Origin of the sequence: Clostridium mobile, from assembly GCF_018918285.1 — a bacterium.
GTDB lineage: Bacteria > Bacillota > Clostridia > Clostridiales > Clostridiaceae > Clostridium_AW > Clostridium_AW mobile.
The window spans coordinates 172234-229904 of record NZ_JAHLQF010000003.1; the positions used below are offsets into that span (position 1 = coordinate 172234).

General features: G+C 34.1%; 47 protein-coding genes (2 of these 47 only partly in view). 43 read left to right on the forward strand and 4 right to left on the reverse strand.

The genetic code is table 11. The features are described from left to right. The 22 genes from KQI86_RS12590 to KQI86_RS12690 all read left to right on the forward strand — a co-directional run. A protein-coding gene (locus KQI86_RS12590) for a DNA polymerase III subunit alpha (RefSeq protein WP_216439739.1) crosses the window boundary here: on the forward strand, positions 1-1565 show its end. It extends 1939 nt beyond the left edge of the window; 1565 of the gene's 3504 nt are visible here — the last part of the coding sequence; the start codon falls outside the window, past its left edge; its stop codon occupies positions 1563-1565. A gap of 206 nt (positions 1566-1771) precedes the next feature. Beyond that, complete coding sequence (gene pfkA, locus KQI86_RS12595) at positions 1772-2731, forward strand: 6-phosphofructokinase (RefSeq protein ID WP_216439740.1); 960 nt, start codon at positions 1772-1774, stop codon at positions 2729-2731. A gap of 27 nt (positions 2732-2758) precedes the next feature. Then, positions 2759-4516: a pyruvate kinase gene (gene pyk, locus KQI86_RS12600; RefSeq protein ID WP_216439741.1), complete on the forward strand. Its 1758-nt coding sequence runs from the start codon at positions 2759-2761 to the stop codon at positions 4514-4516. A gap of 97 nt (positions 4517-4613) precedes the next feature. Continuing rightward, on the forward strand, positions 4614-5303 hold the full coding sequence (locus KQI86_RS12605) for a Crp/Fnr family transcriptional regulator (protein ID WP_216439742.1): 690 nt from the start codon (positions 4614-4616) through the stop codon (positions 5301-5303). 176 nt (positions 5304-5479) lie between these two features. Then, positions 5480-6481: an anaerobic sulfite reductase subunit AsrA gene (gene asrA, locus KQI86_RS12610; RefSeq protein WP_216439743.1), complete on the forward strand. Its 1002-nt coding sequence runs from the start codon at positions 5480-5482 to the stop codon at positions 6479-6481. Further along, positions 6482-7276, forward strand: coding sequence for an anaerobic sulfite reductase subunit AsrB (gene asrB, locus KQI86_RS12615; protein WP_216439744.1), 795 nt, complete (start codon positions 6482-6484; stop codon positions 7274-7276). Between the two features lie 11 nt (positions 7277-7287). After that, on the forward strand, positions 7288-8238 hold the full coding sequence (gene asrC / locus KQI86_RS12620) for a sulfite reductase subunit C (RefSeq protein ID WP_216439745.1): 951 nt from the start codon (positions 7288-7290) through the stop codon (positions 8236-8238). Between the two features lie 164 nt (positions 8239-8402). Then, the gene (locus KQI86_RS12625; RefSeq protein ID WP_216439746.1) at positions 8403-9413 is read left to right on the forward strand and encodes an aldo/keto reductase; all 1011 of its coding nucleotides are present in this window, start codon (positions 8403-8405) and stop codon (positions 9411-9413) included. A gap of 159 nt (positions 9414-9572) precedes the next feature. Next, a complete protein-coding gene (locus KQI86_RS12630) occupies positions 9573-10265 on the forward strand; it encodes a DUF554 domain-containing protein (protein WP_343216172.1) in 693 nt (230 codons plus the stop codon). Positions 10266-10424: 159 nt separating this feature from the next. Then, on the forward strand, positions 10425-11798 hold the full coding sequence (gene rlmD, locus KQI86_RS12635) for a 23S rRNA (uracil(1939)-C(5))-methyltransferase RlmD (protein ID WP_216439748.1): 1374 nt from the start codon (positions 10425-10427) through the stop codon (positions 11796-11798). A 352-nt stretch (positions 11799-12150) separates the two neighbouring features. Next, entirely contained in the window at positions 12151-12360 is a 210-nt protein-coding gene (locus tag KQI86_RS12640; RefSeq protein WP_246582796.1) for a helix-turn-helix domain-containing protein, read from the forward strand. Then, positions 12357-13043 carry a response regulator transcription factor gene (locus KQI86_RS12645; protein ID WP_216439749.1) on the forward strand — a complete coding sequence of 229 codons (687 nt, stop codon included), beginning with the start codon at positions 12357-12359 and terminating at the stop codon, positions 13041-13043. The genes KQI86_RS12640 and KQI86_RS12645 overlap by 4 nt, the downstream gene beginning before the upstream one ends. Continuing rightward, entirely contained in the window at positions 13030-14019 is a 990-nt protein-coding gene (locus tag KQI86_RS12650) for a sensor histidine kinase (RefSeq protein ID WP_216439750.1), read from the forward strand. Before KQI86_RS12645 ends, KQI86_RS12650 begins: the two co-directional genes overlap by 14 nt. A gap of 82 nt (positions 14020-14101) precedes the next feature. After that, positions 14102-14791, forward strand: coding sequence for an ABC transporter ATP-binding protein (locus KQI86_RS12655; RefSeq protein ID WP_216439751.1), 690 nt, complete (start codon positions 14102-14104; stop codon positions 14789-14791). Next, positions 14788-17382 (forward strand): ABC transporter permease, encoded by a 2595-nt coding sequence (locus KQI86_RS12660; RefSeq protein ID WP_216439752.1) that lies wholly within the window; start codon positions 14788-14790, stop codon positions 17380-17382. Before KQI86_RS12655 ends, KQI86_RS12660 begins: the two co-directional genes overlap by 4 nt. A 93-nt stretch (positions 17383-17475) precedes the next feature. Then, complete coding sequence (locus tag KQI86_RS20405) at positions 17476-17601, forward strand: hypothetical protein (RefSeq protein ID WP_281417274.1); 126 nt, start codon at positions 17476-17478, stop codon at positions 17599-17601. Positions 17602-17782: 181 nt separating this feature from the next. After that, positions 17783-18352: a TetR/AcrR family transcriptional regulator gene (locus tag KQI86_RS12665; protein WP_216439753.1), complete on the forward strand. Its 570-nt coding sequence runs from the start codon at positions 17783-17785 to the stop codon at positions 18350-18352. Between the two features lie 304 nt (positions 18353-18656). Next, positions 18657-20450 (forward strand): oleate hydratase, encoded by a 1794-nt coding sequence (locus tag KQI86_RS12670; RefSeq protein ID WP_216439754.1) that lies wholly within the window; start codon positions 18657-18659, stop codon positions 20448-20450. A gap of 139 nt (positions 20451-20589) precedes the next feature. Then, a complete protein-coding gene (locus tag KQI86_RS12675; RefSeq protein WP_216439755.1) occupies positions 20590-22701 on the forward strand; it encodes a hypothetical protein in 2112 nt (703 codons plus the stop codon). Next, positions 22698-23936: a hypothetical protein gene (locus KQI86_RS12680; RefSeq protein ID WP_216439756.1), complete on the forward strand. Its 1239-nt coding sequence runs from the start codon at positions 22698-22700 to the stop codon at positions 23934-23936. The genes KQI86_RS12675 and KQI86_RS12680 overlap by 4 nt, the downstream gene beginning before the upstream one ends. 12 nt (positions 23937-23948) lie before the next feature. Continuing rightward, positions 23949-25892 carry a vWA domain-containing protein gene (locus KQI86_RS12685; RefSeq protein ID WP_216439757.1) on the forward strand — a complete coding sequence of 648 codons (1944 nt, stop codon included), beginning with the start codon at positions 23949-23951 and terminating at the stop codon, positions 25890-25892. Between the two features lie 463 nt (positions 25893-26355). Continuing rightward, positions 26356-26604 carry a hypothetical protein gene (locus KQI86_RS12690; RefSeq protein WP_216439758.1) on the forward strand — a complete coding sequence of 83 codons (249 nt, stop codon included), beginning with the start codon at positions 26356-26358 and terminating at the stop codon, positions 26602-26604. A gap of 49 nt (positions 26605-26653) precedes the next feature. Here KQI86_RS12690 and KQI86_RS12695 read toward each other — a convergent pair whose 3' ends face one another. Further along, on the reverse strand, positions 26654-28060 hold the full coding sequence (locus KQI86_RS12695; RefSeq protein WP_216440224.1) for a PQQ-dependent sugar dehydrogenase: 1407 nt from the start codon (positions 28058-28060) through the stop codon (positions 26654-26656). A 364-nt stretch (positions 28061-28424) separates the two neighbouring features. On the opposite strand from KQI86_RS12695, the gene KQI86_RS20600 reads away from it, so the two are divergent. From KQI86_RS20600 to KQI86_RS12730, 7 genes are all read left to right on the forward strand, one after another. Further along, the gene (locus KQI86_RS20600; RefSeq protein ID WP_216439759.1) at positions 28425-29183 is read left to right on the forward strand and encodes a class I SAM-dependent methyltransferase; all 759 of its coding nucleotides are present in this window, start codon (positions 28425-28427) and stop codon (positions 29181-29183) included. Between the two features lie 308 nt (positions 29184-29491). Further along, the gene (locus KQI86_RS12705) at positions 29492-29851 is read left to right on the forward strand and encodes a metal-dependent transcriptional regulator (RefSeq protein ID WP_216439760.1); all 360 of its coding nucleotides are present in this window, start codon (positions 29492-29494) and stop codon (positions 29849-29851) included. Positions 29852-29943: 92 nt separating this feature from the next. After that, positions 29944-30903, forward strand: a complete 960-nt coding sequence (locus KQI86_RS12710; protein WP_216440225.1) for a helix-turn-helix transcriptional regulator — start codon at positions 29944-29946, stop codon at positions 30901-30903. A 252-nt stretch (positions 30904-31155) separates the two neighbouring features. Further along, the gene (locus KQI86_RS12715) at positions 31156-32946 is read left to right on the forward strand and encodes an ABC transporter ATP-binding protein (protein WP_216439761.1); all 1791 of its coding nucleotides are present in this window, start codon (positions 31156-31158) and stop codon (positions 32944-32946) included. 1 nt (position 32947) lies between these two features. Further along, entirely contained in the window at positions 32948-34693 is a 1746-nt protein-coding gene (locus KQI86_RS12720; protein WP_216439762.1) for an ABC transporter ATP-binding protein, read from the forward strand. A gap of 416 nt (positions 34694-35109) precedes the next feature. Beyond that, entirely contained in the window at positions 35110-35586 is a 477-nt protein-coding gene (locus tag KQI86_RS12725) for an RNA polymerase sigma factor (protein WP_216439763.1), read from the forward strand. Continuing rightward, positions 35583-35885, forward strand: a complete 303-nt coding sequence (locus KQI86_RS12730) for a zf-HC2 domain-containing protein (RefSeq protein WP_216439764.1) — start codon at positions 35583-35585, stop codon at positions 35883-35885. The genes KQI86_RS12725 and KQI86_RS12730 overlap by 4 nt, the downstream gene beginning before the upstream one ends. Positions 35886-36128: 243 nt before the next feature. Here KQI86_RS12730 and KQI86_RS12735 read toward each other — a convergent pair whose 3' ends face one another. Continuing rightward, positions 36129-36614: a pyridoxamine 5'-phosphate oxidase family protein gene (locus tag KQI86_RS12735; protein ID WP_216439765.1), complete on the reverse strand. Its 486-nt coding sequence runs from the start codon at positions 36612-36614 to the stop codon at positions 36129-36131. A 163-nt stretch (positions 36615-36777) separates the two neighbouring features. Between KQI86_RS12735 and pdxR the strand changes: the two genes are divergently transcribed. After that, positions 36778-38199 (forward strand): MocR-like pyridoxine biosynthesis transcription factor PdxR, encoded by a 1422-nt coding sequence (pdxR, locus tag KQI86_RS12740; protein ID WP_216439766.1) that lies wholly within the window; start codon positions 36778-36780, stop codon positions 38197-38199. A 241-nt stretch (positions 38200-38440) separates the two neighbouring features. Here the strand turns inward: pdxR and KQI86_RS12745 are convergent, their stop codons facing one another. After that, the gene (locus KQI86_RS12745; protein WP_216439767.1) at positions 38441-40780 is read right to left on the reverse strand and encodes an ABC transporter ATP-binding protein/permease; all 2340 of its coding nucleotides are present in this window, start codon (positions 40778-40780) and stop codon (positions 38441-38443) included. Beyond that, positions 40780-41397, reverse strand: coding sequence for a TetR/AcrR family transcriptional regulator (locus KQI86_RS12750; RefSeq protein ID WP_216439768.1), 618 nt, complete (start codon positions 41395-41397; stop codon positions 40780-40782). The genes KQI86_RS12745 and KQI86_RS12750 overlap by 1 nt, the downstream gene beginning before the upstream one ends. A 179-nt stretch (positions 41398-41576) precedes the next feature. Between KQI86_RS12750 and KQI86_RS12755 the strand changes: the two genes are divergently transcribed. The 13 genes from KQI86_RS12755 to abc-f form a co-directional block, all read left to right on the forward strand. Next, positions 41577-41789: a helix-turn-helix domain-containing protein gene (locus KQI86_RS12755; RefSeq protein WP_216439769.1), complete on the forward strand. Its 213-nt coding sequence runs from the start codon at positions 41577-41579 to the stop codon at positions 41787-41789. A 374-nt stretch (positions 41790-42163) separates the two neighbouring features. Further along, entirely contained in the window at positions 42164-42430 is a 267-nt protein-coding gene (locus KQI86_RS12760) for a metal-sensing transcriptional repressor (RefSeq protein WP_216439770.1), read from the forward strand. 33 nt (positions 42431-42463) lie between these two features. Next, entirely contained in the window at positions 42464-44911 is a 2448-nt protein-coding gene (locus KQI86_RS12765; RefSeq protein WP_216439771.1) for a heavy metal translocating P-type ATPase, read from the forward strand. Positions 44912-44987: 76 nt separating this feature from the next. Beyond that, the gene (locus KQI86_RS12770; RefSeq protein ID WP_216439772.1) at positions 44988-45203 is read left to right on the forward strand and encodes a heavy-metal-associated domain-containing protein; all 216 of its coding nucleotides are present in this window, start codon (positions 44988-44990) and stop codon (positions 45201-45203) included. A 190-nt stretch (positions 45204-45393) separates the two neighbouring features. Beyond that, entirely contained in the window at positions 45394-46374 is a 981-nt protein-coding gene (locus KQI86_RS12775) for a helix-turn-helix domain-containing protein (RefSeq protein ID WP_216439773.1), read from the forward strand. 205 nt (positions 46375-46579) lie between these two features. Then, the gene (locus KQI86_RS12780) at positions 46580-48334 is read left to right on the forward strand and encodes an ABC transporter ATP-binding protein (RefSeq protein WP_216439774.1); all 1755 of its coding nucleotides are present in this window, start codon (positions 46580-46582) and stop codon (positions 48332-48334) included. Between the two features lies 1 nt (position 48335). Further along, positions 48336-50060 carry an ABC transporter ATP-binding protein gene (locus KQI86_RS12785; protein ID WP_216439775.1) on the forward strand — a complete coding sequence of 575 codons (1725 nt, stop codon included), beginning with the start codon at positions 48336-48338 and terminating at the stop codon, positions 50058-50060. A gap of 385 nt (positions 50061-50445) precedes the next feature. Further along, on the forward strand, positions 50446-52260 hold the full coding sequence (locus KQI86_RS12790; RefSeq protein ID WP_216439776.1) for a hypothetical protein: 1815 nt from the start codon (positions 50446-50448) through the stop codon (positions 52258-52260). Positions 52261-52486: 226 nt separating this feature from the next. Further along, positions 52487-53560, forward strand: coding sequence for a tetratricopeptide repeat-containing glycosyltransferase family 2 protein (locus tag KQI86_RS12795; protein ID WP_216439777.1), 1074 nt, complete (start codon positions 52487-52489; stop codon positions 53558-53560). Positions 53561-53904: 344 nt separating this feature from the next. After that, positions 53905-54807 (forward strand): DUF2156 domain-containing protein, encoded by a 903-nt coding sequence (locus KQI86_RS12800; RefSeq protein ID WP_216440226.1) that lies wholly within the window; start codon positions 53905-53907, stop codon positions 54805-54807. Positions 54808-54891: 84 nt separating this feature from the next. Next, a complete protein-coding gene (locus tag KQI86_RS12805) occupies positions 54892-55452 on the forward strand; it encodes a GNAT family N-acetyltransferase (RefSeq protein ID WP_216439778.1) in 561 nt (186 codons plus the stop codon). A 20-nt stretch (positions 55453-55472) separates the two neighbouring features. Further along, complete coding sequence (locus tag KQI86_RS12810) at positions 55473-55907, forward strand: MarR family winged helix-turn-helix transcriptional regulator (RefSeq protein ID WP_216439779.1); 435 nt, start codon at positions 55473-55475, stop codon at positions 55905-55907. Between the two features lie 381 nt (positions 55908-56288). After that, positions 56289-57671, forward strand: the 5' portion of a protein-coding gene (gene abc-f, locus KQI86_RS12815) for a ribosomal protection-like ABC-F family protein (RefSeq protein WP_216439780.1). The gene runs 264 nt beyond the window's last position; 1383 of the gene's 1647 nt are visible here — the first part of the coding sequence; it begins with the start codon at positions 56289-56291; the stop codon falls past the right edge of the window.

A 57671-nucleotide genomic window follows, 5' to 3' on the forward strand; every position in this document is an offset into this window, starting at 1 on the left:
CAAATAAAAAGAATCCAGATGAAATAGAATATCTAACAGAGGAGTTACATGACATACTTTCAGTTACTTATGGATGTATGGTTTACCAAGAACAGGTAATGGAGATTGTTAGAAAATTAGCTGGTTACTCCATGGGAAGAAGTGACCTTGTAAGAAGAGCTATGTCAAAAAAGAAGCATGACGTAATGGAGGAAGAGAGAAAAAATTTCGTCTATGGAGTTGTAGATAAAGATGGCAATGTAGAGGTTCCTGGATGTATAGGTAATGGTATAGATGAGAAAATAGGAAATAAGATATTTGACTCTATGATGGATTTTGCCTCCTATGCATTTAACAAATCCCACGCCGCTGCCTATGCAGTAGTTGCTTATCATACAGGATATTTAATGAGATATTATCCTGTTGAATTTATTGCAGCCATGCTAAACAGTGTAATGGGAAACAATGAAAAAGTATCTTATTATGTAAGATTTGCTAAGGAAAGAAATATCGAGGTGTTAGCACCAGATATTAATGAAAGTTATAGTAAATTTACAGTTAGTGGGAACAACATACGATTTGGATTAGCTGCTGTAAAAAATTCTGGAGTTAATGTAATTGAGAGCATAGTAAAGTCTAGAGAGGATAAGGGAAAGTTTAAAGATCTTTTAGATTTTTGCAACAAGGCAGATTTAAATTTTGTAAATAAAAGAGGTCTGGAGAGTTTAATTAAAGCTGGAGCTTTTGATAATTTCGGAGTATATAGATCTCAAATGATAGCAGTGTATGAAAAAATATTAGAGGGCACTAACAATGATAGGAAGAAAAATATAAATGGTCAAATAGATTTATTTTCACAATTTGAGGATACGCCTGTGGAAATACAATACCCTGATATCAATGAATTTCCTAAAAAATATCTCTTAGCTATGGAGAAAGAAATGACTGGTTTATATATATCTGGCCATCCTTTAGAGGAATTTAGTGAAATACTCAATGAAAGATATATGACAAAGATATCTGATATTGTAAGTTCAGAGGGTTTAGAAGAAGAACTAATTGAAATTGAAAAAAAAGTCTTCGATAATCAGGCAGTAAAGATCGGTGGAATAGTTACTTATATAAGTAAAAAAGTAACTAGAAGTAATGAAATGATGGCATTTTTAGAGGTGGAAGATCTTTATGGAGCTATTGAGGTAATAGTATTTCCTAAAATATTGGAAAAAAATAAAGATATAATTAAAGAGGATTCTACAATACTAATCAAAGGCAGAATAAGCATGAGAGAAAGTGAACAGCCTAAAATCATATGTGAGGAAGTGAACCTCTTATCTAAGGAAAATATAGATGATAAGATATATGAAAAAGTATATATAAGACTAGCTAAAGAAGAGAAATTAGGAGAATCTTTAGAACTGTTAAAATCTATGTGTACCCAATATAAAGGTAATACACCTATTTATATTTATATAGAAGAAAGTAAAAAGAAATATCAACTAAACAAAGATTTATGGGTAAATTGTAATAAAGATATAATTAGGTTAATAAAATTTAATTTCGGTGAAGAAAATGTAAAATTTATTTAGTTGAATATTAAATAAAAAAATAAACAAAATATTATGGGGAATATAAATATTTCTTATATATTTTGTTTATTTTTTCTTTTATTACTATATATTATTGCATATTTTACATACTTTTATTAAAATTAATAATATACAGATATTTATATCTTTGTAAAAGGTGTGGGACAAAAAATGTCCATGTGGTCAAAATTAGGAGGAGGTATAATATGAAGAAAATTGGAGTTTTAACCAGTGGTGGCGATGCCCCAGGCATGAATGCTGCAATAAGGGCAGTGGTTAGGACAGGTTTAGATAAAGGTTTAGATGTAATGGGAATACAAAGGGGATTTAGTGGACTCATAAATGGTGAATTATTTCAAATGGAAAGAAAAAGTGTAGCGGATATTATTCAAAGAGGCGGTACAATTTTAAGAACTGCTAGAAGTGAAGAATTCAAAACAGAAGCAGGTCAAAAGAAGGCTGCAAATATTTTGTCCGCCTTTGGTATAGATGGATTGGTTGTAATAGGAGGAGATGGTTCCTTTCATGGAGCTCAGGCACTAGCTAAACATGGAATAAAAACAGTTGGAATACCAGGGACAATAGATAATGACTTAGCATATACAGAGTACACTATAGGCTTTGATACTGCAGTAAATACTGTATTGGACGCTATAAATAAATTAAGAGATACATCAACTTCTCATGAAAGAGTTAGTATTGTGGAAGTTATGGGAAGAAATTGTGGTGACATAGCTGTGTATGCTGGATTAGCTGGTGGAGCCGAAAGTATAATAGTACCAGAAAAAGGGTATGATGTAAATGTGCTCTGCAGAACAATTTTAGAAGGAAAATTAAGAGGAAAAATGCACAACTTAATTATAATAGCTGAAGGTGTTGGTGGAGCTAATGAAATAGCTAAAAAGGTGGAAGAAGTTACAGGGATTGGTGCTAGAGCAACAATACTTGGACATATTCAAAGAGGAGGAAGTCCTACGGCAAATGACAGAATTTTAGCCTCTAGATTAGGATATAGGGCTGTAGAATTATTGTTAGAAGGCAAAACTTCTACAGTAGTAGGGGTGCAAGGCGGAAAAGTAATAGATATGGGTATAGATGAAGCTTTAACTATAAAAGCGAAGTTTAATGAAGACTTATATTTAATTGGAGAATCATTATCTTATTAATAAGTATAGAATTTTGGAGGTTTTATTATGCAAAAAACAAAAATGGTTTTTACCATAGGTCCTGCAAGTGATAAAGAAGATGTGTTAGGTGAATTAATTAAAGCTGGAATGAATGCGGCTAGATTAAATTTTTCTCATGGATCTCATGAGGAACATAAAAAGAGAATAGATTTAGTAAAAGAATTAAATCGCAAATATAATAAACATATTGCAATTATACTAGATACTAAAGGACCAGAAATAAGGACTGGAAACTTTAAAGATGAAAAAGTTGAACTAATTGAAGGAAATAAGTTCACTATTTACTGTGGAGAAGAGATTTTAGGTGATGAAAGTAAATGTTCTATAACCTATAATAGGCTACACGAAGATGTACAACCAGGAAATATGATATTAATAGATGATGGGTTGGTAGCACTTGAAGTAGAAAATGTAGAAGATAATAAAATTCACTGTGTAGTAAAGAATAGTGGATTTATATCCAATCATAAAGGAGTAAATGTTCCTGGAGTGGCTACTTCACTACCATCTTTAACAGAAAAGGATAAAGAAGATTTAAAATTTGGATGTGAAAATGAAGTAGATATAATTGCAGCTTCATTTATAAGAAGAGCTTCAGACGTTTTAGCTATAAGAAAAGTTATTGAACAAAATAATGGAAAAGACATTCAAATATGCTCAAAGATAGAGAACCATCAAGGTGTTGAAAACATAGATGAGATAATACAATTTTCTGATGCAATAATGGTAGCTAGAGGAGATATGGGAGTAGAAATTCCAATTGAACAAGTTCCAATTATTCAAAAAATGATAATTGAAAAATGTAATAAAGCAGGAAAAGCTGTAATTACTGCAACACAAATGCTTGATTCTATGATAAGAAACCCAAGACCAACCAGGGCAGAAGCTTCAGACATAGCTAATGCTATATTTGATGGTACAGATGCCATAATGCTTAGCGGAGAAACCGCTGGAGGAAAATATCCAATAGAAGCGGCTAATACAATGGCAAGAATAGCTAAAACTGCAGAAGAAAAAATAGATTATGATTCCTTATTATCTAAAAGAAGAGAGGTGCATGTGCTAAATGTAGCAAATGCTATAAGTATAGCTACATGTACTACTGCAGCTGAATTAAATGCATCAGCTATAATAACAGCTACTCAAAGTGGATATACAGCTAGAATGGTATCCAAATATAGACCAGCATGTCCTATAATTGCAGTTACTCCAAATGCTAGTGTAGCTAAAAAGCTGGCATTGAATTGGGGGGTATTCCCAATTCTTACTGAACAGTATAGTTCTACTGACGAACTTATAGAGAAATCTGTAGAAATATCATTAAAATCAGAGTATGTAAATAAAGGGGATTTAGTTGTAATAGCGGCAGGTATTCCAGCAAGCTACTCAGGAACTACAAACATGTTAAAAGTTCATGTAGTAGGAGATATTTTAGTTCAAGGAAGAGGCGCTGGAGTTAAACATGGAGTAGGTACAATAAAATTAGTCAATAACCATGCTGAAGCTAAAGATTTAGTAGAAAAAGGAGATATATTGGTAATTAAGGATTCAGATATAGAGTATATATCCGTATTAGATAGGGTTGGAGGAGTTATAGCTGAGACAGGAGGACTTACATCCCACTTAGCTATTGAATGCATCACCCGTGAAATACCTTTTATATGTAGTGCAGGAGGAGCAATGAAGACATTAAAGACTGGCTCATATGTAACTATGGACGTAAGGAGAGGAATTGTTTATAACGGTAAGGTATCCATATCATAAAGATGAGCACCTAGTGGGTGCTCTTTTTATATAGTAACCTAAAAACTAATTGATTCCTATAATTTTTCTAATAAAGAAAATGAGGAGTTGCTTGAGAATGTATAATTGTAATAAAAAAAGTATTTTGAGTATCCCATTGTTTGAAAATTTACATGAGAAACATATTGATAAATTAGTTAGTTCATCTAATCTAATACAATTAAAAAAAGGACAAATATTATTTAGTGAAAGGGATGTGATCAATAACATCTATATAGCAGTAAACGGTAAAGTAACCCTTTATAGATTGACAGAAACAGGACAAAAAAGAATAATATATATTTTAGATAAGGGTGAAATAATAAATGAGGTTATATTTGATGATTTACCTGCATCTATAAATTGTGAGGCTTTTGAAGATAGTAGTGTATTGGCTCTTAATAAAAATGATTTGCTTGAAGTTATGGAAGAAGATTTCCAGGTTACTAAAAAAATAATGTACTCTATGGGTAAAAAGATAAGAAGATTATATAGGCAACTGAAAAATGCGGTACCTATAAAAATAGATAAAAAACTAGCTGCTAAGCTCTGGAAATTAAGTAGGGACTATGGAGTAGAAGTAGATGGAGGAACTTTAATTAATTTAGATATTAGCATAACCTATCTTGCAGATATGTTAGGAAACACAAGGGAAGCTGTATCTAGATGTATAAACAACTTTGAGAAGAATGGTCTTATAGAATTTAAAGGCAGAAAAATTATTATAAAAGATAGAGAAAGTCTTTCGATATATTTTAGAGGAATGTGATATAGGTCACATTCCTTTTTTATTATTTATGATACTTTGGTATTATAGACTTTTATCTATAATACTGAGGATTATTATAGAAGATTTAGTGAAGAAATTAACAAACTATCATTTGTTCAGAAAAGATGCAGTATGGTGTTTTTTAAATTAAAAGGAAAAGTAAAGGGGGAATAGAATTGGGATTTTCATTATCAATGGAAAAGTTCAACAATGTAATGAAGGAATTAAGAAGGAATAATAAAGTATATGGTCCCAAACTCTTGAAGAATAAGGGGACTTTTTCAGATACAGACATGGTAAGGTATGGAGAAGTAAATGAAATACAGGATATAGAATTTAATAAAAAATCTTTCTTTTCTCCAAAGGAAGTAATACTTCCAATAACTCAAACCTTATTTTACTTTACAGAAGATCAAGTTATGGAACCTAAAGAAGAAGAAAAAAATATACTTATATTTTTAAGAAGTTGTGATATACATGCTACAAAAAGATTAGATCAAGTCTATTTAAAGAATGGTTTTGAAGACCCCTATTATAAAAAATTGAGAGAGAAAGTAAAATTTATTTTGATGGAATGTGAAAATAGCTTTGAAAATTGTTTTTGTGTAAGTATGGGCTCAAACAAAACTGAAGATTATTCAATGTTTGTAAGGAGACAAGGGGATAAAGTTTTTGTAGAGTGCAAGGATGAAGAACTGTCTCACATGTTTGAAGGATTAGAGGAAAAAGTAGTAACACCTAAATTTATAGAGAAAAATGAATTAGAAGTGAAAATACCTGAAGGATTGAATATAGAAATATTTAAGGCAGATATCTGGAAGGAATACTCTTCAAGATGTATTGCCTGTGGAAGATGTAATACTGTATGTGGCACATGTGCATGTTTTACAATGCAAGATATATTCTATAAGGATAACGATAATGTAGGAGAAAGAAGAAGGGTATGGGCATCTTGTCAAATAGATGGATTTACTAGTATGGCAGGAGGGCATGAATTTAGAAAAAACAAAGGGGATAGAATGAGGTTTAAGGTTATGCATAAAGTATATGATTTTAATAAAAGGTTTGGATATCATATGTGTGTAGGATGTGGTAGGTGTGACGATGCATGTCCAGAATATATCTCATTTTCACATTGTGTAAATAAATTAAATTCTGCAGTTAAGGAGGGGAAATAATTGGAGAAAAATGTGTATTTACCATTTAAGTCAAAAATATTGAGTATAAAACCTCATACTGATATAGATTATACTTTTAGAATGGAATACAAGGGAGAGGTAAAACCGGGACAGTTTTTCGAAGTATCTATTCCAAAGTATGGTGAAGCTCCTATTTCTGTTTGTGAGATTGGGGAAGACTATGTGGATTTAACCATAAGAAGAGTAGGAAAAGTAACAGATATTATACACACTTTTTTCCCAGGACATCATCTTTTTATGAGAGGACCCTATGGTAATGGTTTTGATATAGAGCGATACAAGGGAAAAGAAGTGATCGTGGCAGCGGGAGGAACAGGTCTTGCACCTGTAAAAGGTGTAGTAGATTATTTTGCGAAACATGTGGATGAAGTGGAAGATTTTACTCTAATTTGTGGATTTAAATCTCCAGAAGATATATTGTTTAAAGATGATTTTAAGAAATGGAATGAAAGTATAAAGACAATAATGACGGTAGACAAGGCTCATGAAGAATATGTAGGCAATGTAGGACTTATAACAAATTATGTGGGAAACATAGCTATAAAAAATATTGAGGAAGCCAATGTAATAATTGTAGGGCCTCCTATTATGATGAAGTTTACAGTAGGAGAATTTATAAAAAGTGGGATAAAAGAAGAAAATATATGGGTTTCTTATGAGAGAAAGATGTGTTGTGGTGTAGGAAAATGTGGACATTGTAAGATAGACGATACCTATATTTGTCTTGATGGACCTGTGTTTAATTATACTAAAGCTAAAGAGCTTATAGATTAGGGGGTGAGATTATGGATATAAATACTAAAGCTTTAAAGAAAAATGCTTTTAGGGTGACAAAAGAGAGAGGAAAGACAGCAGCAAGGGTAAGAGTTCCAGGAGGACACTTAAAGGCAAAATACTTAATTATTTTACAAGAAGTGGCAGAGAAATATGGTAACGGAACTCTCCATATAACAGCAAGACAAGGATTTGAGATTCCAGGAATTCCAATGAAATATATACCAGATGTAAACAAAGCTCTTCAACCTGTTATAGAAGGACTAGAAATAAATCAAGAAAACCCTAACGGCGGCTACTCAGCTTCAGGAACTAGAAATGTGTCTGCATGTATAGGAAATTCAGTATGCCCTTTTGGGAACTATAATACAAGTAAATTTGCTAAAAAAATAGAAAAGGCAATTTTCCCAAACGATTATCATGTTAAAGTAGCATTAACAGGATGCTCTAATGATTGTATTAAGGCAAGGATGCATGACTTTGGTATAATTGGCATGACTGAGCCGCAATATGACAACTATAGATGTATAGGATGTGAAGCTTGTGTAAATAACTGCAAGAAAAGAGTTACAGGGGCTTTAACCTTTGAAAACTATAAAGTTGTAAGAGATCATAGCAAATGTCTAGGATGCGGTGAATGTATAGGAAAGTGTCCAACTTCCGCTTGGTCTAGAAGCGAGGAAAAATATTTTAAACTAGTCATCATGGGAAGGACAGGAAAGAAGAATCCAAGACTAGCTAGAGAATTTATAACCTGGATTGATGAAGAGAGCATTATTAAGATAATATTAAACACTTATGACTATATACATGAATATATAGATAAAGAGGCTCCAGGAGGAAAAGAGCATATAGGGTATATAGTTGATAGGACAGGTTATAATGAATTTAAAAAATGGGCGTTAAAAGATGTACAATTAAGTAAAAAGGCTAAAGTAGAAGATAATATTAATTGGTATTAAAATAGTTTTGAGCATCTTTGAAATGCACCCCAAATGTTAGCACCTATAACATTTGGAGGTGTTCTTTTTTTATGTAGTCAAGGATTAAGGTATCCTAACATTTGACAATGAAAATTTAAGAAGTTAGAATTAATTTGGGAATATATTTTAAGGGGATGTTATATATGGAATATAAAGTACTTGGGAAGTCAAATTTAAGTGTATCCTCCATAGGTTTTGGTGGAATTCCAATACAAAAGACTAATGCAGAAGAAGTAAAAAAGTTGCTTATAAGATGTGAAGAGTTAGGGATAAATTTTATAGATACAGCTAGAGGATATACTGTTTCAGAAGAGTATTTAGGATATGCCATGGAAGGAAGAAGAGATAAGTGGATAATTGCTACTAAATCTATGGCAAGAGATAAGGCATCTATGTTAAAGGATGTAGAAATAAGTCTAAATAACTTAAGAACTGATTATATTGACTTATATCAATTACATAATGTAAAGACAGAAGAGGAATATAGTCAGGTTTTAAGTGAAGAGGGGGCTTATAATGCTCTTATTCAAATGAAAGAAGAAGGTAAAATAGGACATATAGGTATTACGTCTCATAGTTTAGATATTTTAAAAATTGCAATAGAAAGTGGAAGGTTTGAAACCATAATGTATCCATATAATATAGTAGAAAAACAGGGTGAAGAGCTATTCAAAAGATCAAAGGAATTAAATATAGGAGTTATAGCAATGAAACCAATGGCAGGAGGGGCCCTACGGGATGGAAGTTTAGCATTGAGATTCATACTAAACAATGAGAATATTACAACAGCCATACCAGGAATGGCTACCTTTGAAGAAATTGAAGAGAATTCCTTCGTTGGGAACAATATAACTCCATTAACTAGCGAGGAAGAGGAAAAAATACTAGAAATTTCAAAAGAGCTAGGAACTGAATTCTGTAGGAGATGTGGCTATTGTGGACCATGTCCGCAGAATATAGATATTCCAAGTATATTTGTTTTAAAAGCATATAAAGAGAGATATGGTCTTCCAGAGTGGGCAGAAACCAGATATGCTTCAATGAAGTATACAGCGAAGGATTGTGTGGCTTGTCAAAGCTGTGAAAGGAAGTGTCCATACGATTTACCTATAGTAAAAATGCTAAAAGAAGTAAGAAATTGCTTTAATGAATAATTAATCTTTTATAAATGTAAATTATACTGTATAATATAAAGATATTTGGATAGAAATAAAATAACATTTAAAATTAGGACAACTGATTCTCTCGCACCTATAAGGTGCAATTTTTTTAATTTAAATACCTTATTTAGAGGGAAATATAGTTTTGGGGGGATGTTCTTGTTAGGTGTATTAGTAAATGGGGCAGCGGTAGCTATAGGAAGTCTTATAGGGTTGCTCTTTAGTAAAGGCATAAAAGAGAAAGTAAGAATAACCGTAATGAATGGACTAGCTTTGTGCGTAGTACTAATTGGATTATCCGGTTCTCAGAAGGGGAAGGATATATCTTTTATAATAATAAGCATGGTAATTGGAGCTATAATTGGAGAAATAATAGATATTGATGATAGGCTCAGAAAATTAGGAGACAAGCTTCAAAATAAATTTAAAGATAAAGGTGGAAAATTCTCAGAAGGATTTGTAGCCGCTACTTTACTTATGTGTGTAGGAGCAATGAGTATAGTAGGTTCCTTGGAAAGTGGACTTACAGGAAATCATTCCACTTTATATGCGAAGGCTATTTTAGATGGATTTGCAGCAATAATATTTGCATCAGCCTATGGAGTTGGAGTATTGTTTGCATCCATATCCATAATATTATATCAAGGGTTAATTGTACTATCTGCTTCCTTGTTAAAGGGAATACTTATAGCTAGTGTAGTAGATAATATAACAGCAGTAGGAAGTCTATTAATTTTAGGATTAGGGTTTAATATGTTAGGAATGACAAAAATTAAAGTAGCTAATTTAATCCCTTCAATGTTAATTCCTTTTCTATATCAATTAATAATAAATTTAATTAGATGATAGATTTATTAGATTATTAGGCTATTAGATTATTAGATTTCTAGATAATAGATAGTGAATTTTAAATAATAGATGATTTAGATTTTTAGATAAATAGATAATGGGTAATTAAATTTTTAGAAAAAGATTATAGTAGTGGATAGCAGAAAGGTGGTTTATATGACGAAAATAGTACCTGTAGAAAAAAATAAAGATTATATAGTAGATATAACGGGATTTGCCAGTGAAGGACAGGGAGTGGCAAAAGTTCAGGATTTTACAATTTTTATTTCCGGGGCAATAAAGGGGGAAAAGTGTAAAATCAAAGTAGTGAAGGTAAATAAAAACTATGCTTTTGGAAAAATTGTTGAAATTATAGAATATTCACCTTATAGAGAGGAACCTATTTGTCATATATATAATCAGTGCGGAGGGTGCCAAATGCAGCATCTATCTTATGAAGGACAGCTAGAATTCAAGAAACAAAAGGTGCAAGATGTAATGAAAAGAATAGGTAAGATAGATGTAGAAGTAGAACCAGTAATGGGAATGAAGGAACCTTATAGATATAGAAATAAGGTACAATTGCCCGTTGGTAGGGAAAATGAAGAAATACATATTGGATTTTATGCTGAAAGAAGTCACAAAATAATAAATATGGATAATTGTCATATACAAGATGAAATTGGTGACAAAGCAGTGAAGCTTATGAGAGAATGGATTACAAAGTATAATATCGAAACCTATAATGAAGAAAAGCACAAGGGAATCATAAGGCATATTATGATAAGAAAAGCATTTAGAACAGGGGAAGTAATGGTGGTTGTTGTTACAAGAGGAGAAGAACTTCCATACAAGAATGAATTTGTCGATATTATGATTAAAAACATACCTGGATTAGTCAGCATAATTCAAAATGTAAATAAAGATAAAACCAATGTAGTATTGGGGCTAAAAAATAAAACCTTATGGGGAAAGGACAGCATTGTAGATTATATAGGAAAGTATAAGTTCAATATATCTCCGCTATCATTCTTTCAAGTTAATCCTGCACAAACAGAAATATTATATGAAAAAGCATTAGAATATGCTGAACTTAAAGGAGAAGAAGTAGTATTTGATGCTTACTGTGGTACAGGAACCATATCTCTTTTCTTGTCTGAAAAAGCTAAAAAGGTATATGGAGTTGAAATAATACCAGAGGCTATAGAAAATGCAAAGATAAATACAAGAGAAAATGGTGTAAATAATGCGGAATTTATTGTAGGAAAATCTGAAGAGGTAATACCTGAGCTTATACAAAGAGGAATTAAAGCAGACGTAGTGGTGGTGGATCCGCCGAGAAAGGGATGTGAAAGGTCTCTTTTAGAAGCTATGGCAAAAATGTCACCACAAAAAATAGTTTACGTTTCTTGTGATCCAGCTACACTTGCAAGAGATTTAGGAATTTTAGAAGAATTAGGATATAAAACTGAAAAGGTGCAGCCGGTGGATATGTTTCCGCAGACAGCCCATGTGGAGACTATTGTGTTGATACAACGAGCCCATACGTAGAAATCCTTTGTTTTAGGCACTTTTTCAAACATATCGTCTTCACATTCTCGTATTTAGACGTTTAGAAATGAGCGTCTTTTTTCTTACCCCAAAATCAGAAAGGAAGTGATATTCATGCATAAATTAAAAGAACAGGAGCGTCCACATCCCAAATTGCCATTTTGAAAGCCAGCCCTTGATTAATCACGGGCAGACGGGTATTCTCCGTAAAGCAGAATGAAGATATAGAAATTCATTAACCGTAAATTATCAAGAAAACCTGTGCGGGAGCGTGAACTCCTTTCCACGCTCCCGTATTTTTTGTCTTATACTTCAGTTTGTATATTTCCGTCAAAAGAAATATAATAAAATTATGGAGGTGTCATGCGTGGATTATATAACGACAAAAGAAGCAGCGAAAAAGTGGGGAATCACAGACAGAATGGTAGTGTACCATTGCTCTGCTGGACGGATTAAGGGAGCTAAAAAAATGGGAAATACATGGCTTGTTCCGGTTGACGCTGAAAAACCGGCTGACGGACGATACAGGAGCAGTAAAGTAAAGGATGGTGAAAATAAATGAAACGGATATTTTTGGTTGAGGACGATAAGACAATCGCTAAAAACCTTATGCTTTTGCTCCGCTCGGAGGGATTTACAGTCACTCACGCCCCTACGCGGAGTGAAGCCCTTGCCGCGCTTGCCGGGAATAAATTTGACTTGGCGTTGATTGATATTTCTTTGCCTGACGGAAATGGCTTTACGGTTTGCACGGAAATCAAAGAAACGCAAGATATTCCCGTCATCTTTTTGACAGCTTCCGGCGATGAATCAAGTGTTGTTACCGGGCTGAACATGGGTGCGGACGACTATATTACCAAGCCTTTTCGTCCGCGTGAATTGATTGCGCGAATTGGAACCGCCTTGCGGAAAAGCGGGCGTTTCGGGTCGGATTTTGAAATTGGCGGGCTTCATGTCGATACGGCAAGCGGCATTGTGAAAAAAAACGGCAACGAGGTTTTTCTTTCAGCATTAGAATACCGCTTGTTGCTGGTGTTTATTAGCAACCCCAAAAGTATTATCACAAGGATCAGGCTGCTTGACGAATTGTGGGACGCAGCGGGCGAGTTTGTCAATGACAATACATTGACCGTATACATCAAACGCTTGCGGGAGAAGATAGAGAACGACCCAGCAAGCCCGCAAATCATTCTGACCGTTCGCGGGACGGGATATAGATTGGGGGACGGGTATGCTTCGGAATAGAGAGTTTCGGCGGCTTGCAATTTTGTTCTCCTTAATAGCTGCCACCACTGTAACGCTGGGATTTGCAATCAATACGGCGGCTGGAATCCTTGCCATTGCTTCTGCCGCCGCCTTTGGAATAGCGTTTTTTGCGTTTATCAAAGCCCGATATAAAAGCATTGCGCGGATTTCAGATCAAATCGATCTTGTGCTTCATAACGCTGACCATCTGTATATTGGTGAATCGGACGAGGGCGAACTTTCCATTCTGCAAAGCGAGATAACAAAAATGACGCTGCGTATTCGGGAGCAAAACGACGCACTGAAGAAAGAAAAAGAACATCTTGCCGATTCGCTGGCTGACATAGCCCACCAACTCCGCACCCCTCTCACATCCGCGAACCTCATTCTGTCATTGTTAGAGAATAACCCTAATGAAAACGAGCGGAAAGCATTGATGCGGGAAACAGAGGAATTGTTTGTACAGATGGATTGGCTGCTTACTTCCCTGTTGAAATTATCCCGCCTGGACGCGGGCATTGTGGTTTTCCAAGGCGAGCAGATAGATGTGAATACTTTGATAAGCGCTGCGCTTCACCCGTTTTTGATCCCAATGGAGCTGCGCGATATTGCTTTGCAAATAGACGTGCCGAAAGGGATGATTATTCAGGGAGATTCAGGTTGGCTTTCGGAAGCAATACAAAACATCCTCAAAAATTGCATGGAAAGCGCAGGCGAGAACGGGAAGATTGAGATTGTCTGCACGGACAACCCACTGTTTACCGAGATTGCCATCCACGACAGCGGCGCGGGCTTTGAAAAAGAAGATTTACCCTGCCTGTTTGACAGGTTCTATCGTGGGAAAAACGAAGGCGCTACAGGATACGGGATTGGATTGGCTCTCTGCAAGATGATTATAACACGGCAGGGAGGGATGATTACCGCAAAAAATCACCCGCAGGGTGGCGCGATATTTGTCATTCGTTTCCCAAAGTGACGAATCTCTCACCTGAAAGTCACAGAGATGTAAGTTGAAGGTTCTATTATATAGGTAAACCATGAGAAAGGAGACTCACATAATGGAATTTTTAAAAATTGAAAATTTATGCAAGGTCTACGGGGAGGGCGAAAACCAAGTTACCGCGCTTGACCATGTTTCGCTTACAATCGAAAAGGGGGAGTTTACCGCAATCATCGGCTCCTCCGGCTCTGGCAAATCCACATTGCTTCACATTATCGGCGGTGTGGACGTGCCGACAAGCGGAAAGGTGTATTTGGATGGGCAGGATGTATATGCCCAAAGCAATGAAAAACTCGCCATTTTCCGCAGGCGGCAGGTCGGGCTGATTTACCAGTTTCACAACCTCATTCCCACTCTGAATGTGGTGGAAAACATCACCTTGCCTATACTGATGGACAAGCGAAAGGTCAATGAGGAACGGCTGAATGACTTGTTGGAACTGCTTGGGCTAAAAGCCCGAAAAACGCATTTACCCAATCAGCTTTCGGGCGGCCAGCAACAGCGCGTTTCCATAGGACGCGCTTTGATAAACGCCCCAGCGGTCATGCTTGCCGACGAACCCACAGGCAGTTTGGACAGCCGGAATGGACATGAAATCATCAAGCTGCTGAAAGCAAGCAATAAAAAATACAGTCAGACCCTTATCATTGTCACGCATGATGAAAATATCGCCCTGCAAGCAGACCGCATTATCGGCATATCAGACGGCAAAGTAGTGCGAGACGAGAGGGTGAGGGTGAGGCCATGAACATTTTCAATAAAGTTACCCTGCAAGGCATGAAAAAAAGCCGCACACGAACGATTGTAACGGTTATCGGAGTTATCCTGTCCGCCGCCATGATTACGGCAGTCGCTACCTTTGGCACTTCCCTGTTAAATTTTCTGGTAAACGGTTCTATTATGAAATACGGCGGTTGGCACGTCGAGTTTTTGGATGTTGATTCCTCTTTCGTGCAGGAGCGAACCCACGACGATGGAGTTGCAAACACCGCAGCGTTTGAAAATATCGGCTACGCAACACTTGACGGCGGAAAAAGCCCCGAAAAGCCCTATCTTTTTATCGCCGGATTCAGCGAGGAAGCCTTTGATACCTTGCCCATAAGCCTGATTTCTGGCAGGCTGCCTGAAAATAGCGGGGAGATTCTTGTCCCGGCCCACGTCGCGGCAAAGGGCGGCGTTAAATTCGCGGTGGGCGACAAGCTTTCACTTGCTGTCGGAAGCCGCATGGACGGAAACAAAAATCTAGGTCAACACGACCCTTACATTTCCGGGAGCAAGCCGGGGAAGGTCAAAGAAACTCTTGTGCCAAAAGCAGAGAGAACCTACACGGTTGTGGGTATCTGCGAAAGACCCGGTTTTGAGGAACATTCCGCACCGGGATACACCTTGATAACGAAAGCAGATGCACAAGACCAAGCGGACAGCTTCAGCATATTTGTCACGCTTAAAAACCCGCGCCAAGTAAAGGCTTACGAAAGCAGCACAGCCGGAGCAGGGGCTTATGTCTTTAATGATTATGTACTGCGTTTTATGGGCGTTTCGGACAATAAATTGTTCAACACGCTTCTGTACACGGTTGGCGGCATTTTGGTTGCCATAATAATGGTAGGCTCGATTTTTCTGATTTATAACTCCTTCAACATCTCACTGAACGAACGCACACGCCAGTTCGGGATTCTCTCGTCGGTGGGCGCCACGGCAAGGCAACTGCGAAATTCGGTGCTGTTTGAGGGACTTTGCATTGGCGCGATCGGCATACCGATTGGCGTTATGGTCGGCATAGGCAGTATCGGGCTTGTAATTCCTATTGTTGCCGGGAATTTCGGGAACATTCTCCACAGCACCGTGCCTTTAACCTTGTCGGTGTCTGTCCCCGCGATTGTCGCGGCGGCGGCGGTCAGTTTGGTTACCATTTTGATTTCAGCTTATATCCCGGCCAGGAAAGCCGCAAACACTCCCGTGATGGAGAGTATTCGCCAGACCAACGAGGTCAAAACCGAGTCGAAAGCCGTGAAAACGTCAAAACTCGCGCAGCGTATTTACGGTTTGGAGGGTACTCTTGCGCTGAAGAATTTTAAGAGAAATAAAAAACGCTATCGTAGCATCGTGTTATCGCTTACTTTAAGCGTCGTGCTGTTTGTATCGGGAAGTGCTTTTGGAACAACTCTGAAACGGCTTTCGGAACAGTATGTAGTGGACATGGACTATGACATCATTTTTGCCACTCAGGACATGGATGACAGCGAAATGCTCCCGCTTTACGACAAACTAAAAACCGCAGACGGGGTTTATGAAAGCTCGTACCAAGCGATTTTCGCGTATTCATGCACCGTTAAGGCAAGCGATTTTTCAGACCGTTACCGGGAATACGCGGGTTATACTGCGCCGGACGAAACGGTTCATCTGCCAATGGACATCCAGTTTATTGAGGACAGCGAATATCTGCGTTTTATCAAAGAATTGGGCTTGTCAGCAGAAGAATATACCGGGCAGGACGCGAAGATGATTGCCTGTGCCAAACAGCGGGTTGACAAGAAAGACGGGCCGAGCGAAGTGCTTGATATGTTTGCGAGTCCTTCCATGACTTTCAGTGTCGCTCCCAAAACAAATGACAAGCCATTGATGGAACAGGGGCAAAGCATAAACATTACGTTTGTCGATACGTACCCGGTGGATCCGCCCCTAAAGCAATCTTCCGAACCCGAGCAGAATCCATGCGTTTTTATGGTGGTGGCCCCCTATTCGCTCAAAGAGAAGTTTGAAACTTCTGATACCTATGCGGATATAGGCCTGGGCTTTCTGTCAAAGAATCCTTCACAATCGGTGGCTGAAATGGAAGCGATGATTCAGGGCGCGGGGATTACGTCTGCGTATACCCTGTACAATGTGTACGAGATACTTGAACAATACCACAGTATGACATTTGTTATTGATGTGTTCACCTATGTTTTTGTCATCATGATTTCGTTGATTGCGGTTGCCAATGTGTTCAACACCATTTCCACGAATATCAGGCTGCGCAGGCGGGAACTTGCCATGCTGCGCTCGGTGGGGATGTCGGACCGCGATTTCAATAAGATGATGAATTTCGAGTGTATCTTTTATGGCATGAGGACGTTGCTATTCGGGCTTCCAATAGCGGGAATCATCTCGTGGCTGATTTACGAAGGGTTGGTGACCGCAGAAGGGATGGACAACTTCGATTTTGTATTCCCGTGGGGCAGTATGGCAATCAGCGTGTTTAGTGTGCTCTTTATCGTGTTCATTACAATGCTGTATGCCATTAGCAAGATAAAAAAAGAAAATATTATTGACGCGCTTCGGGATGATATGACTTGATTCAAAACCGATATTAACTTGATAGAAAATCAAAAAATATCTGCGTGATTAGGTTCAAGTGATTCGCAATTGCCTGGAAAGGCGATTTAGACATTGAAAATACGGAATCCATCCTACAGAAGTAATGTAAATTACAAAGGAATGCTACCCTGCGGTAATAAAAAAACCGCAATTGTGGCAGATGATGTTTTGTGGCCAAAATGTGACCATGCGGCTTAAAGATACCATTGATAAGACTTGAGAATGATCATCTCAAGTCTTTTTTATACTTAAAAATAAATGTGTCTGGATTAGATAACAGCTGTTTTTTATAATAAATCATATGATGATAGATTATTTGAAAATGACTTACCATGTGTTATAATTTTGAATATAGATAAAGCGTTAAGGGGGTGGCGACTTGGCACAGCAATATACCAGAAAAATAATTCGTGAGGTATTCATAAACATGCTGAATGAGCGTCCACTTAACAAAATCACAGTTAAGGATATTGCTACAGCATGTGAGATCAACAGAAATACTTTTTATTATTACTACACAGATATATATGCACTTTTGTCAGAGATCTTCCAAAGAGAACTTCAGACAGTCATTGATGAATATAATGATACACTTTCCTGGGAGGAGAGTTTTATTGTGGCTGCTAAATTTGCTTTAGAAAACAAAAAAGCCATTTATCATGTATATAATTCCATGCAGAGGGAAGAATTAGTGAACTATATATACAATGTATCAGGAAATGTCATGATTCGGTATGTTGAAAAAGTAAGAGATGGTATCTCAGCCTCTTCAGGTGATAAAAAACTCATTGCCTCCTTTTATCAGTGTGCCCTCACTGAAATGGTACTACGCTGGATTGCTTCTGGAATGAAGGGGGACCCTGATACTATCATTAGACGAATCGGATACCTCTTCGATGGAAACATTGAGTTATCACTTAAGCGAAGTGCTGGTTTAAATGATGTCTAGTAAAAAGTAATAGGAGATTCCTTAATTATTAGGCATTTTAACCTAAATGCCTAATAATTAAGCAAATAAACTGCGGTGTTCGAATTTCGAACACCGCAGTTTATTTATCTAATGAAAAAGACACAAAAAAACTATATCATAGATTTATAGAAATCTTACAGATAATAAGTATCCACAAAATTAAGGGAAGACTTATTATTTATTACAGCATATGGGCATACTAGTAGAGTGAATATAGAAGAACTCTAAATATAATAGTAGGATTTAGAAAACTATTAAAAAATTAAGAAAGAGGGAGATAATAATGAAAATAAAGACACATGATGATAGACTTACCCTTACAAATGGAAGTTATCATGCTTTAGTAAATGCAAGAAAGCCTAAGGGAATTGAAGATAAAAAAGCTTATTTAATCGGTACTGGAATTGGAGCTTTGGCTGCTGGTTGTTTTTTAATTCGTGATGCTCACATGGATGGCAGCAAGATTACATTCTTAGAACAATTAGACATTCCTGGTGGATCTTTGGACGGAAATGTTCGTCAAAACATGGATTATGTAGCACGTGGCGGACGTGAAATGGGCCATCATTTTGAGGTTTTATGGAGCTTGTTTAGTTCATTACCATCTACAGAAGACCCTAATATGACTGTTTTAGATCATTTTTATTATACAAACTACGATGATCCAAACTTTAGCAATTGTCGTATTACTAAAAATCAAGGTGAGCGCTATGACAATGGAAAATTTAATTTGGGTCAAGACTTGGCAAAAGAATTAGCTGCTTTTGTAAATATAACAGATGAAGAACTTGAAGATAAATCTATCGAAGATATTTTTTCTGAAGAACTTTTAAACACTGATTTCTGGACATATTGGAGAACAATGTTTGCTTTTGAGAACTGGCATAGTGCTTTAGAGATGAAATTATATATGAATCGTTTCATCCACCATGTTGGAGGCTTACCAACTCTTTCTGCATTACAATTTTCACGACATGATCAATACACTTCATTTGTAAAACCTATGGTTAAATATTTAGAAGACCATGGTGCTAAATTTGAATATGGAGTTACTGTTGATAATGTTGAGTTCTCAATTTCAGCCGATAAAAAGGTTGCAAAGAAAATAGTTGCAAGAGATAAAACTGGAAAAGATATCTCTATTGATTTAACAGAAAATGACTTAGTATTTATCACTAATGGTTCTATGACTGAAGGTTCAGGATATGGTGATGACAATACTCCTGCACCATTTAATAGGGAACCAGAAGGATGCTGGAAGTTGTGGAGAAATATAGCGGCTCAATCCGATGAATTTGGAAGACCAGATAAATTCTGTACAGATACAGAAAAATCTAATTGGGAATCTTGTACAGTAACTTGCCATGATGAACGTGTTCCTGAGTACATTGAAAAAATTACAAAACGTTCACCATACGGCGGACGCACTGTAACAGGGGGAATAGTTACAGCTCTTGACTCTTCATGGTTGATGAGTTGGACAATAAACCGTCAAGAACAATACTATGGACAACCTGAAAAAGACGTTGTTGTTTGGGTATATGGTTTATTCTCTGATGTTCCTGGAGATTATATTAAAAAACCTATGAGAGATTGTACTGGTAAGGAAATCACAAAAGAATGGTTATATCATATAGGCGTTCCTACAGATAAAATTGAAGAACTAGCAGGATCCTGTAGTGCAGTTCCTGTTATGATGCCATATATTACATCTCAATTTATGCCTCGTGCAGCTGGAGACCGTCCATATGTTGTACCAAAGAATGGAGTAAACTTTGCTTTCCTTGGACAATTTGCTGAGACATTGGATGATCCAGGTCGTGATACTGTATTTACTATAGAATACTCAGGACGTACAGCTATGGAAGCAGTATATGTTTTAACTGGAGTTGAAAAAGGAGTTCCAGAGGTATTTTCTTCAAGATATGATATCCGTTATTTATTAAATGCAGGTGTATGCTTATTAGATGGAGAAAAACCAAAACTTGATTTACCACCAATGGCTAAACGTAAAATTTTAAAACAAGTAGCAGGAACAGATATTGAAAAGTTATTAAAAGAATATGGAATTATTTAATGACAATTGCAGTTAGATAATTTGATTAGAATCCCGAATTTTTAAAAATCGGGATTCTAATTTATATGTAGCTATTATTCATATTGCTACTTGGTATATTAATAATATAATAGAATGTCATACGAAGGAGGGCACCTCTGTGAAAGAAAAAATAGATCTTAAGCAACTTTATATTCCTACTATAGAGGAAATGCAAAGTTGGTATGAAGATGATTTACGCAAAGAAGCCATAAAATCATCTGAATACGAGAATAATAAAAAAATAGAAGAACAGAGAACGTTCTTTAAAGCTTTTCGAAGATTTGAAGAAAGGGATGAAAAAACCCCTTTTGATCCTGAAAAAAATAATGTTTATTACGAAAAATATAAAGCTTATGTGGTAGAAGAGATGATAGATCAAGGTAAAAAGATACAAGAAATTGAGAATTTAATTGAATATGAAAAGTTTTTTCTTCGTTGGGAGAGAAGAGTTAATAGCGAGAGTAATAATTATAGCCATTATGGCAGTAATTCAGCTACAAGATATCGGGTTGATCGCATAAAAAATTTGGAAAAAGAGTTAGAGACAATCTTAGAAAATTCTCCGGAAGCATGGGAATTTTATTATAAACGCCAATTGATAAGCGATATAGAAACCCAACATCAGCAGCGTTTGGTAACTGTACCTTATGTAGTTAAAGCAAAACAAAAAGTAATAGATTCCTTGAATTTAGGTGTTCCTGTATATATTGTAGGACATTTGGGAAGCGGGAAAACACAATTAGCAACTGAAGCAGCTCTAGATTTTACTATCCAAAATAGAATACAAAGAGAATTAGAAGATAAAATGGAGGATTGGTTTTCTAAAAATCCAAATTCCACAGAAAAAGAAGCCATTAAAAAATTTGGAGAATTTAATGAAGAAAGAGAACTTTACTATAAAAATATTTTAACTAATGGAAGTAAAGAAGAAATAGAATCTTTACAGCCGCTGTTTATATCTGGATCCCATAATTTAACTTATGAAGATATGTTTGTAGAGAAAACTTTGACTCTCAAACACAGTTTTTCTAAAGGATCTTATTCGGATTATCTGAATATGATTATAGGAGATTTTTATGAGTGGATGGATGAGCACAGAACTAGACTAGAGAAGATGACTGATGAAGAACAGTTACAGCTTAAGATTCAAATATGGAAAAGTTTTTCTGATTTATTGGTAGCAAGTAATAGTGCCTTTGGTACTGAAATTAAAAAAATAGAAAGAGAAATTTTGATTGCAGTAAAAGAAGGTCGTCCTGTAATCGTAGATGAATTAAATACAATTGCCATGCAAAACTTAATTGCTTTAAATGATATTTTACAACGGCATGCGGGAAATACAGCTTATATTACAGGAGTTGGTCCTGTTTTGATTAAACCTGGATTTGGGTTTATTGGTACAGGGAACTTGTCAAGTCAAATGGTCAATTATGAAGGAACAAATGAACTAAATCCAGCCTTTAAATCACGTTTCGTAACTATTGAATATAATTATGTACCTCAAAAAACGATTGGTTCCTTAGAAGATCAAGAGTTTCCAGAAGGAAATGAACTTTTTAGAATAATAATAGCACAATTGGCTGATAAAAATGGAAATATCCATATTCCTGATTCTAAAAGAACATTAGAAGAATTGTTTAGATTTTCCCAATTGTGCAAGGTTACTCAGAATGTTTTTATGGGAAAATGGAAAGATGATGAGGCTCAAAAAGATTCTGAAATAGGTGAATTAGAGCTGAGGGAGTCTGTATTATCAATTCGTAATATTTTACACGTTTTAAATAATTGGAATAGAGGCGAAGAAAAAGACTTGAGCAAAGCTTTATGGGATGGTTTTATTAGTTCAATTACTTATCCTGATGACCAAAACTATATTCTCTCGCAAGCGGTACGTTTTGGATTTTTCCCTGTAGGAGAAGGATGGAAGGTTGAGGCAAAAGGTATAGGAGAAGCAACCACAACATATGACGAAATTCGTACCCGTCCATATCAATATGTTCGCCCATTAACAGAAACTTTAAGCTATTTAGATGTAGTTCATATGATATTTGGGAAAGGAACTCCTAGAAAAAACTTGCCAAAAGGACTAACAGAAACTTTTGAAGCAGCTATTGATGATTTGGCGCAAGTTGATGCGAAAAAATATCAAAAATTAGATCAACAATTATCTCATTTAGAGCATTCAAAGGATCTACTTGAATACTTAGAAGATAATGGGGGAGAGAAATGAAAATAAATTTATCAGTAGATGCGAAGGATTTTAAGAGTCAAGTTAAAGATCTAAGAGAAAAGCTGAATAAATGCCGAGCAAATGGAATTTTAGACGATGGTTTCGAAGAACAGTTAGATAAACTTTTACAAATGGAAGAAGAATTATTGACTGATTTAATTCCTTATTACCGAGTTTATGCCAATAATATAAAAAAGACTTCAATAGGGATAAATCATATAAAACAATTGGGAGCTTTTAGTTTTGATAGTTTTTTACAAACTGTATTGAGAATTAATAAAAATCTTTTTATTACAAGTAGTATAGATAGAAAAGTTCAATTTTTTTATATAGATATTGGGGAGGATTTTCCTGATCATAATCAAATTGAAGTAGAGTGGACCCCTCCTATTAAAGAAATAAAAGAAACAATTTCCTTTATATATAAATTGAATGACAAAGAAATTTTGCTTTTGGGAGTCAGAGGGGGATGCTATCTACTTTCAAGCGATAATTTTGATGAAATGCCTAATGTTAATGGACATATTCAAGTTAAAAATATTCAAATAGATCATGATTTTAATGAATTTGGAAGATGTTTAGTGATTAGAGATAACTTATTTGTAGTGGAAAATGGGGATGAAAACTTAAATTTATTTGAAATAATAAAAACAAATGAAGAATATAGTTTGGTTTTTCATAAAGATATATATTGTACTATTCCAAATTGGACGGTGTTAGAAAAAATAAATGAGGACTATTTTGCAGTTGGAACAAGGATGGGGAAATTATATTTTATCAAATATGAAAACGGACAGTTTACTATTACAGAAAAAATTGATTTTTCACATGATGAAATAAGGAAAATTAGATGCTTAGAGGATGAAAGTGGTAATAAAAATTCTCTTATAGTGACAGGTGATAAAGGGCAGTTTAAAATATTTTCTTTATGCGAAGATTCAAAAACTATAAAAATAGAATTAAATGATTTAAAAGGTAATTTGTTTGACGTTCAATCTAAGAGTGGCACAGCAATAGTTTTAAGTGAAGATGGAATCATATACTTACTTGAAGAAAACTTTGGAAATTGGTATCTAAATGAAGATGCGACGATTAAAGACGCTTTTTTTACCAATGTCTTTAAATTAGATACTTCAAAATATTTATTAATGGATATAGAAGGTAAGTTAAATCTGCTGCATGTTGATAGAATTGACACACCAAAAGACTTGTGGAATCTGCCACTGTATCAATAGGAAGGAATGAGTATGCTTGACTTTGATGAAGAAACTTTAATTGAAGAAGCTAAAAGACATTGCGAAGAATTTTTACAAAAAGAACAACGCTCATTAGCCACATTTACAGGAGATTCTAGTTTAATGTATATTCCTGATTCAAAATTGCAAAGATTTTTATTGGACTCTTCCAAAGGAGTTCTATACTTACCGCTGGAGAGTTTCTTGGATAGAAAGTTAGATGACAATCAAATTATGTGGCATATCTACTATGAGCTGGCCTTATATTCTGATTGGAAAAAGCAAACTAAAAAATATTTGAATAGAAAAAAAGACTGGCAAAAAGAAATTGATCACATGACAAGCTATATTTTAGCTAGGATAAAAAAAGAAGGTCTGGAGAAAGATCCTGCATATCAGCCTAAAATAATTTCTAATTATGTAAGAAAAGAAATTTTTGATTTGTTACATCTATTGGATAAACAGACATCATTTCTAAGAGTTTTGCAAATGTGTCCTATATATAGAGATGAAGAAAATTTTTCGAAAATTGTTTCATATATGAGAAAAATAGGTAAGACTATTGAGTCAATTTCTCAAATGCCTAGACATAGAGCTTTTGCAAATAGCTTTTTTATTATTGAATTATATAAAATAGAACCCAAAATCGAAGAATATGTTGAAAACCCCTTTCATAAGAAAATTTTCAATCAGCCTTTTTTTGAATTTATTCATTATCAATTAATTAGACAGATAAATAATAACCAAGGAATTGTAGAAAGAGATCCACTCATTAGCTCTTTCATCTTTCCAACTTTTCAGCAATTATGGAAACAAGAAATTGATGAAATGATGTTTTATAAATCAAAAGGACAGACAGAAGAGCAAGTTAAAGGAAGTGAAAATCCTTTTGAACAGTCAGAAGCAGACGAGATGTCAGATTCACTAGAATCTAATCAAGAAGAAGTGGAAAAAATTTTAGAAGAAATGATGGATCAACAAGACCAAATAAGTACGAGTATGCAAAATGTCATGCAAGGTAAGGTAGATTTAGAGGCCTATGGGATTAGTCAATCAGACCAAGAATTGTTTCAATTCTATTCAAATAAAATGAAATCAGAAAGAGAACAAATGCGCCAATTTTGGAAAAATTTGATAGGTGATGCGAAAAAAGAAGTAAGTGTAAAAAAAGATGGTCAAATAAAAGGAAAGCTAGATGTGGATAGTTTTGTTAACTTTTATCCTGATTTTGTAGAAGCTGAGAAAAAGAGGAATTACAAAAATCTTACGATCTTTAACAGATACTTACTAGAGAGTAGAGCAGACATATTGCCTGAAAGAATAGAGATTTCTTTTGTAATAGATAATTCTGGATCAATGAATGCATCAAAAATTGAGGCAGCAAGAAAAGCTTTGGCAGTGACTTTGCTGTCCATAGATGATTTTAATAAATATTTGAAAAGTAATGCAGAGCAATTGAATCAAAAATTAGAAGTTTTAAGCGAAACTTGGTTTTTTGGCAGTAAGTATTACAATGTTAAAGAATTTAACGATAAAAATGCTAAGGAAAAAGAAAAAAGTGATATAATTCGATCAATCGTAAAGCTAGATGCAACAGATGGAGCAACTGACGATGCAGGCTGCCTTAGAGAAATATCCAATAGAATTACGTCCATACAGGAAAGGGAACTTAAAAAAGGAAAACAAATAAAGATAATCTTTGAAATTACAGATGGTGCATCAAGTTTTCCAGGATCGGCGAAAGAAGCTGTACAAGAATTATTATCTAAAAATGTTGAAGTCTATGCATTTCAAATAGGAAAGAATAGCGAAATAAATAAAAAAATATTTAACTTCATATGGAATGAAGGATACAAACAACCACATGGAGTAATAATTGGCGAAGGAGTAGAAGAGCTACCAAAAGAATTGCTAAAAGCAGTAAGAAAAAATATGAAGTCTATTTTTAATAATTAGTTGCATTTTTTTCTATTCTCAAGGCATGTTGAAATAGCTTGTAGTATAATTTAAATTTTTATAAGCATTTATCTAATGTTTGAGGTAAAAAATTAGCAAAAATCGAGGCAGAAAAGTGCATTTTTGGCCTCGATTTTTAATGGCATTTTATAGATGACACCGAGTATTTTTGATGATAAGAAATCCATATTTGAGTCAACTAATTAATTTTATTTTTATAAGATAACTCATGAGTTTTCTAAGGCAAATATTCCAGATGCTCGCGTAAACAAGTGAAAATGAGAAAAAAATTAAAAAGGTTAAAGGAGTTGATAACGGACTTGTTAAATCCACAAACGCCGAAATACCTACTATGTAAGTTAAAAATATCATCCCAAGAGATAATGCTATACTTGAAAATAATATAGAAATTATTATTCCCTTCCTATAAAGTAATATTCCGATAACGATACCTAGTAGCCCGGTGGTAAAAAGCAGGATTATTGTCTCCTGTGCACTAACTATAACAAGAATCAATGCGGAAGAAAAAAATACAGTAAAACCAAGAGAAATATTAGAAACAGCAGCTATCGCAATAGGTAGAGTACTTAATGGACTTAAGGCCAACCCAATCGCGGGTAAAAATACAGGTGCTGATTGGAATAGTACAGCTATTGTTGTTAATATTCCTCCAATACAAATAAACCTACCTATATTCATTTTTTTCAATTGAAATGCCTCCTATTAGGTGATGCTAGTAATTTAGAATTCAGTTTCAAAATTTATGAGGGAAATGGAACAATTTCAAAAACAGTACCTTGGTTAAAATCAGTCACATTCATAGAGCCATAAACCCCTAAATATAGTCTGGCTTGATTCAGATTCGTTCCCAAACTAGCATAATAAGCTGATTGAGACCCAAAATTATAATCGGTTTCAATGACACTAAAATCACTTAGTTTACAATCTGTTCTTACCCTGGTATAAGCTAAAGCACCTCTAATCGGAGGTTGAGATCCTTCATTCCTGGCAAAATCAGTAAACACAACGCTTCCAGTTAAACCGGGAATTCTATTTCCCATATATGACTGGACTCCCGTAAGTGCAGTTCCTCCAAACTTATCCGGTCGGGGATCTTTATGAAAGTAACTAGTTAGAGGCTGAATACGCTGCACTGAAGTTTTTACTGTATCATTGTAATAAGCAATTATTTCCTCATCCAAAGTTGGATTTGTAGAGCAGCCCCTTATAATCGAAGTAGGAAGAGCACCTTCCCATCCTCGCCAGCCAAAGTTAATAAATCCTTCTTGGTCAGGTTCAGATTTCATTAAATAAGCTTGGACAAGCTGAGTAACCGGTATTGGTTTATAATTAACGAATGAAAAAATTGACTCTACCAGATCCTGCCCGACAATTCCTACATATTTGATATACTGATTATAAAACCTTTGAAATGAAATGCCAGGTATATTGCGAACCCCTTTGGCAATTACCGTAAGCGTTTCTTGAATAGGTACGGGAAGTTCATCAAAACGTGTGACCACCGGTGGATTATTGATAAATGTATTCTTAGCTACATCAATTTCAATTATTTTACCGGCAATTTCCATATCATTCTGGCTTGAATTAAATGGATCATAGCCTGATCCACCATCACCGGTTGTTAAAACAAGTTTTCCTGTTTCAGGTGAAAAGTTTAAGCTATTGATACCATTATGATTAAAAAATGGTCTTCTTAAATTAAGTAATGTCCGCCGTTTTTGAGGTTGACCATTGGATTGTAAAATCCATTCTTCAACTGTATCAATATGATCATAGTTAACTTCTCTATTTATCCACTTTTGGTTTAAGGTTCTGGGGTCACATGGGTCAGGCTTAAAAAACTCAGGAAGACCTTGTCTTGAAACTTCTAAGCTTGGAAGAGCACCTGGACCTTGTGTTCCAGCTACTGAATAATGAAGATAAAACAGACCATTGTAAGAAAATTGGGGATGAAATGCTAACCCTATCAATCCACGTTCGTCATATTTACCACCGGAAAAACCTAGTTTTATGATTCGGGGGCGAATATCTAAAAAGGTTTTTATAACTCCATTTCCAATGTAAAGGATCTCTCCTACCTGGGTTGCAATAAATAATCTTTCCATTGAGTCACCCGGAAGTATAGCTGTTTTCAAAACAGTAGGCATATTTATCTTACCAGCGATGGGCCGTAAACTTACTTTAACTTTTTTTAACAACTAATTTTACACTCCTTTATATTCTTTTCTTTTATAAGAATATGATTAGAAATGTTCTGTTAGTACTAAATAAAGGGTTAGCCTCATAAAATGAGTACACCCTTTATTTGAAAATTTAAAGCAAGAAAATTTTTATTTATCAATATTTAGCAAAATAGGAACAGTTTCTTTTCAAAGTTGTTGTTATAATAAAATTATCAAGGCTTTTCGCAAAGTTTTTGGTTATAATGCTACAAAGTATGTGATACGAATGGATGGATATGCCGATACAAAAACAATATTAGAATAAATCAAGAAAGAAAGGTGATAAAAGATGTTGAGCTATTATGGTAGATTGTCTTCAGAAGTATATGATATGGATAAGCCTATAGGTCATTCTTTTGGAGATGTGGAATTTTACATGAATAGATTAGAATCGTGCAAAGGACCTATTCTTGAACCTGCAACAGGAACTGGACGTATATTAATACCTCTTTTAGAAAAAGGATTAAATGTTGATGGATTTGACAGTTCAAAAGATATGTTAAATATATGTGAGAATAATTGTAAAAAAAGAGGTCTAAATCCTAAACTTTTTGAGGCAAAGATGGAATCTTTTTCACACGATACAAAATATGATGCTATTATAGTGCCAACGGGAACGTTCCTTCTACTACATAAGAGGGAAGATTCAATAAAAGCATTACAAAATTTTTATAAGCATTTATCTAATGGCGGTAGATTAATTCTTGATATATTTTTGCAAACTGATATTTCAATAGGTACAGTTTCCACAAAAACTTGGGAATGTTCTAATGAAGATATAATTACATTAGAAAATAAAATTGTAGAGGTCGACTATATAAATCAATATACTATTTCTCATGGGCGATATGAGAAGTGGCGTGAAGGGGTACTTTTGCAAACCGAATTAGAGTACTTCCCATTACGATGGTATGGAGTAGAAGAGTTTAGATTAATACTTGAAAGTATAGGATTTAAAAATATTATGATTTCTTCAGAGTATAAATTTGGTCAGTATCCATCAAATTGTGAAGAGGTAATTACTTTTGAGGCTGTTGCTATTAAATAGAGGTTAAATCCTTATGAATTCCCATTCATGGGCTTTCGTGGAGCTACAAATTTACTAAACTTATGGATCAATGGGCTTTTAGAGCAAATAGATAATTAGATATAATATTTAGAAAGCTTAGGCATTTGTCTGTGACAATTGTTTGAGCTTTTTCTTAGCATTTAGATCTTATAGAAATATGAGTAAAAATACTTAATTGATTGAAAAGTATATATAAATATTATATGATGGTAAATACAAATATTGGCTTGTTGAAAAATATGTTCACTAGCAGCATAAGATTATATTTCATGTTATGGAGGGTAATTATGTACGAATCAGGGGAAAATTATTTAGAAACAATTTTAATATTAGAGAATGAAAATGGCAGTGTAAGGTCTATTGATATTGCAAAGACACTTAAATTTAGTAAGCCAAGTGTGAGCCATGCAGTAGGATTATTAAAAGAATCAGGATACATTAATGTAGATGGTAAAGGATATATAAATCTGACTGATATGAGACGTGAAAAAGCAGAAAGTATATATGAACGTCATCAGCTATTAACTATATTTTTGATTGAAACAGCAAAGGTATGTGAAGATATAGCTGAAAAGGATGCCTGTAGAATTGAACATATCATCAGTGATGAAACTTTTCAGGGAATTAAGAAGTTTTTAAAAAAGTAGTATGTCAGTAGAAATAGTAAAACTTAAGTTAAATACTAGAGCATTTTCTTGTTTCTAAAGGAGATTACAGTAGGAAAAGGAGATGAATGGAATTGGATGAGCTTTTGGAACAAAAGGCATTTTACGGTAATAATATTACTGTGATAAAGAAAGATGAAGATTGTACTGTATATGAAATGAAAGATATCACTGGTGAAGGTACTATGACTTGTTACAAGGTCTTTCCTGGCATTGATTTGATGTACAATGATTTTCACATGCAGAATTGTTTTTCAGAATTTATTCCCAAGGTGGAGATGATGGGAATAGACCATTGTCGAGAGGGACGTATTGAATGGGAACTTCAGAGCGGTTCATATATGTATTTGCAAGAGGGAGATTTACAGATCAATGCAAGAAATCATCATGCTATTGGATTTGGATTTCCTCTAAAGCATTATCATGGAATTACGGTTGCAATATATATTGATGAAGCATTAAAAACCTTATCCGCTATTTTTGACGGATTTTCTATTGATCTGCAAGCATTGTATAATAAGTTTTGTTCTGAAAAATCACCCTTCATCATGCGAGCAAAGGACTCTATTCAGCATATTTTTTCTGAGCTATATACTGTACCTGATGAAATACGTATAAATTATTTCAAGATTAAAATTTTAGAATTGCTATTGTTTTTGAGCATAGTAGATGTAAGAATAAACGGGGAAGAAAGGCCATATTTCACTAAAAAACAGGTTGAAACAGTAAAAGCCATTATGAAATATATGACTGATCATATAGATAAGAATATCACCCTAGAAAAATTGTCTAGCCAATTTGAGATACCGCTTACTTCTATGAAGAATTGCTTTAAGGGCGTTTATGGAACGTCAATATATGCGTATATGCGATCTTATCGCATGCAGGTGGCTGCTTTAATGCTACGTGAAACCAATGAAAGCATTACCACTATTGCAGGTAAGGTAGGTTACGAGAACGCAAGTAAATTTGCCTCTGCATTTAAAAAAATCATGAACAGTTCACCTTCTGAATATCGAAGAACATTTGTCTGAATGAAGTATTATTACGATATATTATATATGTGTTCATAAGTGCCAAAAGGCATTTTTATTAGGTGTTAGAGTTAGAAGAGACTAACTCCAATGTCTAATCGGAGCAGGTTTAACCTTTGTGGAGTGGCGGCTATATTTTTCAAGGATTAAAATAGGGATTAGTTGATTTTAACTAATCCCTATAATTGTTTTAAAAGACTGACAATAGATAGTCTTTTAAACTTAAAAATCCGTGAGAGGTGAAAGTATAAAATGAAAAAAGAAAATTGGTTAAGAACGGTTTTGTCCTTTGCCAAGGAGTGCAGACTGAAAATGATTATTTCAGTAATATGCGCAATAATAAGTGTTGCAGGGGGAATCGTGCCCTATATAGGAGTTTATCAAATCATCATTTCATTTTTCGAAGGAAGGCAGACGATAAAGAACGTATTATTTTGGTCAGCAATATGTCTTGCTGGGTATGTGGTGAAACTTCTTTTTTATGCTATATCTACTATGTTAGCGCATTTTTCTGCATACACCATACTAGAGAATATGCGCCTTAAGATTGCTGACAGATTAATGAAAGCTCCACTTGGCACTGTGCTGAATCAACCGGTAGGAAAGCTAAAAAATGTGATTGTAGACCGAGTGGAAACTATTGAACTTCCTTTGGCTCATCTGATTCCAGAAGGAATCTCTAATCTGCTTTTGCCTATAGGTGTGTTTGTCTATATTATTATGATAGATTGGCGCATGGCATTTGCAGCAATGGTTACGGTACCTATCGCAGTTGTAGCATATGCAATTATGATGAGGACATTTAATAAGCAATATGCAGATTACATGGAGTCTAGCAACTATGTAAATAGCGTTATTGTAGAATATGTAGAGGGAATTGAAGTCATTAAGGCATTTGGTCGGTCTTCATCCTCTTATGAAAAGTTTGAAAAAGCAGTCGAGTCTTTTAAAGCATATACACTAAACTGGTTTGAAAGCACTTGGAAACTCATGAACTTTGGTGGAGCGGTTTTACCATCAACTATACTTGGCACCATGCCTATCGGAATGTATCTGTATATGAATGGGTCTTTAAGTCCGGCAGATCTTACAATGTGTTTGATATTGTCTTTAGGAATTGTAGCACCATTAACTAGCTTTACGGTATTTGTGAATGAGGCCAAAGCTATAGAATATGCTGTCAATGATGCATATGAATTTTTAAATTTAAAGGAACTTGAAAATCCATTAGAGTTGGTAAATATTCATAGATATGATATTGAACTTAAAAATGTATGCTTTTCCTATGATACCGATAAAGCTGATAATTTAAATAGTACAGAAAAAGATGTACTTAATAACATTAATCTAAAACTTCCTGAAGGAAATTTTGCGGCTTTGGTTGGTCCTTCGGGAGGAGGAAAGTCTACGGTTGCAAGGTTGATTACACGATTTTGGGATGTGGACAACGGAGAAGTGAAAATTGGTGGTATTAATATCAAAAGTCTTCCTTTGTCACAGCTTGCTGACACGGTGAGTTTCGTAACTCAGGATAATTTCTTGTTTAATTGTTCAATTATGGAGAATATACGACTTGGTAATCCTAGTGCGTCTGATAAAGAAGTAATTAATGCAGCAAAGGCAGCTTGTTGTCATGAGTTTATCCAAAATCTTGATAAGGGATATGATACCAATGCTGGAGAAGCCGGAGGAAAATTGTCAGGGGGAGAAAAGCAAAGGATTGCTATAGCAAGAGCTATCTTAAAAAATGCACCTATTGTTATCATGGATGAAGCAACAGCTTTTACAGATCCTGAAAATGAAGATAAAATTCAAAAATCCATTGCCGCCCTTACTAAAGGAAAAACCTTATTGGTCATTGCTCATAGGCTGTCAACCATAAAAAATGCAGACCAGATTATCGTTATGGAAAAAGGGTGCATCATAAATACAGGTACACATGAAGAGTTGCTCAAGGGATGCGAACTTTATAAAGGTATGTGGGAGGCTCATATTGGTGCAAAGAAATGGGCAGCTAATAATGAGAAAGGAGGAGTAAAGTAAGATGTTTAAATCAATAAAAAGAATCATTCAGTGGTCTGGTGACAGAAAGAAACGCTTATATATAGGGTTTATATATTCCTTCTTTAATACTATGTTTACAGCCATGCCAATTATGGGAGCTTCATATGGACTGAATCTCATCATAGAGGACATGAAGGGGACTAGCAAGTTGACAATAGATTGGGTATTTTATATGTTAGGATTTATGATTTTTACTGTGGCAGGCAGGTTTTTGTTTGCTTATCTTCGAGCATCCACCCAAGAAAGTATTGGCCATGAAGTAACGGCAGAACAAAGAATTGGGATTGGTGACATATTAAAAAGGGTATCTTTGGGGTTTTTTAGCGAAAAGAACGCTGGAGAAATTTCCTCGGCTGTAACAACAGATTTGTCCTTTATTGAAATGCACGGGATGAAGATGATTGATGTGGTGGTAAACGGATATATCAGTGCATTTACAATGGTGATTTGTCTGGCCTTTTATAATTTGTGGATTGCTCTCATTGCAGTAGCAGGTATCTTGTTATCTGCTTTATTCTTAAAATTGCTCGATGACAAGAGCAATGAAAATGCACCGGTGCATCAGAAGGCACAGGATAGCATGATAGCAGCTACTATTGAATATATCAGAGGAATGCCTGTGGTTAAGGCGTTTAAACAAGATGGAGTCTCTATAGAAGGTATTCGTAACGCCTATAAGATGAGCAAGGATATAAATATTAAAATTGAAAAGAATTATGTTCCTTATAATTGCTTCCATTTATTTGTACTTAAGGCAGCATCTGTGAGCATTGTTCTTGCATCAGCGATAATGGCTGTAAATAGATTTATGGATATCCCCACTATGCTTATGATGGCTATATTCTCTTTTGTGATCTTTGGACATATTGAAACCATAAATAATGCAGCTCATGTATTGAAAATTATTGATGCTACATTGGATAAATTAGATAGCATAGAAAATGCAGAATTTATTGATAAAAACAGCAAGGAGATAGAATTATTCAAATATGATATTGAGTTTGAAGATGTTACCTTTGCCTATGAAAAGCGAGATGTATTAAAGAATGTATCATTCACTATACCAGAGAATACCACTACAGCAATAGTTGGTCCTTCGGGAAGCGGAAAATCCACAATATGCAGTTTGATTGCTAGATTTTATGACGTTGATAAAGGAAGTGTGTCCGTGGGAGGCGTCAATGTAAAAGAGATGACTTGTGACAGCCTTCTCAAAAACATCAGCATGGTGTTTCAAAAGGTATATTTATTCCATGATACAGTGCTTAATAATATTCGATTTGGAAAACCAGAGGCAAGCTTTGAAGAGGTGGTGGAGGTAGCTAAAAAAGCCTGCTGTCATGACTTCATTATGAACCTCCCTGCTGGATATGAAACAGTGATTGGCGACGGTGGCTCCACTCTTTCTGGAGGTGAAAAACAACGAATATCTATAGCTAGAGCAATGCTGAAAAATGCTCCAATTGTTATTTTAGATGAGGCAACTGCCAGTGTAGATCCGGAAAACGAACATGCAATACAGAAGGCTATCAGTGCATTGGTACATGGGAAAACCATCATAATCATTGCACACCGCCTTGCTACCATTGAAAATGCAGATCAGATACTTGTGGTGGACGAGGGACGTATTGTGCAAAGAGGAACTCATGAAGAGTTGATAGATCACAAGGGTGTTTATAAGAAGTTTTTAGATATACGAAAGACAGCGGAAGGATGGAGCATTTAAGAATATTTATCTAAACATGTCAGTACAATCATTTTCGTTAAGGTATTTATTTATTGGCCCAATCGGTTTATGGATGTATAATTGAATTAATCGATTCGGTCGAGAATATAAATAAAAGGTTATGATGTTTGAAAAACTACCACCATTCGCGCATTACTCGGATTTATACAGCCAAATAGTGGCACATGTACTATTAGAGGACTCGATTGCTCAAACAACGCGCCGGAAATTCAGAAAACTCTTGGCTATATACCCGGTGAAATGGCATTTCTCGATGACATGATTAGAAATAATTGATTATTTTGAAGATATTAGCTGTTTGCCTTAGCAAGCAGCTTTTTTAATAAGTACTATTAAGAAAAAAGTTTGTAACAAACATAAAACTTGTGAGTCATATATACGAAAGGGGTGAGAACTTGCTCAATACTAAAGAATTTAAAGAATTATATAGCAAATATTTTAATGATGTATATAAATTCTTACTTTCCATAAGCAGAGATGAACAGATTGCAGAAGAAATAGCACAGGAGACTTTTTTTAAGGCTTTGAAAAGTATAGAACAGTTTAATGGACAATGTAAACCTCTTGTATGGTTGTGCCAGATTGCTAAGAATACATATTTCTCATATTATCGCAAGAATAAAAAAAATAAGGAACTGATTCAAGAGGAAGAAACATATGAATTTGAGAATTTAATTGAGAATAAAGAAACTGCCAGAGAAATTCATCGATGCCTGCATAATTTAAAAGAACCATACAAAGAAGTATTTACGCTACGTATATTTGGAGAATTACCGTTCTCTCAAATAGCAGAATTATTTGGAAAAACCGAAAGTTGGGCGAGAGTTACATTTTATCGAGCAAAAACAAAATTGAAGGAGGAATTGAAATGAAAATATCCTGCGATGTTATTAGAGATTTATTACCTTTATATTATGACAACATATGTAGTGAAGAAAGCAGAAAACTTGTAAATGAACATATTGAGACATGTGAGAAGTGTAAAATGGAATTAGAAAGTATGTCTATGGTAATTGATGTAACAAAAAAGAATTTAGATGAAATGGAAATGATGAAGAATGTTTCTAGAAGATGGCGTCGAGATAAGCTTAAATCATTAGGCGAAGGCATTTTAATCACCATTATTGTAGTACTGATTCTAAGTTGCTTTATCAGGATTAAATCATTTTAGATGATGGGGAGGAATTATAATCAATGATGGTGGCATTTTTACCACAATTCCACAGCTTTCAAGCTATATAAATGGTGATTTTTTTAAGAAGCAATTCAACATGGTGAATTATAGTACTACAGATAAAGAATTTTACTTTTCTACTCTAAAGCAAGCTAACAAAAACATCCCGCAATCAGAAAAAGTGGGATGTTTTTATTGGAAAATAATATTTAGTCTTTATGACAATGGGATAAAACAGGATTACCTCTTACTCTGTTTATAATATTTTCCTGTGCACTCTACAATATCAATCTCAATCACAGCGGTACCCTTAATCATGTTATCAGGAAGTTCTTTCCCCGCAAATTGCGGTGTGTATTTTTCAACTATCTTATTTAGTACCTCACGCTTGCAATTAAGATCCTCAACCAGCGAAGCATCCCCAATAATCACAACACTATTGTACTCTGCGTTAGTATCACAAGGATTATCATCGCTTTCGATTAAAAGGCCAATCAATTCATTAACCTCAAAACATACCTTGGAGTTTCGCTTGATATTATCGATTTTTTGTCCTTTTGGAAGGCCGTGTAAATAAATTTTGTTATTAGAGTAAATGAAGTGCATACCAACGGAATAGGGATACCCATCCTCATTAATGGTAGCGAAGCTCCCGGTTTCCGTACGATGAAGTAGCGCGTCAATCTGCTCCGACGTTAATTGAAATTTCTTCATTCTGTATTGCATAATTTCATTATCCTCCTTGTAGTTTGAACTTGATCCTCATTCAAGATAAATATGTACTTGATATACAATCAAACATACTATATCATATAAGTGTACCTATAACAAGGCACACTTATATGATATAACATAGGGTACACTTTGGTAAAAGGATGGTTATAATTCTATGATTTACATACAAAAAAATTCAAATTATCCAATATATCTTCAAATCTACTGTAAGATCAAGGAAGATATTGAACAAGGAAATATTGTACATGGAGAACGGCTTCCAGGTATTCGCACACTAGCCCAAACATTGGGTATTGCGCGAAATACTGTCAATCGGGCTTATGCTCAGTTGGCTGTGGAAGGATATATTCAATCAAAACATGGCTCAGGATTTTTGGTTCTGGATACCGCAAATAAAGTTACGAAGATGAATTATGTACAACAGGATACAACCTCTTCATCTATGGAAATATCGGAACTGAATCAACCTGTAAGTCCATATGATTTTCAGTACGGCGAGCTTTCTTATGAGCAATTCCCATTTAAGTTATGGCGAAAATATATCTCTCAAATTCTTCTTTCACCACAAAAAGAGGTAGTTAATCAGTATCCAGATAAGCAGGGTGATTTATTATTAAGACAAGAGATCAAAAAACACCTGCATAGATCAAGAGGTATGATTTGTTGTGAAGAACAAATTATCGTTGGCTGTGGACTACACTATTCGTTAGATATTTTGTGCAAGCTTCTGGCTAAAGAAAACAACACGATTGCTATGGAGGAGCCTGGCTATAATGGGGCAAGGGATGTATTTATCAACAATAATTATAATCTACATTTGCTACCAGCCAGTAGAGAGGGGCTTATCATCTCATCCATTTACCATTCTGGCGCATGTGCTGCCTATGTAACACCTTCACATCAATTTCCTTACGGAACCGTGATGCCGATTTCTCAGCGCAAGGAGCTACTTAATTGGGCAAATGCTAACGATGCATATATCATTGAGGACGATTATGACAGTGAGCTTAGATATGATGCCAATCCCGTGCCGGCGCTCCATTCCCTAGACGCCCATGACCGTACTATCTACATCGGAACTTTTTCAAAGTCTCTTTCTCCTTCTCTGCGGGTAAACTATATGGTGCTGCCAGTACAGATGCTCACTATGTATTGTAGTCTGTTCCGTTCCTATAATTCCCCCGTATCATGGCTGACACAACGTGCCCTAGCCGCATATATGAGGGATGAAAACTATGAGAGCCATATTCGTAAGATGTGCCTCACCTACAAAAGGCGGCATGATGTGTTTATACAGGAAGCAACAAAAATGTTTGGCAACAAAGTAATCCTACATGGTCGTGGGGCAGGGTTACATTTCGTTTTGGAGTTCCCAGATGGTGAAGAACAGGATTGGCTTATTAAACAGGCAGAAAAAGTCGGCGTCAAAGCATATCCTATGATTCCATTCTGGAATGACCAAAATGCTTGTCCTCAAAATATGTTATTTACAGGATATAGCTTGCTGAGTGAACAACAAATACGAGAAGGTATTGCATTGCTGCAATCCGCATGGTTCGGTACAGTATCAAAATGAAAATTGAATGGTGAAATTTAGGAAGAAAAACTGTTAGAAATGGAGAAGACTAATGCAAACGGTTAAAACAAAGCATTTTGAATATGGCAGTACAGAATTAAATTACCTTACATCTGCCGACCCCGTTCTTGGTGCTGCAATGAAGAGCTAGATAAGATATTGTCTTCTTCAATAATATAATTAAGATAGAAAAGATCATGAAATTCTTAGTTAATGAATTTCATGATCTTTTCTGTTTATTTTATTCTGATCTTAATGCTTCAACAGGATCTTTTTTAGCTGCCATTTTCGCGGGAATGGTACCACCGAGTACAGTAAGTACAAGGCTGATTAGAATTAAAGCTATAGCATGAAGCGGGTTGAGTTGTGCTACATTTTCTAACTCCGTTACGTTTTTAATAATTGAGTTTATAGGGAATATTAGCAGTCGTGCAATGACGATACCAAGAATACCGGAACATGCACCTATAATAAGAGTCTCTGCATTAAACACTCGAGTAATGTCTTTTTTTCTAGCTCCTAAAGCTCTCAACACACCAATTTCCTTAGTTCTTTCCAAAACGGAAATGTATGTGATAATACCTACCATGATGAAGGATACAATTAGAGAGATTGCGGAGAATGCAATAAGCACCATGGTAATGGCATTCATTATACCTCCGGACATTTCAGTAATCGTACCGGATAAATCTGTATATACAACTTTGTCAGTTTCAGATTTGTCCTGATTGTATTCATCCAAATGAGCAACAATGGCTTCTTTTGCATCAAAATCTGTTGGATAAATTGAAATCATATAAGGGGTTGTGGTAGCGCCTAATGCGGACATAATTGTTTCTTTTGAAGACATACCAGTAGGATTTGATATATCAACTGCTGTATCAAGAGGTTCGCCAGTTAATACGTTGAAATCGCTATTTTTTTGTTTTAATACGATATCTGAATTAACGGCATCATTAAGAACAAACTCTGCCAGTTCATCTGAATATGAAAAACCTGACGGAAGGAGAGATATTTTCACATCCTCTTTTGCTCTTAAAATACCTACAACGTTTAGTGTGATGGCTCTCGGGTTATTATACATATCAATCAAATTAGCTGGGTTTCCATTAATGGTAAAGAAATTGCCGTTTGCTTTGTAAAAATCATTATTGAGAATGACCTTTAATTCCTTTCCAATAATATCATCAAAAGCAATGCTATCTGCTTTAGAATCCAATCCAAAGGTTTGTAAAATCGTTTTTTCTACACCGTTTTTCTTGTCTACAATTAGAACGATATCGTTCTTGTTTGTAGGATAGGAGCCAGCTATCACATCGTAGTTTTGTTCCAAATAGCTAGGGCCATTATTGTCTAAGGACTTTGGATAGGAGGTAAAGTTCATAGAATTGGTCTTTACAATAGTTGCAACGTCATCTTGCTTTTTTAATAAGTTTATATTGAGCATTCTTGTATAGGATATTCCTGATACCAGTTTAGGATCAATATTCTCTATATACTTAATATATTCTTCGGTAAAGATATTTGTATGCATCACTTTTTCTGCTACAGGTTCAATTGGATATATCACCTTATCTTCAGGATAGGCATTCTCATCAGTAGAGGTACCTAGTATTGAACCTTGCTGAGCTTTGAGAGTTTCTTGATCTATCTCTGCAGAAGTCTGAGAAATCATGATAGGAAAAGTAGAAAGTGTATCAGATTCAAAGTTTTTAATTTGTTTATCAAAACCATTGGACAGGGATAAAATTAAAGCAATTCCTATGATGCCAATACTAGATGCAAAGGCTGTAAGAAAAGTTCTGCCTTTTTTGGTCTTGATATTAGTTCCGGACAATTTCAAAGCCGTCAGAAAGCTCATCTTAGTTTTTTTAAGTTTGTACTGTGAATTCACCTCTTTATCCGGTAAAGGATTAGAGTCAGATACCACTTCACCATCTTTAAACTCAACAATTCTATCGGCGTAGTCGTGAGCAAGTTCAGGATTATGAGTAACCATGATAACCAGTTTATCTTTGGCGATTTCCTTAATCAAATCCATAATCTGTACACTGGTTACGGTGTCCAAAGCACCAGTAGGTTCATCTGCTAAAATAATATCAGGATCGTTTGCTAAGGCTCTAGCAATGGCAACACGCTGCATTTGACCACCAGAAAGCTGATTAGGCTTTTTATGTATATGGTCTTTTAGTCCAACTCTTTCAAGCACTTCGAGAGCTTTTTTTCTTTTATCTCCAGCAGAAACACCACTTAAGGTCATTCCCATTTCTACGTTATCCATGATACTCAAATGGGTTATCAGGTTATAGCTTTGGAAAATGAAGCCCACGCTGTTGTTACGGTAAGCATCCCAATCCACATCCTTAAATTCTTTGGTGGATTTTCCGTTTATAATCAAATCACCGCTGTCATAATTATCGAGTCCACCAATAACATTTAGACAAGTGGTTTTACCGGAACCACTAGCTCCGAGAATGGCGACAAATTCATTTTCACGGAAGTTTAAATCGATTCCGTTTAAGGCAACCTGTGTAAAATCACCGGTTGTGTAGCTTTTTTTAATATTTTTTAACGCTAGCATTATGAATTCTCCTTTAACATTCCACGTTTTAAAATGGTTATTTTATTAGTATATGCTTCTAAAATTTCGTCTTTTTCCCCAATGCAAAGGAAAATATCCATGGTAGCTTTTTGAGTCACCGATATCAATATATCTATTATGTCGTCTACATCATTTGGACTTTGTAGATTCAAGCTTTTTGTATCAGTGTACTCCTTAAATAAATTAAAGAAATCATTCTTTCTACCGCGATTTGCAAATTGCAATATAATATCATTTTGAAGGGTTTGATTAGAAAAGATATTCATACAAAAAGCAATGTTTTCCTTTGCTGTTCCAAAGTTAGCTGTGAATTTTAAAATATCGGCAAAGACTTCAAATACATCTCCGCTATTTCGTTTAAAGCTTTCTTTAATGATGGACATAACCTCTTCATGGTAGTTGGATAAAAGATAGATCAACATGTCCTTTTTATCTTCAAAATACATGTAGAAGCTGCCTCTTGAGATGTTGGCATCTTGCACAATCTTATTAATGGATACTTTATCAAAGGGCACTCTGGCAAATTCTTTTTTAATGGCCTCAATTATCTTATTCTTTTTTTCCAGGGGTAAATTGAAGAAGGTATCTGTCGGCAATCTAATCACTCCTTTCTAATCTAATATGACAACCTGTCATAATTATATATAACAGGTTGTCATGCGTCAATATTATATTTAAAAAAATTATCGTTTTATTTTAAATATATACTATTTTATTTTAAATATATATTGTTTTATTTTAATATATGGTATATTATGGTCATGGAGGGATTGGTATGAAAATTATAATAAGATTGGATAGAGTAATGGCTGATAGAAAAATGTCATTAAATGAACTTGCACAAAGGGTAGGGTTGACTACAGTGAATTTATCATTGTTGAAAACAGGAAAAGCCAAGGGGGTACGATTTAATACATTAGCCTCAATCTGTAAGGAATTAGGATGTCAGCCGGGAGATATTTTAGAATACTATGAGGATGGATTTTAGACACTTTTTAAGTATGTGATGCTCATAGACAGCAGTGAGAGCTATTGCAGTAAAGAGATTAGAGAGTATATCAATGTTTTAGTATTGGTTGATATAGAGTGTAATAACACAAAAGAATAGGATGGATGACTAAGGGAGATGCTATAAAAGACGTTCAGAAATGAGCGTCTATTTTTCACCTTAAAACTGAAATGAACTGATACTACATGACACTTTTTCGAACAAAGGGTAGACTTAATAATAATCCTTATTATAGATATTAAAAATGAACTAAATTTAATAGAAATTTTTTATAAAAAAAGACTTGACAGTTTAAATGAATAGTATTACTATAAAGATACACCCCCTACAGGGGGGGGTAGGGAGGTGAAGAGGTGAATGGGGAGCAAAAACAAGCTTTACAAGCTTTAAAAATATCAAAGGGTCAAATTAAAGCTATTATTAGAATGATAGAAGAGGAGAGATATTGTGTAGATGTATCAAATCAAATTATTGCTGCACAATCGCTTTTAAAGAAGGCTAATCTGTTGGTTCTAAAACAGCATATGAACCACTGTGTTATAGAGGCTTTTCAGCATGATAATGGAAGTCAGAAAACAGATGAAATTATAGAGCTTTTATCAAAAGTAATCGATAAATAAAATATTAAATTAATAAATTAAGGAGGGAAATTTATGGCAAACCAGGTATTAAAAATAGAAGGAATGACCTGTGCATCTTGTGCAAAGGCAGTAGAAAGAGCCACTAGAAAGCTTGGTGGAGTTACAGAAGCAAATGTTAATTATGCTACAGAAAAGCTAAATATAAGCTTTGATGAAACAAAAGTTTCTGTAAAAGATATTCAAGAAACTGTTAATAAAGCAGGATATAAAGCTATTACTGATACTACAAACAAAATATTGAAAATAGAGGGAATGACTTGTGCATCTTGTGCAAAAGCAGTAGAAAGAGCCACTAGAAAGGTTAGTGGGGTTACAGAAGCAAATGTTAATTATGCCACTGAGAAATTAAATATAAGCTATGAGCCTTCAAAGACAAAGGTTTCAGATATAAAGAAAGCAATAGAAAAAGCAGGTTATAAAGCAATAGAAGAAGAAACTACAGTAGATACAGATAAAGAGAGAAAAGAAAAGGAAATACAACTTTTATGGAAGAAGTTTATTATATCTGCAATATTTACAGTGCCTCTGCTTTATGTATCTATGGGACATATGGTAGGGCTTCCTCTTCCAGACTTTATTAACCCAACTATCAACCCAATGGCATTCGCTGTAACACAATTATTACTTACAATACCTGTAATAATTTGTGGAAGTAGATTTTATACAGTTGGATTTAAGGCATTGTTTAAGAGAAATCCAAATATGGATTCACTTATTGCAATAGGTACATCCGCAGCATTCCTTTATGGTATATTTGCTACAGTTAAAATTTTTGGTGGTCACCATGAGTATACTCATGACTTATACTTTGAGTCAGCAGCTGTAATTATTGCATTAATAACTCTTGGTAAATATTTAGAGGCAGTTTCTAGAGGTAAGACTTCTGAAGCTATAAAGAAACTTATGGGACTTGCTCCTAAAACAGCTATGGTTATAAGAAATGGAAAAGAAGTAGAAATTACTATTGAAGAAGTAGAAGTTGGCGATGTAATAATAGTTAAGCCAGGAGAAAAGATGCCAGTAGATGGAGAAGTGGTAGAGGGTACTACTTCTGTAGATGAATCAATGTTAACAGGTGAAAGTATTCCAGTAGAAAAAAATATTGGTGATAAAATTATTGGTGCAAGTATAAATAAAAACGGTACTATAAAATACAAAGCTACTAAAGTTGGTAAAGATACAGCTTTAGCACAAATTATAAAACTTGTAGAGGATGCTCAGGGATCTAAAGCACCAATTGCAAAACTTGCAGATGTTATTTCAGGTTACTTTGTTCCAATAGTTATTGTTTTAGCAGTTGTTTCAGGTTTAGCGTGGTACTTTATTGGTGGAGAATCAGAAATATTCGCACTTACAATATTTATCTCCGTACTAGTTATTGCTTGTCCTTGTGCCCTAGGTTTAGCAACACCAACAGCTATAATGGTTGGTACAGGTAAAGGGGCAGAAAATGGTGTCTTAATTAAAAGTGGTGTGGCACTAGAAACAGCCCACAAAATAAAGACTATAGTATTTGATAAAACAGGTACTATTACAGAAGGTAAACCAAAGGTTACAGATGTAGTTTTTGCAGATGGTATAACCAAAAATGATTTACTACAATTAGCTGCATCAGCTGAAAAAGGATCAGAGCATCCACTTGGTGAAGCAATTGTAAAAGGCGCTGAGGAAGAAGGTTTAGAATTTAAGAAACTTGATTTCTTTAAGGCTATTCCAGGTCATGGAATCGAAGTTAAAATAGATGGAAAAGATATTCTACTTGGAAACAGAAAACTTATGGTAGAAAGCAATATCTCTTTAGAGAATTTAGAGAAAACTTCTGATAAGTTAGCTGGAGAAGGAAAAACTCCAATGTATATAGCAATAGATAACAAGATGGCTGGTATTATAGCTGTTGCTGATACTGTTAAAGAAAATAGTAAGAGAGCAATAGAAAAGCTTCATGAGATGGGAATCGAAGTAGCAATGATCACTGGTGATAACAAGAGAACTGCTGAAGCTATAGCTAAGCAGGTTGGAATCGATAGAATACTAGCGGAAGTATTACCACAGGATAAAGCAAATGAAGTTAAAAAACTTCAAGCTGAAGGAAAGAAGGTCGCTATGGTTGGTGATGGAATAAATGATGCTCCAGCTCTAGCACAGGCAGATATCGGTATAGCTATAGGTTCAGGAACAGATGTTGCTATGGAATCAGCGGACATAGTTCTTATGAGAAGTGACTTAATGGATGTTCCTACAGCTATACAGTTAAGTAAAAAGACTATAAAAAATATTAAAGAAAATCTATTCTGGGCATTTGGATACAATACACTAGGAATACCAGTAGCTATGGGAGTTCTTCATATCTTTGGAGGACCACTATTAAATCCTATGATAGCAGGAGCAGCAATGAGCCTTAGTTCAGTATCAGTATTAATGAATGCTTTAAGATTAAAGAAATTTAAGCCAGTTAGATAATGGGCTAAAAATAGTTAATAAATAATTTGTAGGTAGCATGAGATTAAAAAAATTATATTTGAAAGGAGAAAATACAATGAGAAAGAAAATATTGGTTGAAGGTATGAAGTGTGAAAATTGTGCTAAGCATGTAAAGGAAGCACTAACTAGTGTAGATGGTATAACTAGTGTTGATGTAAACTTAGTTGATAAATATGTTATAGTTGAGACAAGCGCTGAGGTAAGCGAAGAGGCTATAAAATTAGCTTTTGACACTGAAAAGTATAATGTAGTTGGAATAGAGATATTATAAGTAAATAGAGGAGCTTTGGTAATTAAGTTTGCCAAAGCTCTTTTTTTACGCTTTAAGCACAGTATACATCAGTTATGATTAAAATAAATTATAACTGATAATCATTTGCATTTATAAAATAATTTGTTAAAGTTATAATTAAGATGTAGATTATATACATTATATGTTCTAAGTGTAGGAGGTGGTAGTTTTGAGAGGTAAAAAAGATGCGATAGATATATACTATAGACATATTGAAGATAAATATTGTTGTAAAATTTCAGATGAATTATTAGGGAAAAAATATATTATAGGAAAACAATTTGGTGTAGGAAATTTTTCGAGAATGAGAATAGAAGACGGATTAGAAATATCGAAAGCTAACATTGCTTATAAAATGGAGATGGAATTTGATAATAGGGAATTTGATGATGATATTTTAGAACTAGGATATTGCTATAATGGAGATATAGAAATTTTTTCAATGCCTGATAATAAGAAATATATATTAGAAGCAGGAAATATGTTTATTTATAAATCATTAAATGATGTGGAGCATTTTAATTTAAAATACAATAAGTGCAAAACTATATCTATTCAAATGAATTTTAATACTATTAAAGATACTATAAATCCAATATGGGAGGATAGAGCAATAATAGATTGGCAAAAGAATATGAACAATATATTTAAAGAAAATATATTAATAATTGAAAAAGCTAGCTATGATATAAAGAAAATAGCAGAGCAGATAGATTCTATTTCAACCCATAATGTAGTGGATTATATGAATTTTAAGTTAAAAACAATAGAGTTCTTAACTACTGTTCTTAAAGAAAAATATAATGAGAGGTCTTTAAGAACTCATAAGGAACAAGAATCAGAGATCATAATTATGGCTAAGGACATAATTAGTAAAAATCTTCAAAACTCACCCTCCGTTAAAGAATTGGCTAGTAGATTAAACATAAGCGTATATAAATTGCAAGAAGGATTTAAAAATGATACAGGATATACTGTTTATGAATATATACAAAAATCAAAAATGGAAAAAGCAAAATATTTATTGAAAAATACAGAGCTGTCAATCATAGAAATTGCAAATGAAATAGGATATGAAAATCCAAGTAAATTTGCAAATCTATTTAAACGCTATAATAATATAACCCCATTGAAGTACAGAAAATTATGAATAAAAAAGTTAGATACTTAGTCCAAGCATTCCTTTAGGTAATATATTAAAAATGTTTCAAGTTTAATAAAAATCATATGTTTGATTTTTGTTTTTGGAGCATTTTTTATTTTTTTTGGAGTGGATATTGAGAATGATTATCAATTATACTTTTGTTAAAGAGATATTTAATAAATTTTAATATGTTATAGAGAGGGGAAACATTATGAAAGAAAAATCAAATTTAAAGTTTCTTTTAGAGGCATCTGGTAAAGAAAAGTTTAAATTATATGTGTCTGCTTTATTTAGTATAATAAGCTCATTGCTTGGTATAGTACCATATATACTTATGTACAATATAGTACTAGAGCTTTTTAATGATGCAGTAAATTATCAAAGAATTAAATCTATGGCTATAATTGTAGGAATCATTGTAGTTCTTAGAATGGTTATATTTTTATTGTCAGGAGTGTTCTCACACATAGCGGCCTATACAATACTTTATGAACTTAGAATGAAGGCAATAAACCACATATCAAAGCTTAACATGGGATTTTTTACAGGAAGTACCATAGGAGATATTAAAAAAACAATAAATGAAGATATAGAAAAACTAGAAAATTTTATAGCACATCAAATTCCAGATTTATCTGCAGCTGTTGTAACACCTATTGTAATTATATTTTATCTTTTATATTTAAATTGGAAATTGGCTTTAGTTTTATTTATTCCTATTATTTTAGGTTTTTTAACTCAAATAGGCATGTTTAAAGGTATGAAAGAGATGACGGTTCATTATCATGAATTAGTTCAAAGACTTAATTCCACTATTATTCAATATATAAATGGAATGAATGTAATGAAAGCCTTTAATTTATCTGCAAAATCCTTTAAGAACTATAAGGATATCACAGAAGAATATGCAGATTATTGGATTGATCTAACTATGAAAACTGCCCCTCTTTACGGTGTATTTTTAGTTCTTATAGATTCAGGACTTTTATTTATAATTCCTATTGGAGGAATAATGTTTTTAAATGGAAGTATAAATGCTTCTACTTATATAATATTTTTAATTTTAAGTGCAAATTTCCTTACTTCTTTTAAGCAACTATTAGAATTTGGAGGAACTTTTTCAATGCTATTAGAAGGAGCTGGAAAAGTAAGAGAAATTCTTGAAAAAGAGCCACAAGTAGAAGGAAAGAGGAGCTTAAAGAAAGATACTAAGGGAAAAATAGAGTTTAATAAGGTTACATTTAAATATGATAAAGAGGAAGTTATAAAGAATCTATCCTTAACTATAGAACCTAAAAGTATAGTTGCTTTAGTAGGACCTTCAGGTTCAGGAAAAACTACATTAGGCCAATTAGTAGGAAGGTTCTGGGATGTGCAAGAAGGTAGTATTACTATTGATGATATAGATGTAAGAGATATTAAAATGGAAGAACTTATGGATAAAGTATCTTTTGTATTTCAAAATGTATTTATGCTTCAAGACAGCATATTAGAAAATATTAAAATGGGTTTTAATAAAACCATGGATCAGGTTATGGAAGCTAGTAAAAAAGCACAAATTCATGATTTTATAATGAGTCTACCAGACGGTTATGAAACATCTCTTGGAGAAAATGGAATTAAACTTAGTGGAGGGGAAAAGCAAAGAATTTCTATTGCAAGAGCTATATTAAAGGACAGCCCTATTGTAGTTTTAGATGAAGTTACGTCTTATTCAGATATAGAAAATGAAAGTAAGATACAGGAAGCACTTAGAAATCTGTTAAAGGGAAAAACTGCTATAATCATAGCCCATAGACTGTATACAATAAAAAATGCAGATAAAATTGTAGTTTTAGAGGAAGGAAAAATTATAGAACAAGGAACTCATAATTACCTTATGAAGAAAAAAGGATTATACAGGCATCTTTGGGATATGTATGATTATGAAATTACAGAAATCAAAGAAGCAGCAGGGGGGATGTAATATGCTAGGGGATATAAGGATATTATTAGGTGATCACAGCAAAAAACTTAAAAAACCTATAATTTTGTTAACTATAGATAGTTTATTTAATATGTTTATTTATTCAATGTTGTATTTTGTATTGATAGATTTAATTAATTCCCAATTGAGTTTTGCTAAAGTTAAGAATTATACTATAGCAATGATAATAGCTTTTATATTTAGAGCTATAGTTAATGCCATAGGATATACAGGAATACAGGCCCAAGGGGCAAGGGGTATTGAAAGTATGCGTATATCCTTAGGAGATCATATTAAAAATATAAATTTAGGATTTTTTAATAAAAATAGCATAGGAAGCTTGACTAATATAATGACTAATGACTTACAAGAGTTTGAAAAAATCATAACTCATAGCACTAGTGACTTGATAAAAACATTAGTTCTTAGTATTTATTTTCTTATAATAACATTTTTTATTGATGCTCAATTAGCTATTATTCAACTTATCTTTGTACTTATAGCTATGCCTATTATTTTAATGGGAGGAAAAAGGGTTACTAAAATAGGTAAACAAAAGAAGGAAGTTATGAATGAAGTTATATCAAGAATGGTTGAATATCTTAGCGGTATACAGCTGTTTAGAGCCCATAATTTAGTTGGAGATAAGTTTGAAAGATTGGAAAAATCATTTAGAGATTTAAGAAGGGAAAGTATAAGAACAGAAATATCTATCGTACCTTATGTACTTATATTTAAGATAATAGTTGATATAAGCTTTCCTGTATTATTACTTATAGCTACAACTAAATTTGGATTAGGGGACATTGACAAAAAAGCCTTTTTAACATTTATTATAATAAATCTAGCCCTTACAAATATTTTAAGAGCTTTTGGTGTTCAATATGGAGTATTCAGATATTTAAAACTTGCATCACAAAAATTAATAAAAACTTACAATCATCCAGAAATGAGTTATAAATATGAAGAAGCAAACTTTAAAAATTATGATATTGAGTTTAAAAATGTGAGTTTTAAATATGAAGAAGGAGAAAATACTATAAATGATTTAAGCTTTAAGGCAAGAGAAGGAACCATGACAGCCTTAGTTGGGCCTTCTGGATCAGGGAAAACTACAGTTACAAGTCTTATAGCTAGGTTTTGGGATATAAATTCTGGAGCAATAACAATTGGAGGACAAGATATAAAAGATATAAAACCAGATTCTTTATTAAAGCATATAAGTATGGTATTCCAAGATGTATATCTTTTAAATAATAGTATATGTAACAATATAAAGTTAGGAAATCCAAAAGCTACAAAAGAAGAGGTAATAAAGGCAGCAAAGATTGCAAATTGTCATGAGTTTATAGAAAATCTAGAAAATAAATATGACACTATAGTAGGGGAAGGTGGATCAACTCTATCAGGAGGAGAAAAACAAAGAATATCCATAGCAAGAGCAATACTAAAAGATGCTCCTATAATACTGTTAGATGAAGCTACTGCTTCTCTTGATGCAGATAATGAGTTGGAAATTAGAAAAGCCATAAAGAAACTAACAGCTAATAAAACTGTAATAGTAATAGCTCATAGACTAAATACCATAAAAGATGCAGATCAAATAATAGTATTGAATGAAGGAACTATAGAGGAAAAAGGCGATCATGGAAAATTGATGGAAAATAAAAAGAGATATTACAATATGTATAATGAGATGGAAAAAGCTAAAAGCTGGGCAATATAATTTATATTTTAAATAATAGGTCTTAAGTAGATTACTTTTGAAAAGCGAATGTTGTCTGCACATATAGTAAAAGTTTGTTTCAAAAAATTGTTGTGTAGATTGGATAATTTAAATAAAACAATATTTTTAATGATTTTAGGAGCTTTTTTATAATAAAACATTATAGAAGAAGGGCTTTTAAAGTGAAACTTCATTGAAAACAGTGGATAAGCTTGAATTTATCAAGGCTCTTTATGTTAAATAAATGAAATTTTAGAACTCTTTCTCTGACATTTTATGACACGCTTTTCCATTAACAAAAGCATATAGTATGATAGGTGAGATAAATCGCTGTAAAGTGAGATAAATCACTATATTTGTAATTTCAAGGAGGAGATTGTTAGATATGTTAAAATATTCTTCTGATGGAGACAATCGTGATTTAAAAGAGAATAATTATATTACTTTGGATGATAATTCAGGTGTGATTTGGGATAAACCAAGAGGAGTAACCGGCCCAACGGGTCCAACAGGTCCAACCGGTCCGACAGGAGCAACAGGTGCAACAGGTGCAACAGGTGCAAGAGGAGCAACAGGCCCAACAGGCCCAACAGGCCCAACAGGTCCAACAGGCCCGACAGGCCCAACAGGTCCAACAGGCCCGACAGGCCCAACAGGTCCAACCGGAGCAACAGGGGCAACAGGCCCGACAGGCCCAACAGGTCCAACAGGTCCAACAGGCCCAACAGGTCCAACAGGCCCGACAGGCCCGACAGGCCCAACAGGTCCAACCGGAGCAACAGGGGCAACAGGCCCGACAGGCCCAACAGGCCCAACAGGCCCAACAGGCCCAACAGGTCCAACAGGCCCGACAGGCCCAACAGGTCCAACAGGCCCGACAGGCCCGACAGGCCCAACAGGTCCAACCGGAGCAACAGGGGCAACAGGCCCGACAGGCCCAACAGGCCCAACAGGCCCAACAGGTCCAACAGGCCCGACAGGCCCAACAGGTCCAACAGGCCCGACAGGCCCAACAGGTCCAACAGGCCCGACAGGCCCAACAGGAGCAACAGGGGCAACCGGTTCAACAGGAGCTACAGGAGCAACAGGAGCAACAGGAGCAACAGGAGCAACAGGAGCAACAGGTGCAACAGGAGCTACAGGAGCTACAGGGGCAACAGGAGCAACAGGAGCAACAGGAGCAACAGGAGCTACAGGAGCAACAGGGGCAACCGGTGCAACAGGAGCAACAGGAGCTACAGGAGCAACAGGAGCAACAGGGGCAACAGGGGCTACAGGAGCAACAGGAGCAACAGGAGCTACAGGTGCTACAGGGGCAACAGGGGCAACAGGAGCTACAGGTGCAACAGGAGCTACAGGAGCAACAGGAGCTACAGGAGCAACAGGAGCTACAGGAGCAACAGGAGCTACAGGAGCAACAGGAGCAACAGGAGCTACAGGGGCAACAGGAGTAACAGGGGCAACCGGTGCAACAGGGTCAACCGGTGCAACAGGCGTAGGAGTGACAGGCCCAACAGGTCCAACCGGTCCAACAGGCGCGACAGGCGTAGGAGCAACCGGCCCAACAGGTGCAACAGGAGCAACAGGAGCAACAGGTGCAACAGGAGCTACAGGAGCTACAGGAGCTACAGGTGCTACAGGTGCTACAGGAGCTACAGGAGCTACAGGTGCTACAGGTGCTACAGGGGCTACAGGGGCAACAGGAGCAACAGGAGCAACAGGAGCAACAGGGGCAACAGGAGCAACAGGAGCAACAGGTGCTACAGGAGCAACAGGAGCTACAGGTGCCACTGGTGCAGGAAGTTCACTATCTTCAACACAATTAAGTAGTTCAATAAATCTTCCTCTTGCGACTCAAGTATCTGTACTATCTCTTCCAGTGACTACTGTTGCCGCACAGAGGTTAAAAATTGATTCAATGGCAGAAGTAGAAATAACAACAGGCACCCTTACTCCTTATCAATATACAATCACGTATAATCTATATCAAGATGGAGTTTCTATTGCTGAAGTAACCGTTGAGAAGGCTCAAGACAATGTTCCATTAACTACGCGTGTTTTAGGAGAAGTTCCTAATCTAACCTGGATAAGTACTCCTTCACCAGGTTCACACGTTTTCGAGGTTCGTATTAGAGTTACAGGAATTAATATTGCGAGTGCTGTTGCACTTACTAGAGCATTAAATATAATAAGCTTTTAATAATAGAATATTTATAACATTGTAACTTCAAAAATAGATAAATATCCAAATATTAAGATAATATTATTTAAATCAATTAATTTGAAACCAGTGACAGAGGTCTAGTTACCTCTGTCAATTATATTTTTAATCAATTGGTTTTACCTTCTGTTTCATTTAGATATAAATCACAAAATCAAATTTTGCATCATAGTATGTACTAGAAAATTATTTTCGAGGTGATTAAATGATAACTATCAGTTTATGTATGATTGTTAAAGATGAACAGGATGTCATATCTAGATGTTTAGATTCTATAAAAGATATTGTTGACGAAATAATAATAGTAGATACTGGATCAACGGATAATACAAAAGAAATTATTAAAGGATATACAGATAAGGTATTTGATTTTGAATGGGTTGATGATTTTTCTGCAGCAAGAAATTACGCCTTTTCTAAAGCTACAAAGGATTTCATTCTTTGGCTAGATGCTGATGATGTTATTCTTGAAGAAGATAGGGAAAAATTTAAAGAGCTGAAACAAAATTTAAATAATAGAATTGATGCAGTAATGATGAAATATAATGCAGGTTTTGATGAAAACGGTAATGTTACTTTATCATATTTTAGAGAACGTTTGTTAAACAGAAGAAGCAATTACCAATGGATGGAACCTGTACATGAATATTTAAAAGTAAGTGGAAAAATAATAAATTCTGATATTTGCATAACTCATAAAAAAGAATATGAATCCGCTAAAGGTAGAAATTTATCTATCTATCAAAAAGCTATATGCCAAGGTGTAAGTTTAACGCCTAGAGCACTTTATTATTACGCCAGAGAGCTATATTATAACGAAGAATATTATAACGCGATAAGATATTTTAAGAGATTTTTAGATACCGAAGAAGGATGGGTAGAAGATAATATAAATGCTTGTTATATTCTTTCAATTTGTTATAACGAATTGAATGATAAAAAAAATATGTTAGATGTTTTATTAAAAAGTTTTAAATATGATACTCCAAGAGCTGAGATATGCTGCCAACTTGGATATTACTATTTTGATAATAAAGATTATGAGAGAGCTATATTCTGGTATAAGCTAGCTCTAGAACTAGAAAAACCAGTTGATAGCTGGGGTTTCATATCCCACGATCATTGGGACTATATTCCATGCATGCAATTATGCGTATGTTATGATAAACTTGGAAATATAGAGGAAGCTATAAAATATAATAATAAAGCCGAAGAATATAAGCCAAACGATTCCGCTGTAGCATATAACAAAGAATACTTTGAAAGTATTAATAAATGATAAATCTGATGCAAGATCTACTAAACATTATAGATATAGATAAGCTATTCTATATAGAATTCATGTTTGATGAAGTTTATGAGAATTTAAGTAAAAAAAGTTTGATAATTTAGAAAAGCCTAGGATGTTTACGTCGTAGGTTTTTAGTTTATAAAAAATATATTAAAATATTGGCTGAAAAATCAATAAACAAAGGGATTTAATCACTAATATCTTTAAAACAATGGCTACTAAAGCAAAAAAGCTTTTATTTAACAATTGTTGACTTATTTTTAAATATGATTTATTATTTGTATATACAAGTAATAAATATGGTTTTAATCAAATGAAATAGAAGGGTTGATATAATGGATTTTAAAAAGCTTACATTGGAGGATAAAAGTATACTTGAAAGGTATACAAATCCGTATAGATTTTTAAGCTGTGAATACTCATTTACTACTTTATATATATGGAAAGATGCCTGTAATACTCAGTATACAATCTATAAGGATGCATTAATTATAAAGAAACAAGATTTTGAAGGAAATTATTATTTTATGCAACCATTAGGATATAAAGAAGAGAATTTACAAGATATATTAGAGTGTTTAGCACAATATAAAAAAGAGAATAGTATGGAGTATTTATTTAAAGATTTAGAGGAAGATTTTATAGAGAAATTAAAATCTTTGAGCATGGAAATACGAGAGGCTTGTATTGAAGAAGATAGAGATAATTTTGATTATTTATATGAAGCAGAAAAATTAATAAAGCTATCAGGAAAAAAATTTCACAGAAAGAAAAATCACTATAATTCTTTCGTTAAGAACTATGATTATGAAGTAAAAGAAATACTAAATGAAGAAGTTATTAAGGATGTAATAAAGGCTTCAGAAAAATGGTATGATGAAAATAATAACAATGATAAAATGCTTTATTATGAAAATTTAGCTATAAAAGATATGATTAGAAATATGGATTTATTTAACTTGAAAGGAATAGCGGTTTATGTAGATAATGAAGTTGCAGCTTTTAGCTTAGGGGAAAAACTTAATGATAAATTAGCAGTTATTCATATAGAGAAAGGTGACATAAACTACAATGGAATTTATAGCTTTATTAATAAAACATTCATAGACAAATGTTTCAGTGATGTGGAAATAATAAATAGGGAACAGGACTTAGGTATAGAGGGACTTAGGAAGGCTAAACTTTCTTATTACCCAGTTAAACTAGAAAAAAAGTTTATTCTTAATTGTTATTAGAAAATTAGAAGATTAGAAGAAATAATAACCTTCAAATTAAATATTTAATTTATTTGAAGGCTAGTTTATTGAAAAGGTGATTTTATGAAAAAATTATTAGAAGGAAAAAAAGTGAAACTTACAGCTATAGAGAAAGAAGACGTAACTCAATTTACACAATGGTACAATGATACCCATTTTATGAGAAACTATGATGTGATAAGTGCGGTACCTAAAAATAGTGAAGAAGTTTTAGAAATGTTAAATGAAATAAAGGGAGCCAGCGACAAATATATATTCGCTATAAGGCATATTGAAAATGGCGAATTTATTGGAGTTACGGGTTTTGAAAATGTTCTATGGAACAATGGGACAGCTCTAATATATATAGGCTTAGGTAATGAAAAATACAGAGGGCAAGGCATAGGGGAAGAGGCTATGTATTTAACCATGGAGTTTGGATTTGAAGAGTTAAATTTTCATAAAATATACTTGTACGTATTAGAATACAATAAGCCTGCCATAAACCTATATGAAAAGTTAGGGTTTGTAAAAGAAGGTATATTTAGAGAGTTTATTAATAGAGATAGTAAAAGATATGATATGTACTTATATGGAATACTTAAAACAGAATGGGAAGAAAATATAAAAAGAAAACTAATATAAATTAGAAAGGGATAATTTTAATGGCAGATACAGAACCATCATTATCCAATTGCTTGTATTTTACAGTAAATAAATTATCTAGAGTAATTGGTAAAATGGCTGAGGAAGAATTTGAAATAACAGGTTTGTCACCTACTTATGCTTTGCTAATTAATATAGTTAATGTTAATAAAGGTGTAGGACAAAAGGAAATTGGAGAAGCACTTCACATGACTCCATCAACTATAACTAGATTTATAGATAAATTAGAAGTTAAGGGGTTAGTAATAAGAAAATGTGAAGGTAAAAATTGTCGTATATATCCTACAGAAAAAGGGCAAAAGTTGCAACCTGATATTGATAAAGCATGGAGCAATTTACATGAAAGATACTCAAAAATACTTAGCTATGAAAAAGAAAAACAGCTTATAGAGACAATAGATAAAATAGGTATAAAGCTTGAAGAAAATTTTTAAAGCTTATCTATATTAAAACCTATAAATTGACAGTAACATAAGTTATATATATAATTATATTAAAATTAATAAATTTTATTTTAAGAAAGGGCAAGGTATTGGTAGAAATGAGAATGTAATTCACTTTAATTTATGTAAAATGAAAAATTAAATAAAGTCTTAAATAAAGGCTTTATTGTCATGCATTTTATTTAATTTTGTGAGTGGATAGTGTTCTTATAACTGTTGATAGTTTGTTCATATAGTGTGTTTTTTACCTTAATTTGTTATTTGAATATTAGTGTGTATTAATGCGTATTAATAACATTTTATTCAAAATATATTAGGGTTGTTATATAGTTATGACGCTATCCTCTCCAGATTACAAGGAGGGGATTTTTTATGTTATTAATGGAATGCAGCAATGTTAAAAAATATTTTGGCAATAGATTAATACTAGATATAGAAAATTTAAAAGTTTATTCTGAGGACAGAATAGGGATTGTAGGTGTAAATGGAGTGGGTAAAACCACATTAATCAATATACTTAGTAAAAGATTGGAACCTGATGAAGGATGGGTTAAGTTATATGAAAAATACTCATATATATCTCAGTTAGAAAAACCAGAAAATAAAAGCATTAGTAATGAAATGGCTTCAAAATTTGGTGTTGCAAATATTTGGAATGAAAATATGAGTGGAGGAGAAAAGACTAGGTTTAAGCTTGCCGATGGTTTAAGCCGCAATAGTTTGTTGATATTTGCAGATGAGCCTACTAGTAATGTAGATATAGAGGGCATTGAGCTTATGGAAAAAAAGTTTGGAGAATATAAAGGTGCATTGGTTCTTATATCTCATGATAGAAATTTTTTAGATAAATTGTGTAACAAAATATTGGAGATAGAGTATGGCAAAATAAAAATATATAAAGGAAATTATAGCGATTATGTTATTCAAAAAAGACAGGAGATGGATAGAGCTCAATTTGAATATGAGGAGTATATGAAAGAAAAAAGACGACTTCAAGCAGTAATTACTGATACTAAGGAAAAGGTAAAGAGTGTGAAAAGTGCTCCTAAAAGAATGGGAAATTCAGAAGCTAGACTTCATAAGATGGGAGACCAAAGATCGAAAGCAAATCTTGAGAGGGCAATGAAAAATGTTGAGAAAAGAATAGAACATCTTGAAATTAAGGAAAAGCCTAAGAAACAAGAGCATATTAAGCTAGATATTGCAGATTCAAATAAACTTTATAGTAAAATAATTATAGAAGGGCGAAATATAAACAAGATATTCGATAAAAAAATTATATTTAATAATGCTGAGTTTAATGTATATAATAACTCAAAAATAGCATTGATTGGATCTAATGGATGTGGGAAGAGCACTTTGATTAAAATGATAATGAATAATGATGACTCCATAAGAATTGCACAAGGAGCTAAGATAGGATACTTTAGCCAAGATATGAGTATTTTACAAGAAAACTTGACTATAATAGAAAATGTAATGGAAAGTAGTATATATAATGAAACTTTTGTCAGGATATTACTAGCAAGATTATTATTTAAAGAAGAGGATATTTATAAAAAAATTAGTGTGCTAAGCGGAGGAGAGCGAGTTAAGGTGTCCTTTGCAAAGATGTTATTACAGGATATAAATTTGCTTATATTAGATGAACCTACTAATTATATGGATATAAACTCTCTCGAAGTGGTAGAGAAACTTCTTAGAGAATATGATAGAACCTTATTGTTTGTTTCTCATGATAGAAGATTTGTAGAG

What these genes read in the sequence shown, in the direction of transcription:
- KQI86_RS12680 (WP_216439756.1), top strand. Translation starts at nt 22,698, where the DNA reads ATGAAAATAAATTTATCAGTAGATGCGAAGGATTTTAAGAGTCAAGTT.
- KQI86_RS12790 (WP_216439776.1), top strand. Translation starts at nt 50,446, where the DNA reads ATGTTAAAATATTCTTCTGATGGAGACAATCGTGATTTAAAAGAGAAT.
- KQI86_RS12785 (WP_216439775.1), top strand. Translation starts at nt 48,336, where the DNA reads ATGCTAGGGGATATAAGGATATTATTAGGTGATCACAGCAAAAAACTT.
- KQI86_RS12605 (WP_216439742.1), top strand. Translation starts at nt 4,614, where the DNA reads ATGTATAATTGTAATAAAAAAAGTATTTTGAGTATCCCATTGTTTGAA.
- rlmD (WP_216439748.1), top strand. Translation starts at nt 10,425, where the DNA reads ATGACGAAAATAGTACCTGTAGAAAAAAATAAAGATTATATAGTAGAT.
- KQI86_RS12770 (WP_216439772.1), top strand. Translation starts at nt 44,988, where the DNA reads ATGAGAAAGAAAATATTGGTTGAAGGTATGAAGTGTGAAAATTGTGCT.
- KQI86_RS12705 (WP_216439760.1), top strand. Translation starts at nt 29,492, where the DNA reads ATGTACGAATCAGGGGAAAATTATTTAGAAACAATTTTAATATTAGAG.
- KQI86_RS12720 (WP_216439762.1), top strand. Translation starts at nt 32,948, where the DNA reads ATGTTTAAATCAATAAAAAGAATCATTCAGTGGTCTGGTGACAGAAAG.
- KQI86_RS12670 (WP_216439754.1), top strand. Translation starts at nt 18,657, where the DNA reads ATGAAAATAAAGACACATGATGATAGACTTACCCTTACAAATGGAAGT.
- KQI86_RS12765 (WP_216439771.1), top strand. Translation starts at nt 42,464, where the DNA reads ATGGCAAACCAGGTATTAAAAATAGAAGGAATGACCTGTGCATCTTGT.
- KQI86_RS12655 (WP_216439751.1), top strand. Translation starts at nt 14,102, where the DNA reads ATGGAATTTTTAAAAATTGAAAATTTATGCAAGGTCTACGGGGAGGGC.
- KQI86_RS20600 (WP_216439759.1), top strand. Translation starts at nt 28,425, where the DNA reads ATGTTGAGCTATTATGGTAGATTGTCTTCAGAAGTATATGATATGGAT.
- KQI86_RS12745 (WP_216439767.1), bottom strand. Translation starts at nt 40,780, where the DNA reads ATGCTAGCGTTAAAAAATATTAAAAAAAGCTACACAACCGGTGATTTT.
- KQI86_RS12715 (WP_216439761.1), top strand. Translation starts at nt 31,156, where the DNA reads ATGAAAAAAGAAAATTGGTTAAGAACGGTTTTGTCCTTTGCCAAGGAG.
- asrC (WP_216439745.1), top strand. Translation starts at nt 7,288, where the DNA reads ATGGATATAAATACTAAAGCTTTAAAGAAAAATGCTTTTAGGGTGACA.
- KQI86_RS12695 (WP_216440224.1), bottom strand. Translation starts at nt 28,060, where the DNA reads ATGCCTACTGTTTTGAAAACAGCTATACTTCCGGGTGACTCAATGGAA.
- KQI86_RS12730 (WP_216439764.1), top strand. Translation starts at nt 35,583, where the DNA reads ATGAAAATATCCTGCGATGTTATTAGAGATTTATTACCTTTATATTAT.
- KQI86_RS12660 (WP_216439752.1), top strand. Translation starts at nt 14,788, where the DNA reads ATGAACATTTTCAATAAAGTTACCCTGCAAGGCATGAAAAAAAGCCGC.
- KQI86_RS12630 (WP_343216172.1), top strand. Translation starts at nt 9,573, where the DNA reads ATGTTCTTGTTAGGTGTATTAGTAAATGGGGCAGCGGTAGCTATAGGA.
- KQI86_RS12795 (WP_216439777.1), top strand. Translation starts at nt 52,487, where the DNA reads ATGATAACTATCAGTTTATGTATGATTGTTAAAGATGAACAGGATGTC.
- pfkA (WP_216439740.1), top strand. Translation starts at nt 1,772, where the DNA reads ATGAAGAAAATTGGAGTTTTAACCAGTGGTGGCGATGCCCCAGGCATG.
- KQI86_RS12805 (WP_216439778.1), top strand. Translation starts at nt 54,892, where the DNA reads ATGAAAAAATTATTAGAAGGAAAAAAAGTGAAACTTACAGCTATAGAG.
- KQI86_RS12735 (WP_216439765.1), bottom strand. Translation starts at nt 36,614, where the DNA reads ATGCAATACAGAATGAAGAAATTTCAATTAACGTCGGAGCAGATTGAC.
- KQI86_RS12650 (WP_216439750.1), top strand. Translation starts at nt 13,030, where the DNA reads ATGCTTCGGAATAGAGAGTTTCGGCGGCTTGCAATTTTGTTCTCCTTA.
- KQI86_RS12810 (WP_216439779.1), top strand. Translation starts at nt 55,473, where the DNA reads ATGGCAGATACAGAACCATCATTATCCAATTGCTTGTATTTTACAGTA.
- KQI86_RS12685 (WP_216439757.1), top strand. Translation starts at nt 23,949, where the DNA reads ATGCTTGACTTTGATGAAGAAACTTTAATTGAAGAAGCTAAAAGACAT.
- KQI86_RS12780 (WP_216439774.1), top strand. Translation starts at nt 46,580, where the DNA reads ATGAAAGAAAAATCAAATTTAAAGTTTCTTTTAGAGGCATCTGGTAAA.
- KQI86_RS12645 (WP_216439749.1), top strand. Translation starts at nt 12,357, where the DNA reads ATGAAACGGATATTTTTGGTTGAGGACGATAAGACAATCGCTAAAAAC.
- KQI86_RS12640 (WP_246582796.1), top strand. Translation starts at nt 12,151, where the DNA reads ATGGAGGTGTCATGCGTGGATTATATAACGACAAAAGAAGCAGCGAAA.
- KQI86_RS12625 (WP_216439746.1), top strand. Translation starts at nt 8,403, where the DNA reads ATGGAATATAAAGTACTTGGGAAGTCAAATTTAAGTGTATCCTCCATA.
- pyk (WP_216439741.1), top strand. Translation starts at nt 2,759, where the DNA reads ATGCAAAAAACAAAAATGGTTTTTACCATAGGTCCTGCAAGTGATAAA.
- pdxR (WP_216439766.1), top strand. Translation starts at nt 36,778, where the DNA reads ATGATTTACATACAAAAAAATTCAAATTATCCAATATATCTTCAAATC.
- KQI86_RS12755 (WP_216439769.1), top strand. Translation starts at nt 41,577, where the DNA reads ATGAAAATTATAATAAGATTGGATAGAGTAATGGCTGATAGAAAAATG.